The following is a 56973-nucleotide window of genomic DNA, read 5'->3' on the forward strand; positions in this document are numbered from 1 at the left end:
TGTTGATGTCGCAATCCACACCGAACCCGGAAGGCCCTCACTCGTTCAAGATCACTCCACCGTGAACCCTGTCACCAACCTCCGTGGACAGAACATCTAGCCCACACCCGCCTACGGTCCGCCCCCGGCACCCGCATGCGCTACTCCAACTTCGGCGCCGCCATCCTCGGCCACGCCCTCACCAACGCGGCTGACAGCACCCTCTACCCCACCCTGCTTGAAACCCGCATCCTCGCTCCCCTGAACCTCCACGACACCAGCTGCACCGCTACCTGCCCGCCGCACACCACGCAGGTCACCGGCTACCGGCGCCACCACGCCCAACACCCACTGCGCATGCCCGGTCTGACCCCTGCAGGATCCCTCCGCAGCAGCGTCCGCGACCTGCTCGCCCTCGTGGAAACCCTTCTCTCCCCGCCTTCTGGCGCAATCCCACCCACGCTGCGCACCGCACTGGACGTCGTATTGCGGCCGCGGCTCCGTATGCCGACCGGCAACAGCCTGGCCCTCGTGTGGAACATCCGTCCCCGCCCGGACGGCTCCATCGTCTACCACCACTCAGGCGGCACCTTCGGATGCACCGCCTTTGCCGCCTTCACCCCCCCCACCACCGCACCGCCCTGGTCGCCCTGGCGAACACCACGGGGCAGGTGGTGGTGCGGTCGGTGCCAACTGGAGCGCTCGCCCGTCCCCTCTCGGCGATTGAGGGCGCGGTGTCGGGTAGCTCGGGGCGAGATGCCCCTGTGCCTGTTCAGGGCGGGCGGATGGAGATCGCGGTGACGGAAACCGTGGAAGCTGATGCACAGAAGTGCTGCTTTCGAAGCCATAAAGAACTTACGGATGCTTCCGTGGTTTCATGGGCGCCCACACTGCTGACAGGGAGCGACTGAGATGGCGGCACCGCAGGCCAGGTGGAGCGCGCTGTTGGACTTGCTGACGCGCGACGGGCGTATCGAGGTCGAGGCGGCTGCTGCCGAACTCGCGGTGTCCGCAGCCACGATCCGACGTGATCTCGACGAACTGGCTCGCCAGCAGATGGTCACCCGAACCCACGGTGGCGCGGTGATCAACGCGATCGCGTACGACCTCCCGCTGCGTTACAAGGCGGCACGCCACGCCCCGGAGAAAGAGCGGATAGCGCACGCGGCGGCCGGCCTCGTCAAGGCCGGTGCGGTGGTGGGTCTCAACGGCGGCACGACCACCACCGAGGTCGCGCGGGCGCTGGCGACCAGGGGCGACCTGGGCTCAGAGGGCGGCGCCCAACCGTCGCTGACGGTCGTCACCAACGCGCTGAACATCGCCAACGAACTGGTCGTGCGCCGCCATGTCAAGCTCGTCGTCACTGGCGGAGTGGCGCGCCCGGCCTCGTACGAACTGATCGGGCCGCTGGCCACCGAAGTCCTCGCCGAGATCACGCTGGATCAAGTCTTCATCGGAGTCGACGCGATCGATGCCGTGTACGGCGCGACCGCCCATCACGAGGGTGAGGCCAGCATCAACCGGGCGCTGGCGCGGCGCGCCCAGCAGGTTGTCGTGGTCGCCGACTCCTCCAAGCTGGGCAAGCGGGCGTTCGCGCGGATCTGCCCGTTGGAGGACATCCATGTGCTGGTGACCGACAAGGATGCTCCCCCCGAGCTGATCGAGCCGTTCGCCGCCGGAGCAGAGATCGTCCGCGCTTGAATGTCCCCACGGCGCAAGGGTGTTCCCAGGGTGTGTCACCACGCGCGCGGCCCGGGTCCGGACAACCCGCGCCATCTCACTCGTTCGGTGATTCTCGCCTGACGCCGTTCGCAGAAATGGACACAGCCTCTCAACGCCCGGCCCGCCATCAAGCGGCAACATCGTCCTGCGCAGCTCCGCAGAATCAAGGACTGCATCGTTGACAGATGATTTTTTCTGCAAGAGTATGTGCGCGAAATTACAAGAACTTGCATCGCCGTCAGAGACTCCATGCCACTCCCCGCTTGGAGGACACAGTGCGTGCACAGTCCCGCAGACTCGGCGCGACACCTGCCGCTGCCCTGCCCATGACTCTCGCCTCGCCCGGCACGGCAGCCTTCGCCCAGCCGTCGCGGACCGACTCGGCCCCGCGGCCGACGGTGACCGAGCCCGCCGACGCCGGCGCCCTCACACTGCAGCTCGCCGACAAGGCAACCCGCACCGTACGTCTGTCCCCGGGCACTTGGCGTGACGTCAGCCAGGGCACCGTGATCCGCGGCCCGAAGGACCTCAAGGGCTACGGCACCCCCTTGGGCGTCACCCCGACCTTCGTGAACCTCAAGGCCAAGGGCGCCGACAAGGCCGCCTCGGGTGTCAACGTCAACTACCCCGGCGAACGCATCCAGGCCTTCTTCGGCGGCTTCTCGGTCACCGCACCCTGACGCTTCCGGCCACCGCAGACCGGAAGCAACCCGCAGCTTCGGCATCATCCGACAACCCTTTTTTCCGAAAGGGCCCACTCATGTCACAGCCTGCGCGCACGCCTGCCCTCATCGCCTCCTTCCTCGCTGGCGCACTCGTCGCGACCACCACCACCGTCATCGCGGCCACCGACGACGACCAGCAGAAACCCACCACCACCTGGCTGACCGTGAAGGTCGCCGACGCCATGGGTACCAGAGACACCATCACCTGGGTGCCCACGGGATCCTTCGCCAGCTCCGCCGAGGTCCGCGTCCCGCGCTATCCGATGACCACCATCGAGGGCAAGGACACCAAGGACCTCGCCCTGGACGCCGTACGAGGCGAGCAGGTCTCCGCGCAGATCGCCATCGCCTCCGGCAAGAGCCTCAAGGACGTGCACGCCAAGGTCGGCGACCTGACGGGGCCGGGCGGCGCGAAGCTCGACGGAGACAGCACTCAGGTGCGGTTCGTGAAGTACATCCCCGTGCAGCGCTCCAAGACCGAGGCCGACTGGTCGGCCAAAATCGACCAGGTCAGCTCCGCGAAGGAGGTCTCTGGCGACCGCAACCCGGACGTCGTCGGAGATCCCCTGGAGGAGCGCGACTCGGTCGACGTACCCGCGTACGCGGCCCAGCCGCTCTGGTTCACCTTCCACATCCCGAAGAACGCCAAGCCCGGCAGGTACAAGGGCACGGTCCGCGTCGACGTCGACGACGCCACCCAGGCCACGTACCCGCTGACCATCGATGTCGCCGACGCCACCGTGCCGACCCCCGCCGACCACAAGTTCTTCCTCGACGTCTGGGCTCAGCCGGAGACCATCGCACAGGCCCACAAGGTCACGCTGTGGTCAAAGGAGCACTGGAAGCTCATCGAGGCGTACGACCGTGATCTGGCGTCGCGTGGGCAGAAGGTCATCAACACGACGATGGTCGACAACCCCTGGCATCACCAGTGGTCGCTCGGCACCCGTCAGTCGCAGACCGCGACGCCGTACTCCAGCATGGTCGGCTGGAAGTGGAACGGGACCAAGTTCGCCTTCGACTTCGACCGCTGGGACCAGTACGTCGAGACCGCCAGGAAAGCCGGGCTCGGCCCCGACATCGGCGCCTTTTCGATGCTGGCGTTCCAGGATCAGGAACACCTCACCTACACCGACACCCGTACCGGGAAGACCGTCTACGAGAACGTCGATCTGGGCGGGGACCGCTGGCGGGAGGCCTGGGGCGCGTATCTGCCCGCCTTCGAGGCCCATCTGAAGAAGAAGGGCTGGCTGGGGCACGCCTGGCTGTCCTTCGACGAGCGGCCGATCAACACCATGACGGTGGTCAAGGACTTCGTGCACGAGGTGGCGCCGGTCTTCGACAACCGCATCTCCGTCGCCGGGTCGATCACCACGGAGGGCGTCGCGTCGAACCTGTCCGTGAACTGGGGTGGCATCGACGCGATGACGCGGGAGAAGGTAGCCGAGCGGCGCGCGGCCGGCAAGATCACCACGTTCTACGTGTACGGCGTGCCGGCCCACCCCAACACGCTGTCGTACTCGCCCGCCGTCGAGTCACGGATGCTGCCGTGGATCTCCGCGCAGCGCAATCTCGACGGGTTCCTGCGCTGGTCGTACAACAGCTGGACCAGCGACCCCTTCAAGCAGCCCGTGTACGTCTTCACCCAGGGCGACGAGTACCTGGTCTACCCGGGGAAGAACGGGCCGATGTCCAGCATCCGCTGGGAGCAGTTGCAGGAGGGCATCGAGGACTACGAGCTCATCGCGCAGCTCCGCGAGAAGGACGGCAAAGACAGCGCCGCTCTCACCGAGGCCCTCGCCAAGGCCACCAGGAATCTGGACGGCCGTACGAAGGACGTGACCGACATCCAGGCCGCGCGGGCGGCCGTGGTGAAGGAGCTGACGTCTTGAGGGAGCGCGGGAGACCCTGCTGCTGCCATACCCCTGACCGCTCCCGCCGCCACTGCTTCCGGCTGCCCAGCCCGGACGCTTGGCCTGACGTGCTGCAGAAGGTGGTCCCGCCCCGCACATTTTCGCGATGACCGTCGCCTGATCCCAGATGGCCCGAATTCGGAAGAACCGGAAAGTCGTGAAAGGCAGGACGCTCATGACAGGCAATCGACCTCTCAGCCGCAGACGTCTGCTGACGGGAGCGGCCGCGTTCGGCGGTGTGGTGCTGCTGTCCCCGCCACAGGGCGCCCACGCGGCACCGGAAACCGCGCGCCAAGCCACGAAGCCGTTCGACACGACCCCCGCATCGCTCGCGCTGCGACGGCTGCTGCCCGATCACCACCGGCAGGTCACGCTGCGCGCGCTGACCACCGGCAGCGCCGACCGGTTCCTGGTCACCGGCCGAGCCGGGGCGATCACTGTGGAGGGCACCAGTCCGGCGGTGCTGCTCACCGGCCTCAACACCTATCTCGCACGGGCGGCGAAGGCCGACATCTCCTGGAACGGCGAACAGCTGAACCTTCCCAGACTGCTCCCAGCCCCCGCCGGTGAGATCGCCGGATCGACGAACGTGCCGCACCGATTCGCCCTCAACGACACCAACGACGGCTACACCGGCCCCTACCGTGACTGGGACGCGTGGGAACGGGAACTGGACGTCCTCGCACTGCACGGCATCAACGACGTCCTCGTCTACACCGGCGGCGACGCCGTCTACTACGACACCTTCCGCCAGTTCGGCTACTCCGACGCGGAGCTGCGGGCATGGATCCCGGCCCCGGCCCATCAGCCGTGGTGGCTGCTGCAGAACATGTCCGGGTTCGGCGGCCCGGTGTCCCAGCGGCTCATCGAGAAGCGCGCCGACCTCGCCACGAAGATCATCGACCGTGTGCGGGAACTGGGCATGACCCCGGTGCTGCCCGGCTACTTCGGCACCGTGCCCGACGCGTTCGTGGCGAAGAACGGCGGTGACGCGGCGGTCGTACCCCAGGGCGACTGGGGCGCCTTCAAACGGCCCGACTGGCTCGATCCGCGGACGACGGCGTTCGAAGAGGTCGCCGCCGCCTTCTACCGTGCTCAGTCGGAACGCTTCGGCGACAGCACGATGTACAAGATGGACCTGCTGCACGAGGGCGGAAACCCGGGTGACGTACCCGTGGGACAGGCCGCGAAGGCCGTGGAGAAGGCGCTGCGCAAGGCCCACCCAGGCGCCGTCTGGGCGATCCTCGGCTGGCAGAACAACCCGAGCAAGAAGATCATCGACGCCGTCGACAAGTCCAGGCTGTTCGTCGTGGACGGACTGTCGGACCGCTACACCACGGTCACCGACCGGGAGCGCGACTGGGGCGGCACCCCGTACGCGTTCGGCAGCATCTGGAACTTCGGCGGCCACACCCCGATGGGAGCCAACGCCCCCGACTGGGTGGAGCAGTACCCGAAGTGGCGGGACAAGGACAACAGCGCCCTGGCCGGCATCGCCGCCATGCCGGAGGCCGCCGACAACAACCACGCCGCGCTGGCCCTGCTCACCGACCTGGCCTGGACGCCCGGCACCATCGACCTCGACGACTGGTTCGCCTCGTACGCCGTGTCCCGCTACGGCGGCGAGGACCCGCACGCCCTCGCAGCCTGGAAGATCATCGGCACCACGGCATACGGCATGACCCGCGCCGACTCCTGGGCCGAGGCACCCGACGGACTGTTCGGGGCCCGCCCGAGCCTGGGCGCGAAAAATGCCGCGGTCTGGGGACCGGAGGCGGTCCGCTACGACACCACCGCGTTCGATCCGGCGCTGACCGAACTGCTCCAGGTGGCGCCCGCGCTGCGCGACAGCTCGGCGTACCGCTACGACCTGGCCGATGTGGCCCGGCAGGTGCTGTCCAACCGGAGCCGGATGCTGCTGCCGCAGATCAAGGCCGCCTACGAGATGGCCGACCGCGCCCGTTTCGACGAGCTGACCGGCACCTGGCTGGGCTGGATGAAGCTCATGGACAAGGTGCTGGCCACCAGCAAGCAGCACCTGCTCGGCAGGTGGCTGGCCGACGCCCGCTCCTGGGGCGGCACAAGGACCGAGAAGGATCAACTGGAGTACGACGCACGGTCGATCATCACCACCTGGGGCGGCCGGGCCAGCAGCGAGGAAGGGCTGCACGACTACGCCAACCGGGAGTGGTCCGGGCTGGTCGGCGGCCTCTACCTCACTCGCTGGAAGCTGTACTTCGATGAACTGTCCCGTGCCTTGAAGGGGAACCGCCCGCCGAAGTCGGTCGACTGGTTCGCGGTGGATGACAACTGGGCGCACCGGCACGACAGTTACCCGACGAAGGCCACCGGTGACGTCCACAAGCTGGCGCGGCAGATCTACAACAGCCTGGCCGTCGACGTGCACCAGGCCACGCTGACCGCTTCTTCCTCCAAGGGCGTGGTGACGAAGGGCAGTGCGGTCACGGTCACGGTGGCGTTCACCAACCGCAACGGGTTCGCCCCGGCCACCGAGGTGGCGCTGTCCGTCGAGGCGCCCGAGGGGATGACCGCCCGTCCCGTCGGGGTGGTGAAATCCGCCTCGGTCGCACCGGGCGAGACGTTCTCAGCGGACTACGAGATCGCTCTCACCGGGTCCGTCGCCGATCTGGTGAACCGAGTTGTGGCCACTGCCTCGTACCGCAGCGGCGCCCCGGCGGCCTCGCCCAGGGGTTCGGCCAAGGTGTCGGTGCGACTCATGGTCGGCACGGGCGTGCGGGACCCGTACCGGACCGCGAGCTTCAACGACGCCGCCTTCGGCCAGGCAGGTACCGCGCTGGCCATCGAGGGCGCGGGCGCCGATCTGTGGGGCGTCACCAACGAGTTCGGCACCATCCACCGCGCCGGCGCGTTCGGGACCGCCTCCACCGCAACGGTGAGCGTCGCCTCGCAGGACAGCACCGGTCCTTGGGCCCGCGCCGGGCTGATCGTACGCAACGACCTGTCCGCCGACGGCTCGACCGGGTACGTCAACCTGGCCGTGACACCGTCCAACGGGTGCGTGCTGTCCTGGGACTCCGGCCAGGACGGAACGTTCGACTCGATCAAACTGGCCGGCGCCTTCACCGCACCGGTGTTCCTGCGCCTGACCCGCGCCGGCGCCGCCTACACGGGCGAGGCCAGCACCGACGGCACGACGTGGACCACCATCGGCACGGCCACACCGGGCGGCGCAGCCGACACCCAGGACGTAGGGGTCTTCATGACGGCGGCGAACGGCTGGACCACCACCCGTGGGATCGCGGAGTTCCGAGACTTCACGGTTTCCTGAGCTCTCGCCGGGAGTGGGTGAAGCCGCTCGCGGCCTCCTCTGTCAGCGCACCCATGTCCTGGTCGGTGTCGCCCTGCTCGACCACGGCCCCCTCGTCCGTCAGCAGCTCGAGAACCGGCCCACAGCTGCCTGCTGCGATTTCCTCAGTGTCATGCAGCATGCTCCCGCCCTCCTGCACCGTCACACGGCCGTGGACGCGGCGCAGGTAGGCGGCGAGTTTGCGGATGGACCAGCCGGTGAAGGGTTGGCCGAGCTGCGCATGCCGATGGCGGATCAGCGCGATGGGAAGTCAGACGTGGGGAACGGGATTGCGGTGAGTTCTTCGCTGAGGTCCAAGAGGCGTGCGCGTGCAGTGAGGTCGTATGCCTGGGCATGGGCGCGGGCGGGCGCAGTCCGGTTGAAGTAGGTGCCGGTAGTGGCGTCGAGGGCGGGGTCGGTGGCCAGGCGGGCCAGGTTGGTGACGCCTTCGTCGAGACTGCTCTGTACGGAGAACAGGTGGGTGACGATCTTTGTGGGCATGTAGGAGGCGGGGTGCAGGGCGTTGACGGTGACGCCGTGAGCGCGCAGGAGCTCGGCATGCGCGAAGGTCAGCGTGATCTGCGCGAGTTTGGCCTGGCAGTATGCCTGGACACCGTCCCAGGAGCGTTGCAGGAGCGGATCGTTGAAGTCGAGGGCGGCCTGTCCGGCGGAGCTGACGTTGATGACGCGGGCGCCTGGCGTGCGGGTGAGCAACGGGGTGAGCAGGCTGCTGAGGATGTAGGTGGCCAGGTAGTCGACCTGGAAGGTCAGTTCCAGGTCGTCGTGGCTGGCCTGGCGTGCAAGCTCGACGCCGATGCCGGCGTTGTTGACGAGGACATCGAGGCGGTCGCGGGCCGCGATGCGTTCGGCGAAGTCGCGGATTTCCTGCAGGCGGGAGAAGTCGGCGTTTTCGTAGGAGACCTGGGTGTTGCCGGTCTGGGCGCGTAAGTCGTCCAGGAGCTGTCGCCCCTTGGCTGGGTTGCGGCCGTGGAGGATGAGGGTGGCGTCCTGGGCGGCAAGGCGGTGCCAGGGCCCGGCCGAGGCCGTCGGTGGCGCCGGTGATCAGGACGGTCTTGCCGGTGAGCGGCGCGGGGCGGGCGCTGATGGGCATGCTGCCTCGATTCTGGGACGGAACAGGGGTCTGGGGGTGGTGTCAGACGGCGGGGTGGCCGCTGGTGGTGGTGGCGGGGATGTCCTGGTGGACGTCCCAGTGTTCGACGATGATTCCGTTCTCGATGCGGAAGATGTCGACGACGGCCTGGCCGTCCTCGCCGGGGGCGGGGGTGAAGTGGCTGTGGACGAAGACGAGGTCGCCGTCGGCGGCGGTGCGCTTGATGTCGAATCGCATCTGGGGCATCTGGCCGCGCAGCATGTCGATCAGGCCGGTCAGTGCGTCGAGGCCGTCGGGCAGGTTCGGGTTGTGCTGGACGAGATCGGCGGCGATGTACTTGGCGGCGGTGTCGGTGTGGCCCTGGTTCCAGACGGTTTCCATGAAGTCGCGGACGAGGGCGGTGTTCTGGCTGGTCATGTGAGTGTTCCTGTTCTTCGGTCGGGTTTTGCGGTACTGGATCAGCGGCTGGCGGCAGCGGCCGGGGCCGTGGCGGTAGTGGTGGAGGCCGGGTGGGGGTGGCGGCCGGAGGCCCGGTGGGCGGTGGCGGCCACGGCAAGCGGGAGGAGTGCGGCGGCGGGCAGCCAGGCGGCGCCCAGTGCCGGGAGCAAGGTGGAGCCGAGCAGGCTGCCCAGGCTCATGCCCAGATAGAGGGAGGAGGCGTTGAGGGCGAGGCCGAGGGCCCGCTGGTCGGGGACCAGGGCGACGAGGCGGGCCTGCTGGGGCGCCTGGAAGAGCTGGCTGAACGTGGCCCAGACGGTGAAGGCGACGACCGCGACCGTGAAGCGGCCCGGGGCCAGCAGCAGTGCGGCGAAGGCCACACCGAACCCGGTCAGCGCCACCGTGATCGTCAGTGGTCCGCCGAACCGTTCGAAGACCCGCCCTGCCACTGCATTGCCCGCCACGCCCGCGATGCCGAACACCAGCAGGAGGGTGGCGACTTGGCCGGTGGTGGCGTGGAAGCGGTCGGCGAGGTAGGCGCCGGCGACACCGTAGACGGTGAACTGGGCGGCCATGAACGCCAGCGTGGTGGTGATCGCCGAGAACACTCCGGTCGTGCGCAGCACCGGGCGGAACGCGGAGGCGGTGGTCGGAGTGCCGCGCTCCATGGCGGGCACGAGGGCGGTGACGAGGGTGAGGGCGATCAGGGCGAGGGCGGCTACGCCGACGGTGGTCAAGCGCCAGCCGATGCTCTGCCCCAGGCTGGTGCTGAGCGGGACACCGAGCACGGTCGCGGCCGTCATCCCGGCGAACACGGTGGCCAGCGCGCGGGCCCGGCGTTCCTGCGGTACGAGCGCAGAGCCGGCGGCCGAGGCGGCCGGGCCGAAGGCGGCCCCGCCCAGAGCGGTGAGCACTCTGGCCGCACACAGCATTGCGTAGTTGGGGGCGAGGGCCGCAGCGACGCCTCCGGCGGCCATGACCGCGAGGCCGGACAGCAGCACGCTCTTGCGGCCCAGCCGTCCTAACAGCACCGGGGCGAGCGGGGCGGTGAGGGCGAAGGTGAGCGCGAATGCCGTGACCAGGAGGCCGACTTGGGCCTGGGTGACGTGCAGGTCCTCGCTGATGGGGGCGCTGAGCCCGACCACGGCGAGGGAGGAGGTGCCGAAGGAGAAGTAGCCCAGGGCCAGCGCCCACAGGGCCGGTCCGGAACGGCGGGAGGTCATCACGCCCTCACTTTCAATACGGTGCGGTGCGGTTCGTAATGAAATTAGATTACGGAACGGTCCGTATGTCAATCCCGTATGGTGGAGCCCATGAGCGGACGACCCAGAGACCCCGGGGTGGACGGCGCCATCCTGCGCGCGACCATGGACCTGGTGACCGAGAACGGCTACCGGGCGGCGAGCATCGAAGGCATCGCGGCCCGTGCGGGCGTCTCCAAACAGACCGTCTACCGGCGCTACCGCAGCAAGGGCGAGGTGATCCTCGACGCGCTCGCCGCCTACGCAGCGGGCAAGCTACCCGTCCCCGACACCGGCACCCTCCAGGGCGACCTCACCGAGCTGTTGACCGTGACCTTCGCTGCCCAGCAGGGCATCAGCGGCACCCTCAACCGGGCTCTCGCCGCCGAGGCGATCGGGGACGAGACCTTCGCCCGCACCGTGTGGGAGCGCCTGATCCTGCCGCGCCGCGACGTGGTCCGCTCACTGCTGGAGCGCGCCCGACAGCGCGGCGAACTCGCCTACGCCGACGATGATTTCCTCATCGACCTCGTCTATGGGCCGATGTGGTACCGGCTCCTGTTCGAGCCCGCCACACTGGACACCGACTACGCCCGCCGGACCGCCGACACCATCACCGCCCTGACCTCGGCACGCTGAGCGCGGTACACGCGGCTACTTCGCAGCGACCCGCCGCAAAGCCGCCCGTCACCGCGCACAACACCAGCACCCTGACAGCGTGAGGCTAAGGGCCGTCCTGCCGCGGGCGGGTGAATGCCAGAGCACGCGAACGCCACGCGGGTCTGCTGCAAGTCTGGGTGACAGGTTCGGTCACGCGGCCTGGAGGGCCGGTGTGGTCATGACGGTCTCGAATTCGACGGGAGTGAGCCGGCCGAGCGAGGCTTGTCTCCGGCGTCGGTGGGAGGTCCTCTCGATCCAGGTCACGATCGGGATCCGCAGTTCCTGACGGGTGGACCACGAACGGCGGTCGAGGACGTTCTTCTGCAGCAGACTGAAGAAGGACTCCATGGCCGCGTTGTCGCCTGCCGCCCCGACTCTCCCTATCGAACCGGCCATCTGGTGGCCGTCGAGCGCCCGAACGAGCTTCCGCGACCGGAACTGCGACCCGCGATCGGTATGCAGAACGCACCCAGCAACGTTCTCCCGGCGGGCAACAGCGTTGTTCAGGGCAGCCACGGCGAGGCGGGACTTCATCCGCGCATCGATGGAGTAGCCGACGATCCTCTTGCTGAAGACGTCCTTGATCGCGCAGAGATACAACTTCCCTTCAGCTGTGGCGTGTTCGGTGATGCCGGCGAGCCACAGGCGGTTCGGGTCATCCGCGGTGAAGTCACGGCGGACCAGGTCGTCGTGCACCGGCGGACCGGGCCTCTTGAGCTTGCCGCGCTTCTCCCCGAACACGCTCCACCAGCGGTTGTCCCGGCAGATCCGCCACGCAGTCCGGTCGGCCATGACCGATCCCGCACCACGGGCTTCATCGGCCAGGAAGCGGTAACCGAACTCCGGATCCTCACGATGGGCGCTGAACAACGCGTTCGCGCGGTGAGCCTCCTCCAGAACGGCATCGGTCACCGGCCGGTCGAGCCAGTGGTAGTAGGGCTGTCTCGCGAGCTTGAGGACCCGGCACGTGACCGTGACGGGAACCTCGTCCACGGCCAGCTCCTTCACGAGCGGGTAGATCCTTTTCCCGGCAGATTCGCCTGCGACAGGTAAGCCGCGGCCCGGCGCAGGACCTCGTTCTCCTGCTCCAGCAGCTTGATCCGCTGACGCGCGGCCCGTAGTTCAGAGTTCTCCTGCGTGGACGTTCCGGGTTTTACCCCGTCGTCGATGTCCGCGCGACGCATCCACTTCCACAGCGTCATCGCGTGCACTCCGAAGTCGGCGGCCACCTGCTCGACCGTCACACCCGGGCCGCGGTTCCTCGCGACCCGCACGACGTCCTCGCGGAACTCTTCCGGATAAGGCTTCGGCACAGCGACATCCTCCCCACCCGCCCCGCAGGGCAAGCCAGTTCAGATGTCACCCGATCGTGCAGCAGACCCGAGTTCTACGCAGCACAGCCAGCACCAAGTCAGCACGGGAGGGGCTGGGACGGGTGATGACTTGGGCTTTTAGTCAGCACCAAGTCAGCACAGGAATCAGTACCGCGCTTCCAAATCGTCCCCTAATGAGGCAAGTCGGACACAGTCCTTCGCGGCCTCTTTGAGGCCCTCTCAAAGGCTCCGGCACCGCCTCCATGGTGACCACGCGCACCCCGACGCCTCGAACTATGGTGTCCCACCACATACGCCGCTGACCTGCACGTTCCTACGGTGTGGCGACACGCATACGTCCCCCGTCGAACGCCAGGAAGTGGTGCCGATGTCCTCCCCCGCAGCCGCTCCACCAGCCCCTTCGAACCTTCCCCGCATCGTTGCCGCGAGCCTCATCGGCACCACCATCGAGTGGTACGACTTCTTCCTCTACGGATCCGCCGCCGCACTCGTCTTCAACAAGCTGTTCTTCCCTGACTCCGACCCGTTGGTCGGCACGCTGTTGTCGTTCCTGACGTACGCCGTCGGGTTCGCTGCCCGTCCGCTGGGTGCTCTGGTCTTCGGGCACTACGGGGACCGGATCGGGCGCAAGAAGTTGCTGGTGCTGAGTCTGCTGATGATGGGCGGGGCGACCTTCGCCATCGGACTGCTGCCCACGCACGCTTCGGTCGGCACCGCCGCGCCCGTCCTGCTCACCACGCTGCGGCTGGTGCAGGGCTTCGCCCTCGGCGGCGAGTGGGGCGGTGCCGTCCTGCTCGTGTCCGAGCACGGCGATGCGCGGCGGCGCGGCTTCTGGGCCTCCTGGCCGCAGACCGGGGCACCCGCCGGGCAACTCCTCGCGACGGGTGTGCTGTCACTCCTGACCGCCGTGCTCTCGGACAGCGCGTTCGGTTCCTGGGGTTGGCGTATTCCGTTCCTCCTGTCCGGCGTACTGGTGATCGTCGGTTTGTGGATTCGTCTGTCCGTCGATGAATCGCCTGTGTTCCAGCAGGCGTTGGCGCAGGCCGAGGCACGTAAGGCGGCCAAGAGCACCAGTGTGGAGAAGCTGCCGCTGGTGTCCGTCCTGCGCCACCACTGGCGCGACGTGCTGGTCGCCATGGGCGCGCGCATGGCGGAGAACATCAGCTACTACGTGATCACCGCCTTCATTCTGGTCTACGCCACCACATCGGCCGGCGTCTCCAAGCAGACCGCGCTCAACGCCGTCCTCATCGCCTCCGCCGTGCACTTCGCCGTCATCCCGGCGTGGGGCGCGCTCTCGGACCGGATCGGCCGCCGCCCCGTCTACCTGCTGGGCGCGGCTGGAGTCGGCCTGTGGATGTTCCCCTTCTTCTCGCTGATCGACACGGGTAGCTTCGGGAACCTGATCCTCGCCGTGACGGTCGGCCTGGTGCTGCACGGGGCGATGTACGCGCCCCAGGCGGCCTTCTTCTCGGAGATGTTCGCTACCCGTATGCGTTATTCGGGCGCGTCCATCGGGGCACAGTTCGCCTCGGTCGCGGCCGGCGCGCCCGCCCCGCTCATCGCGACCGCGCTGCTGTCCGACTACGGCAGTTCCACACCGATCGCCCTGTACGTCATCGCGGCGGCCGTCGTCACCCTGGTCGCGGTAGGCGTCGCCAAGGAGACACGGAACCGCGATCTGGCCGGGGTCGACCCCTCGGCGGACGCGGAGCCCGCCAAGGCGCGGGCCGCGGACGCACACACGGTCTGAACCGTGGTCACGGAAGGCCCCGTACACGTGGGTGCGCGAGTTCGCCGCACCTGAGCCCTCCGCCGTCGGCATCGCTGTGCTCTGGCGTCTGCGCGTACCTGCGGTGCGCGCTCGCGTCAGTGCCCAGGCGTCGACGACAACCGGTGCAGCCGCAGCGCCAGTTGTATCTCCAGGGCGCGGGCCGGGCTCTGCCAGCCGTCGCCGAGCAGGCGGCCCACCCGCTCCAGGCGCTGCGCCACCGTGTTCACGTGGACGTGCAGTTCTTCCTTGGTGCGCGCCGGGCTCATCCCCGAGGCGAAGTACGCGTCGAGAGTACGCACGAGATCGGTGCCGCGGCGTCCGTCGTAGGCGACGACCTGGCCGATGGTGCGCTCGACATAGCCGGCGATGTCCCGGTCTCCGGCGAGCAGTAGCCCGAGGAAGCCGAAGTCCTCGGCGGCGGCCCCGTCCCCTGCGCGGCCCAGCAGCCGCAGGGCGTCGAGGCAGCGCCGTCCCTCCGCGTAGGCCGCGGCCACGGCGTCCGGGCGGCCGGCGAGGTCCGCGACCGGCGCCGAGGCTCCGACAGTCACCTCCTCGCGGACGGTGACGCCGAGTTGCCGTGCGGTGCGGCGGGCCAGGCCCGTCGCGGTGTCACCCGGATTCAGGGGCAGCAGCAGGACCGTACCGCCGTCCCGGGCGGCGGCGAGCCCGTGCCGGGTGGCCGCGAGGTGGGAGGCGGCGGACCACAGGCGGCGGCGCGCGGCCGCCGCCTGGTCGGCATCGGCCGCACCGCCGTCGAGGCGGGCGGCGAGCACCACATGGGTGGCGTCGAGGTCGGCACGCAGCAGGGCGGCGCGCTCGCGCAGGACGCGCGGGTCACGGTCGCGGGCGTCGAGGAGGTCGTCCAACAGCTCGCCGCGTACACGCTGTTCGGCCTCGGCGGCCGAGCGGCGGGCGAGCAGCAGCAGAGAGGTCACCATCGCGGCGCGCTCAAGGGTGCGCTGGTCGACGGGGTCGAGCCCCGGATGGCCGCGCAGCACGAGCGCACCGAGCAGCTCGCCGCCGGCCGTCACGGCGGCGATCCAGTCGGCCCCGTGCCGCACGGCGTGTCCCCCGGCGCGAGAAGCCTCCAGTGGGGCGGCGGGGGCGGCTGCCGCCTCGGTGAACTCGACCGTGCCGTCCAGGACCTGGGAGACCGCCGCAGCCACGTCGTGAACGCCGCCACCGCGCAGGACGAGTTCGGCGAGCCGGTCGTGGACGTCCGAGGCGCGCTCGATCGCCGCACTGCGGTCGCGGATGATCTCGTTGGCCCGGGCGAGCCGGTCCAGCGTGGAACGCGTCTCTGTGAGGAGGTTCGCGGTGTCGATGGCCGCTGCGGCCAGCGCGGCGAACGAACCGAGGAGCGCGATCTCCTCCCGCTCGAAGACCCGGGCACGCCGGTCGGCGGCGAACAGCACCCCGATGACCTGCGGACCGATCATCAGGGGCACACCGAGGATCGCCACGAGCCCCTCGTCGCGCACGCCGGTGTCGATCGTCCAGGTGTGCTGGAAGCGGCCGTCCTCGAAGTAGTCGGGCGTCACATACGGGCGGGCGGTCTGGGCAACGAGGCCGCCGAGCCCCTCACCCATGCCGAGCCGCAGTTGCTGGAAGCACGCTGCGACCGAGCCCTCGGTGACCCTCATATACGTGTCGCCCGCGGCTTCGTCGTGCAGCGTCAGATACGCGACGTCGGTACTCAGCAGTGACCGGGCGCGCTGGACGATCGCCTGCAGAACGGCGTCGAGGTCGCGCAGCCCGGCCAGGTCGTGGGCGGTCTCGAAGAGCGCGGACAGCTCCGCCTCGCGGCGGCGTCTGCCTTCCATCTCCGCGCGCACGCGCAGCGCGAGCTGCTTGGCCTGCTCGAGTGCGTGGACGCGCTCGGGCGGCAGGCCCTCGGCACGGGCGAGCAGGACCGGCTGCTCGTAGGCATCGGCCGAGGCGCCGCGGGCCAGGAGCTGCAGGAACGGCTCTTCGGCCCCGGCACCGACGCCGGGGCGCTCCGCGGACTGTACGTGATCGCGAGACATACCCCCAGGATGGCCCACGGGCGGCCCGGACCGTCCGGCCCTGTGGACAATTCTTGGCATGTCCGCAGTCAGTGTGCCGTCCAGCCGCCGTCGAGGACCAGTGACGTACCGGTGACGAACGAGGTCGCCGGGCTGCACAGGTAGGCCACCGCCTCGGCGACCTCCTCAGGTTCGATCAGCCGTTTGACGGCACTGTCCTGCAGCAGCACCTCGGACAGCACGCGCTCCTCGGAGATCCCGTGGGCTCGTGCCTGGTCCGCGAGTTGTTTCTCCACGAGTGGCGTGCGCACATAGCCCGGGTTCACACAGTTCGAGGTGACGCCGTGGGGGGCGCCCTCGAGAGCGGTGGTCTTCGAGAGCCCTTCGAGCCCGTGTTTGGCGGCGACGTACGCGGACTTGAACGCGGAGGCCCGCAGCCCGTGGACCGACGACACATTGACGATGCGGCCCCAGCCCTGTCCGTACATATGGGGCAGTGCCCCGCGGATGAGCCGGAAGGGGGCCTCAAGCATCACCGTCAGAATGGTGTGGAAGACATCGGGTGGAAAGTCCTCCAAAGGGCGCACCAGTTGCAGCCCCGCGTTGTTGACGAGGATGTCGGCGCCGACGGCGGCCTGTCCGGCCGCGTCCAGGTCGGTGAGGTCGAGAACATGCGGCTCGACAGTGCCCGCAAGGCCACCCGCCGCGCCGACGACGGCGTCGAGGCCGGAGGAGTCCCGGTCGACCGCTCTCACCTTCGCCCCGGCGGCGGCCAGCCGCAGTGCACAGGCGCGGCCGATACCGCCGGCGGCACCGGTGACGAGGGCGGTGCGTCCGCCGAGGTCGAGCAAGGTGGCCTGGGGACCCGTACGGGAATGGGGCGCGTTCATATGCCGACCCTAGGCAGCACGCGCGCCCCGCCCCCATATGGTCAGCGCCCACACTTCACCCCGGATTGGTGGGGTCAAACCATGTGGGTGCATCCATCAACGCTTGCTTGATCCTGAACATGCCGAACTCGTTCAGCTCCGGCAGCGCGTCCACCGCGAACCAGCCGACCTCCAGCGACTCGTCGTCGTTGACGCGCGCCTCGCCGCCGACGGCCCGACAGCGGAACGTGATGTCCATGTACTGGCATACGTCGCCGTTCGCGTACCTCACCGGGCTCAGGGCCTGGACGAGGACGACCCGTTCGACGACGCACTGCACGGCCGTCTCCTCGTACACCTCGCGCACGGCGCACGCCGCGGGCTGCTCCCCGGGATCCGGGATACCGCCGATCACCGACCACCTACGGGTGTCGGCGCGGCGTCCCAGCAGCACCCTGTCGTCCTCGTCGAAGACGATGGCGGTGACGCCGGGGAGCCAGAGCAACTGTTGACCCGCGGAAGCCCGAAGGGCCTGGATGAATTCAGGAGTAGCCATGGGCCGACCCTAACGGGCCGGTTTCGCGGCTTCCTGCTCGACAAGCGGGACGGGCTGATCGCCTCGCTCACGGCGAGCGCGGACTGCCGACGCCACCGCCCAGCCGAACCCGACGGCCGCGATGAGCACCAGTGCCGTCTCGGGCAGGGTGCCGAGCCGTGTTGCGGGCGTCTCGGAGGAGCGCAGCGGCACCTTCTGGACGAGCGAGTCGGCCACGAACATTCCGGTCCGCTGCGTGATCTTCCCGTCCGGCATGATGACCGCGCTGACGCCGCTGGTCACCGGCACCGTGACGGTGCGGCTGTGCTCCACGGCGCGCACCCGTGACATGGCGAGTTGTTGGTAGGTCATCTCGCTGCGGTCGAAGGTCGCGTTGTTGCTGGGCACCGAGATCAGCTGCGCGCCGTTGGTGACCGTGGAACGCACCGTCCAGTCGAAGGCGGCTTCGTAGCAGGTGACGAGCCCGACCCTGGCATCCGCCATGGTGAACACGCCGGGCTTGTTGCCCCGGCTGAAGTCCTGGCGCACCATCGACGTCCAGTTGTTGTTGATGGCGCCGAGCAGCGAGCGCAGCGGCAGGTACTCGCCGAACGGCTGCACCTGCCGCTTGTCGTAGGTGTCGACGGGACCCTTGTCCGGATCCCACAGGATCTGCTCGTTGTACAGCTCGCCGTCACGCTCGACGACACCGCCGACCGAGATCGGCACGCCGATCGCCTTCGCGGCACCCTCGATCACGGCGGCGGCATCGGCGTTGGCGAACGGGTCGATGTCGGAGGAGTTCTCGGGCCACAGGACGAGGTCGGGCCGCGGGGCCTTGCCCGCCTTGACCTTCTCGGCCAGGCGCTCGGTCTCGCGCGCGTGGTAATCGAGAACGGCACGGCGCTGGGCGTTGAACTCCAACCCGGAGCGCGGCACGTTGCCCTGGATGACCGCGACGGTCGCGGTGCCGTCCTCGGCCTCGTCGCTGACCAGGGATCGCGCGGCGACAGCACCCACCACGGGAACGGCCACGCTCAGCACAGCCATGAGAGCCGCGCCGCGCCGCAGCGCGCCCCCGGCGCGCCGCCCGTCCACCACCAGGCGCACGATCTCGCACAGCCCGAAGCCGCACAACACGACCGCGAAGCCGAGTACCGGTGTGCCGCCCACCGCGGCGAGCGGCAGGAACACACCGTCCGCCTGGCCAAAGGCGATCTTGCCCCAGGGGAACCCGCCGAAGGGCACACGCGCGCGTGCCGCCTCCCCCGCGATCCACAGCGCGGCCGCCCACACCGGCCAGGCGGGCAGCCTGGAGACCAGCACGACGCCCGCGCCGACCAACGCGACGAAGAGCGCCTCCACTGCTACGAGCGCGAGCCATGGGCCGGGACCGACCTCGACGCCGGTCCACACGAGCAGCGGCAGCAGGAAGCCGAGGCCGAACAGGTAGCCGAGGCCGAGGCCCGCCTTCCAGGTGCGGTCGCGCAGGGTCCAGCCGAAGACGGCGAAGGCCGGGAGGGCCAGCCACCACAGGGTCCGGGGCGGGAAACTCACGTAAAGCAGCACTCCGGCGAGTGCCGCGGCGGCCGCCGGAACGAGGCGGCGTACCCAGCGGGCACCACGGGGTGCGGGTATGGCCTGGGGTTCGAGCTGTTCCGGCTCGCCCACGGAAGGTGCGGTGACGGTCACCCGGGGAGTGTACGGTGCGTGACCACGCCCCCGACAGCGCGGTGAGCCCCGCAGGCCGGGCGTTGTGCCCGCTGTTCCATCGGGCCGCCCGCCTCGGTCACCCGCGTAGGGCGCCGTTCACCGACCGGTCCTTCCCATGGTGCTGTCGGGTGTCGGGGTGCGGTACGGACGCCCCGCCCGTACCGCACCGCGATGCCCACTCGGCGTGTGGCGGGCCACACCACCGGTGCCGGCCGAGGCAGCCTGGCAGACACGCCGGAGCCGGACGAACGGTCAGCGGGCGTTGCTGATCGCCGCGACGCCGGCCTGCGCGAACTGCTCGTCCAGGTCACCGGAGGGTGCGCCCGCGACACCGACGCCCGCGATAGGCGCGTTGTGATGGTCGACCGGGGCGCCGCCCGCGAGGAACAGCGTGCCCGGGATGTCCTTGAGTGTCGGGGCGGTCTCCAGGCGCTTGGCCAGCTCCGAGGTGGGCGCGTTCCAGGAGACCGAGGTGTAGGCCTTAGCGATCGCGGACTCGTAGGACTGCGGGCCGGCCCCGTCGCCGCGCAGGGTCACGATGGTGTTCCCGTTGCGGTCCACCACTGCGACGCTCACCTGCCGGCCGGCCTTGTGCGCGGCGTCCAGCGCGGCCTGGGCGGCACGGGTTGCTGCGCCGATGGTGAGGTGGTCGGTCTTGGTCGTGGCGTTGTCCTTCAACGCGGACGGCACGGCCTGCGTCGGGGCGGCGGCCCGGGGCTGGGCGGAGGCGGACATCGCGCCGGTCACACCGACCCCGACGGCCGCGCAGGCCGCGACGACGGTGACGGCCTTGACGCGGGTGGAGAACTTCGTGGCCTTGTGCTGCATGACGGGCTACTCCCTGTCGTGTGCGGATGCCGGATGGACGAGCACTGTTGTGTGCTGCGCTCCCCAAGCCTCCGCCTGTCCGCCCTGCCGGACCGTCGGCGTCCCGGCTGGGACCGGCACGCGGGACGGTGGACGGTCCCGTCATCCGATCGGTTGACCCCCACTCGCTCCCCCCAGGTCACAATGGGAGATGTTTGCCCAGCTCGGGAGATCGACGGGATGCGGAACGCCCTGGCGGCCGAGCGGACGGAAACACCCCTGACGACCCTGGCCGGAGAGGATCACTGATGCTGCCCTCAGCTGCCGAGCGTGACGCTCGCCGGCTCGCGCTGGTCATCCACGTGGTGTTCTTCCTGTTGTTGGGCGCCGCCGCGATCCGCTACCTGCAGCGGCACGGCACGGAGCCGCAGGCACCCGCGGTTCTTGCTCTGGCCTCGGCTCTCGCGCTGCTGTATGCCCTCGGCCCCGCTTTTGGCCGGCGCACCTCGTCAGGCCCGGCCGAGGACCCGCTTCCACAGCAGACGCTCCTGTCCCCGGGCCCCCCGCGCCCACTGTGGCTGTGCACGCTGGTCGCGGTCTGGGTCGTGCTGGTCACCCTGGCCCCCAGCTTTTCCTGGTGCTCCGTCCCGCTGTTCTACACCGCCCTGCGCACCCTGACACCGCCCGCCGCCAAATTCCTGATAGCGCTGCTCACCGCGCTGGTGATCTTCGCGCAGCTGCGACTGGCCCACCGCTTCGACCTCGACCTGGTGGTCGGCCCACCCGCAGTCGCCGCTCTGGCCACCGCGGTCTTCGCCCACATGGATCGCCAGCGGACCCGCCAAGCCGTCCTGATACGTGATCTGATCCGCACCCGCCGCGAACTGGCCGCCACCGAGCGCCGCGAGGGCGTACTCACCGAACGTCAGCGGCTGTCGATGGAGATCCACGACACCCTCGCCCAGAGCCTGTCCAGCCAGCACATGCTGCTCCAGGCCGCCGACCGGCTGTGGGACACCGACCCGCAGCGTGCCCGGGATCACGTGGGCACCGCCGCCACGATCGCCGAACGCAGCCTCGCCGAAGCCCGTCGCTTCGTCCACGACCTCGCCCCCGCCGACCTCGCCGAGGGTGGCGGCCTGGAAGCCGCTCTGCATGATCTGGCCTTCCGTGAGACGACCGACGAACGCACCGTGGGCTGCCACATCGAAGGCAGCCCAGGGTCGCAACCCTTGCCCGACGGCGTCCAGTCCGCGTTGCTGCGTGTCACGCAGGGTGCCCTCGCCAACGTGAGGGAGCACGCCGACGCCACCCACTGCGCCCTCACCCTCACCTACCTCGACGACCAGGTCCGCCTGGACATCGCCGACAACGGCCGAGGCTTCGACACGGCCGCCGTGCCCGAGCGCGCCACCGGGGTGCGCGGCCACGGCCTGCCCGCGATCCGCGCCCGAGTCCGCCAGCTCGGCGGAACCCTCACCATCGAGTCCGCACCCGGTGACGGCACCGTCGTCTCCGCTTCCGTCGCGCTCCACCCCACTGAGGAAGAGGTCCTGGCACCATGACCCGCACCGAACCCGCGCGGCCCGAGCCTGGCACCACCGGTACCGCCCCGCACACGGACCACCCTTCGGCCTCCGTCCGGGTCCTCCTCTGCGACGACCACGCCATGGTCCGCGCCGGGCTGCTCGCCCTGCTCGGCAGCGCCCCCGGCATCGAGGTGGTCGGCGAGGCCGGCAGCGGCGAGGAGGCCGTCGCGCTCGCCGCCAAGCTCGCCCCCGACGTCGTCCTCATGGACCTGCAACTCGGCGACGGCATGGACGGCGTGCAGGCCACCCGCCGGATCACCGCGGACTCCGGCGGCGCGGTGCACGTGCTCGTCCTGACCACCTACGACACCGATGCCGACATCACCCGCGCGGTGGATGCCGGTGCCACCGGGTACCTGCTCAAAGCCGAGCGTCCCGAGGAGCTCTTCGCCGCCGTCCACAGTGCTGCCGCCGGCCGCGTCGCCCTGTCCCCGCCCGTCGCTCACCGCGTCATAGCCCACATGCGCAGCCCCCGCCCTGCGCTCACCCCCCGCGAGCAGGACATCCTCGGCCAGTTGACGCGCGGCATGGCGAACCGCGACATCGCCAAGGCCCTGTTCCTCAGCGAGGCCACGGTCAAGACCCATCTGGGCCGCATCTACGCCAAGCTCGGCGTCGACACGCGCGCCGGCGCCGTCGCCGTCGCCAAGGAGCAACGCCTCCTGTCGTAACGGCGGGCAGGTTGCGCCGGGCGGCACTGGGCATCAGGTAGCGCAAGTGACGCAGTTCCAGGGCCGTGAGCAGGGGTATAGACGCCATCAATGAAACCCATTGCTAGTAGGTCTTGGACTCTATAAGCACAAGGCGTGCAGGGTGAATTTCGCTGGGCCCGTAAGGCCAGGAGCACTGAAGGAGCGACCCATGTCAGACCTCGTCGAGGGCGCCGCGCGCTGCGCTACGAGCCCCGCGAGGCGGCCGTGGACGTCTGCCGGTCCTGGCAGGAACGCAACGGCGGCCGGCGAAACGTGGCGGACGCCCCCACCGCCCACTGACCTGCGGGCCCGGCATGGCGGGACAGCGGCTCACCTCCCCGTCCGAGGAAGCAGCCGACGGACCGCTATGGCACGGGACCGGCGAACATCACCATCTCTGAACACACCTGGAGCGCCATGACACCTTCCCTGAATGCCACCGTCTTTCGTGACGTCCGCCCGTTCGGCGCCGCCCGAAACGTCGATCTGATCGCCGTGGACGGGCGGCTGGTCGAGCGCCTGCCGGACGGGGTCGAACCCTTGGTGGTGGAAGGAGCGGGCCGGGTCGCACTGCCGACACTGGTGGACGCGCACATCCACCCGGACAAAACCGCCTGGGGTGAGCCCTGGTACAGCCGTCGGCCGGCCAGTTCGCTGCCGCAGTACGTGCGTGGCGATGTCGAGTTGTACGAGCGTCAGCGCACCCCCCTCGCCGAGCGGGCCCACCGACTGCTGATCCATGCCGTGGCGTGCGGCACCCGCGCGGTGCGGGCGCACGTGGATGTGGCACCCGCCTACGGGCTGGCCGGAGTGGAGGGGCTGGCCCAGGTCCGGGAACGGCTGGCCGGAGCGCTGGATGTACAGGTGGTCGCATTCCCGCAGCACGGGGTGCGCCGGACGCCGGGCGCGAGTGCGCTGCTGGCGGAGGCCGCCGCGAGCGGGCTGATCGATGCGGTCGGCGGAATCGACCCGGCTGGCTTCGACGCCGGATCGGACGGCGAGGGCCCGGCTCAGCTGGAAATGGTGTTCGGCCTGGCCGAGCGCTACGGCCTGCACGTGGACATTCACCTGCATGACACGGGTGAACGCGGCCTCGGGACCTTGCGGGAGATCGCCGAGCGGACCAAGGCTGCCGGGTTGGGCGGACGGGTGGTGGTGAGCCATGCGTTCTGCGTGCCGGAGCTGGCGGGCGGACCGCTGGCGGAGCTGGCCGACCTTCTGGCTCAGGCGGGTGTGGGCCTGACCACGGTCGCGCCTTCGGCCCACCAGGTTCTGCCGTTCGGCGAGCTTCGGGCACGCGGGGTGCGGACGGGACTCGGCTCGGACGGCGTACGCGACGCATGGAGCCCGTTCGGCAACGCCGACATGCTGCACCGGGCCCATCTGCTTGGCTGGACCACGGGCGCCCGCACGGATGAGGAACTGGCCGCGTGCTTCGCGCTGGCGGCCGACGGAGGCGCCGAGCTGCTTGACCTTCCGGCCGTGACGCTGCGACCGGGCTCACCCGCCGACTTCATGCTGGTGGCCGGCGAGTGCCTGCCCCAGGTACTGGTGGACCTGCCCCGGCGCGACCTGGTGGTGCGGGCCGGGAAGGTGGTGGCCCGGGACGGCCGGTTCACCGGTTGACGCCGTCGGCATCCGCCATCGGGCGGAGATCGGCACACCAGGGCCGATGCGACCGCCAAACGTTCCTGCGCAACTCGTCCACAAACCCGCGCATCACCGTTACCGTGTGCCCGAGCCTCTGAGTGCGGTCGGACGCGGCCGGGACGGTCGGGGCCCGTCACAGGGGAGCGACGGGGTGGGATCCACGGGGACAAAGTCCGCGGCCGGGGCCGCGGACGCGAAAGACGAGAGAAGAAACGTTTCGGATGCGACGGGCCTCCTGCTGCTCGGCGCGTGCGCGACCTGGTCGCTGATCACGGCCGCCGCGCACGGCGGCAGACCCGAGGGCGTCCTGCTGGCGGTGCTCGCCGTCGCGGCCGGATACGCGTCAGGGCGGATCTTCGGCGCGCTGCTGCCGCTCGCCGCGCCCGCTGCGGGGGCGTTCGCCGGCCTGGGACTGGCCATCACCGCACCGCGCGTCACGGCCGACCCACACTTCGTCGCACCGCTCGGGCACAGCGGCGCGACAGCCGCGCTGCTGACGCTGTCCACGGGGGCGGCGTGCTGCGCCGCGTGGGCGGCCCGTGCCCCGGGGCCGCGTCTCGGCCTGAGGATGTCGGCCGCGGGGATCGCGGTGGCCGCGGCCGCGCTCGGCTCAGCGACAGGGCTCGTCGCCTCCACCGGGGTGCTGCTGTGCTCGCTCGCCGCCGCCCGGCTGCGGCACCGCGGCCCCGCACTCGCCGGGCTCGCGCTCGTCGCGGCGGTGGTGACCGGGGCCACCTGGGCGATCTCTGAGGACGTCCTGCCGGACGGTCTGACCGCCTTCCTCGACGATCAGCTGACCCAGCATCGAGTCCTGCTGTGGCACGACGCCCTCGCCCTGGCCCACCGCGATCCCGCACTCGGCGCGGGCCCCGGACGCTTCGGCGAGCTGAGCCCCGCGACCACCCAGTCGCTCCTGTCCGACGGTAAGCCGCACTCCGCGCCGCTGCAGCAGGTCGCGGAACAGGGGCTGGTCGGCGCGGCGCTGCTCGCGGCGGTGTTCTGCTGGGCCCTGCACGCTCTGTGGCGGACGTCACGTCCCACGCCGGTCGCCCTGACGGCGGGTGCCGCGCTGACGGCATTGGCCGTGATCGCGTCGGTCGGCAACGCGCTGAGCTTCACGACGGTGACGGCAGGGGCCGGACTGCTGGCAGGTATCGCGACGGCTCATCCACTGCGGGACGAGGAAGAAGGCAGGGAATCGGAGGAGGCTGGGGCGCAGGAGGAATGACTCCTGTCGTCCGCGGAACGACGGGCGCGCCGAACAACCGTCGATGACGCGTCATCAGGAACGCGTGGCGTGTCCGGACGACGGACGTCAGTGTGTGGCGCCGGGCAGGCTCGGCCGTAGCCGGGCACGGATGACTCGTACCGCTGACTCGGCGTTGTCCACGGTGATGGTGAACGTGTGGCCGTCCCAGAGGCGCAGTACGAGCCCCTCACCACGCCGTACGACGACGGCCGTGCCCTTCTCGGGTCGCCAGCGGTAACCCCACCCACCCCACTGACGTGGGGTGACCCGGGGGGCGAACTCGGCACCGGCCACCTGCGCGAGCGGGATGCGTCGGCGTGGCAGACCGATGTGGCCGCACCGCACCTCCAGGCAGTCCTTGTCGACCTTGACGGCGACGTGCACGAACGCCAGCGTGCCGAAGAGGACCAGCAGTCCGGCGGCGATGCAGCCCACGACGGACATGACGAGCGGGGCGATGCCGGACGTCCATGCGGAATCGACGGCCAGTTCGATGCCGAGCGCCATGCACGCGGCACCACCGATGGCGAGCAGCCACTGGGCACGATTGGTCGCGCGCCCCGTCCAGACCTCGGGATGCGGGGCCGTGTTGCCACTGAGGTGGTCGCTCATGCCTTGAGGGTACCCAGGTTCTACAGCACGGGCACGAAGTCGCACACGGTCCCCGGTCAGGGACTGGGTACACAAGCGGGGCGATGGCGATCGCCCCCGCCGTCATCGCGCCGGGCTGACCGCCTGCAGAATCCTGCCCTCGTCGTACGCCAGCGCGGCGGGCGGCAGCGTCCCCTCGCGTCCGCTGAGCAGGACCGCCATGCCGCAGTCGACCGAAGCCTTCGGTGTCGGATCGGCGCCGATCCGGCGCAGCGCCTGCGCGGCCACCGCACCGGCGGAACCGTGCAGGACGAGCGGTGGCCGGTCCGGCTGCTGGACGGCGGCGCGGATGCGGTCGGCGACCAGTTCGTAGTGGGTGCAGCCCAGGACGAGCGTCGTCACCTCGGCCGGAGTGCGCGCCGCGGCCGCGGCGACGGCCGCGGCGATCGCCACCTCGTCCGCCTTCTCCACGGCGTCGGCGAGCCCGGGACACGGCACCTCGGTGACCTGCACCCCGTCGGCGAACTCCCGGATGAGACCGCGCTGGTAGGGGCTGCCGGTGGTCGCCGGCGTCGCCCAGATCGCGACTGGCCCTCCGCCCGCCGCGGCCGGCTTGATCGCCGGGACCGTGCCGATGACCGGGATACCGGGTTCGAGGAGGGCGCGCAGGGCGGGCAGGGCATGCACGGAGGCGGTGTTGCACCCGACGATCAGGACGTCGGGCCGATGTGCGGCGGCGGCCTCGGCGACGGCCAGGGCACGCTGGGTGAGATCCTCCGTGGTGCGCGGCCCCCAGGGCATGCCGTCGGGGTCGAGGGAGAGTACGAGATCTGCGTCGGGCCTCAGGCGCCGAACTGCGGCAGCAGCAGGTAGCAGGCCGATTCCGGAGTCCATGAGCGCGATTTTCACCCGGTAACCATAGACGATGGCCTCGAAACGGCCTCAGGGGTGGGGCAGACTGCGGGGGGTGAGTGCCCTTGTGTGGATCACCGTCGTGTCTCTGGCCGCCTGGTTGTGGCTGCTGCTCGGTCAGGGCTTCTTCTGGCGTACGGATCTGCGGTTGCCGCCCCGCCGGGAGCCCGACTCCTGGCCGTCCGTTTGTGTGGTGGTGCCGGCACGCGACGAGGCCGCCGTACTTCCTGACAGTCTCCCGTCGTTGCTCGCGCAGGACTATCCGGGGCGCGCGGAGGTCTTCCTGGTCGACGACGGCAGTTCGGACGGCACCGGGGAACTGGCCCGCGAGCTGGCGAAGCGGCATGGCGGGCTGCCGCTCACCGTCGACTCCCCCGGCGAGCCCCCCGCGGGCTGGACGGGCAAGCTGTGGGCCGTGCGCCACGGAATCGCTCTCGCACACGCGCGTTCACCCGAATACCTGCTCCTGACGGACGCTGACATCGCCCACGCGCCCGACAGCCTGCGGGAGCTGGTGGCGGCTGCGCACAGCGGCGGCTTCGATCTCGTCTCGCAGATGGCCCGACTGCGGGTGGAGAGCGCGTGGGAGCGGCTGGTCGTACCCGCCTTCGTGTACTTCTTCTCCCAGCTGTACCCCTTCCGTTGGATCGCGGTGAAGGGATCGCGCACCGCGGCCGCGGCGGGCGGCTGTGTGCTGCTGCGTGCCGACGCCGCCGAACGGGCGCGGATTCCCGACGCCATCCGCCAGGCCGTCATCGACGACGTGGCGCTCGCACGGGCGGTCAAGGACGGCGGCGGCCACATCTGGCTGGGGCTCGCCGATCGAGTCGACAGCGTGCGTCCCTATCCACGGCTGCACGACCTGTGGCGCATGGTCTCGCGCAGTGCGTACGCCCAGTTGCGGCACAATCCGCTGCTGCTCGCCGGTACGGTGCTCGGGCTCGCCCTCGTCTACCTTGCGCCGAGTGTGGCGCTCGTCGCCGGGCTCGTCACCGAAGACACGATGGCGATGGTGGTCGGTGGGCTCGCCAAGCTGGTGATGACGGTGACGTACCTGCCGATGCTGCGCTACTACCGTCAGCCGCCGTGGCTCGGGCTGTTGTTGCCGGTCACCGCGTTCCTGTACCTCCTCATGACGCTCGATTCGGCCGTGCAGCACTACAGGGGCCGCGGCGCGGCCTGGAAGGGCCGCACCTACGCGCGCCCGGACGCCGTGCTCGACGAGCAGTGAGCGAGCGGGCCGGTCACTTCCGGCCGGGAGTCCAGTTCATGCCCCACCCGTAGGCGCGGTCGATGGTGCGTTGCGGGCTGACGCCACGCTCCGCCACCAGGTAGCGGGCCTCGCGCTGAACGACGAGGTCGCCGCCGGTGTTCGTGATCAGGGCGAGCGCGCACACGGTCGAGGGCACCGTGCACTCGTCGAGGAAGAACTCGACGGGCGCCCCGTGTTGCGGCTGGAGCGTGACCGTGGCGTGCAGGTCGGCGAAGGAGCGGGCGCCTTCGTAGATGGTCACGAAGATCAGGACGCGCCGGAAGCTCTGCTGTTGATCGAGGTTGATGGTGAGGTTCTCGCCGGTCTCCACGGCGCCGGTGCGGTCGTCGCCGTCGAGGTGGATGTACGGCGGCTGGTGCAGTGATCCGAAGGCGTTGCCGAGGGCCTGCACGACTCCCTTGCTGCCGTCGGACAGCTCGTACAGGGCGCACAGGTCGAGGTCGAGGTCCGCGTGCATGGCCACCGCCCGGCTGCGCTTGCTGCCCCACCCGGAGAACTGCTTGCGCGTCTGCCAGTTGAGGTTCACACGCATGGCGCCGGAGGTGCCCCCCTGCTTGGTCAGTGAGACCGAGGGGGCCTGCTTGGTGAGAGTGACCTTGGTGAGGCGGACCGGCGTCGAGGGTGTTACCGGTGGGGCGGGCGGCGGGATCGGCGGCGTGCCGTAGTGGCTCGACCCTGGCGAGGTGGCCACCGGCGGCAGCGTGGTGAGCGGCGGTGCGGTCGGGGCGTTCGGCCAGTTCGGGGGCGTGATGGGCGCGGGCGGCAGCGCCGCGTGCTGCGGCTCGTCCACCGTGATCCCGTACTCCGTCGCGAGGCCCTCCAGTCCACTGTCGTAACCCTGTCCGACGGCGCGGAACTTCCAGGCACCTTGGCGGCGATAGAACTCCCCCAGCACGAAGGCCGTTTCGACGGTCGCGGAGGGATCGAAGCGCGCCAACTCGGTGCCCTGCCGCGCATCGAGCACCCGGATGTACAGGCCGGGAACCTGCCCGAACTTTCCGCCGTCGGCGGAGGCGACGAGCACGACGGTCTCGATGGCGGCCTCCACGCGCGCGAGGTCGACGAGGAGCGTGTCCGTCACCTGGCCGCCCACATCGCGTTTGCCCTCGTGGCGCACGGCGCCGGAGGAGTGCGCGGGCTGGTTGTAGAAGATGAAGTCGCCGTCGGTGCGGACCCTCCCGGCGGCCAGCAGCAGCGCCGAGGCGTCCGCGTCGGGCACGCCGGGTCCGGAGCGCCAGCCCAATTCGACCCGCAGAGCTGTCGTCGGCACCTGAAGGTTGGATCCCTTAGGCATTGACATGTCCGCCCCCTCATTGTCACCGCGTCGGGACCGCCGAGTCCCGGGCAGTCGGCCGCATCCATTCCGGCCAACCTATTCTGCTGGGGCCTGAACTCCCATGCCCCGCACCGGAAGGCCGGTGGTCGACCACTGACACCCGTCCGGAACTCGGCTTTTACGCGATCCAAACATCGTCCGCTGCCCTTTTTTGCCAAGTTCGCTCGGATTAGGGATCTCGCGTCACCACGGACACGGAAAACAACCCTCTAATCGGTCTCCCCAACCACCACATCGTGGGCTTACCTTATGTGCCATGACCTCCCCCCGCTCCACCTATGGCGGCGGTTACTACTCCGCTTCGCCCTTCCGGGACACTCCGATCTACGACTCGCTCGTCGCCGAGCGAGGAACCCCGCAGATCGCCCCGATCCCGGTCCCCTCCACCTACGAGGTGCCCGGCAACAATCTGCCGGCACTGCCGTCGGCGCTGCCCGCGCTGCCGCCGGCGCTGCCGACCGGACCGTCCCAGCAGGCCCCCTCCTACGGCTATCCGCAGGCGCCGCAGGCCGCTCCGCCGCAGCAGGGCCAGACGGCGTACATCCCGCAGCAGACGGGTCCCCGCGGCTATCCAGGACCCCAGCCGATGCAACACCCGCACCCGTCGGCCGCCGGCACGGGCTACGAGGCGATGCGCCCCGCGGCGCCGCGCCCGGCCCCGGCTCCGTACCAGGACCCGTACAACAACGGGCAGCAGTACCGCGGGTACTGATCCGCCCCGCGGCGTGGGGTCGTCGGTGCCCGATGGCACCATGGCTTCATGTCGACACCAGCGCTGCACTCCCTTCACATTCACCCGGTCAAGGCACTGCGGGGCCAGACGCCCCACGAGGCCGTGGTGGAGCCATGGGGGATGGCCGGGGACCGGCGCTGGGCGATGACCGACGCTGCGGGCAAGATCGTCACCCAACGCGAGCACCCGCGCCTCGCACTTGCCGCCGCCGAGCTCCTGCCCGGCGGCGGCATCCGTGTGTCCGGGCCCGGCCTGGAGCCACTGAGCGTCGCCGTTCCCGAAGGGACCGGCACGAAGACCGCCAAGTGGTCCGGGGAGAAAATCGAGACGGTCCCCGCGTGCGCCGAGGCGAGCGAGTGGTTCAGCACATACCTCGGTGAGGACGTGACCCTCGTCCACCTCGACGACCCCGCCACCCGCCGTCCCCTCGACGACCCGCCGCACGGGCGCCCGGGTGAGACCGTCAGCCTGGCCGATGCCTATCCACTGCTGCTCACCACACTCGCCTCCCTCGACGCCCTCAACTGCCTGCTCGGGCAGGGGGACCGCCCCCATGAGGGCCCACTGCCCATGAACCGGTTCCGGCCGAACGTCGTGGTGTCCGGCACCGCGCCCTGGGCCGAGGACGACTGGCGGCGGATCTCCGTCGGCGACGTTGTCTTCCGGGTTGCCAAGAAGTGCGGCCGCTGCGTCGTGACCACCACCGACCAGACCACCACTCAGCGGGGGAAGGAGCCGCTGCGCACCCTCGCCCGCCATCGCCGCTTCGGCGACCAACTGGCCTTCGGGCAGTACCTGGTGCCACAGGCGGCCGGCACGATACGGGTTGGCGACCCGGTCACGATCCTGGAGTAGCGGGGACGGATTCACGATCGGGGCCCGGTGGGGAACCAGGGCCATGCGCACGGTCGTTGGGTGCATGAGAAGTTCATGAGAGACCCGCGGGTCGGGAAGAGGGTGATGTCCCTTCCTCTTCCCCCGCGTTGGGCGTGAAGGGCGGTCTGGAGGGGTTGTCACGGACGGAAAAGGGGGCCGGACGGTGCGGGCAATCGGGGGTCTTTGGCGTTGGCGCCGCAATCCGCTGCGCCGTACGACCGATCTGGTCGAGGCATGGGTGGCGCTCGCCGCCCTGGTGCTGATTCTGGTCAGCGCACCCATCATCGGCGCCCTGGTCGGATCGCTCGCCCAGGACTCCCTGCAGCAGTCGGTACGGGAGCAGCACCGCACCCGTCACCTGGTGCCGGCCACCGTCGTCAAGAAGCTCGACCGTAGCCTGTTGGACTCGGATCCGGAGATCTCCTCTACGCGCAGCGCGCGCTACCGCGTGCTCGCCGACTGGACCGCGCCGGACGGCACCGCACAGCACGGCGCTATCCTCATCAACCTCAAGTCCCCGCACAAGGGGGACCACTTCACCGTCTGGACCGACGACCACGGCCGAATAGTGGACCGACCGCTGGACGGCGCCACCGCGACAACACACGCCGTGCTGGCCGGTGTCGGTACGGCCGCGGTGATCGTGGGACTCGTCGAGGGCGTGCGTCGGCTGATCGTCTGGCGCATGGTCCGTCGCCGTTACGCACGCTGGGACCAGGCCTGGGCCAAGGCGGGCCCCGACTGGGGCAGGACGGGCACGGGCAGTTGACGGCCTTCGGGCTCCGGTCAACCACCCGCCTCCACGCACGCTACGGTGGACCGGCCGAACTGTCGGGCTGTTCGGCATCTTCGCGAGAACCCGCGTGAGTACGAGGTGGGGGCACAGCAGCGCCATGGCACAGGGCACGGTCCAGGTGACGCACACCGGAACATCGCGGTGGCGACGCCGCACGGGCGAGTACGCATCGCTCACCGCCGCTCTGGAGGCCGCGGGCGACGGGGACGTGCTCACCATCGCTCCGGGGATCTACCGGGAGAACCTCGTCGTCCAGCGGGCGGTGACGCTGCGCGGGGCCGAGGGCTCCCCCGGTTCGGTGCGCCTCGCGCCGGTGGACGGTGTACCGCTGACCGTGCGGGCCTCCGCGGTGGTCCAGGACGTGCACATCGAGGGCCAGGACGCGGCCGCACCCGCGCTGCTGGTCGAGGAGGGCGTTCCGGAACTGGTGGACGTGCGGATCGTGACGCGGTCCGCGGCCGGCATCGAAGTCCGCGACAGCGCGCGCCCCACGGTCCGACGCTGCACGGTCGACAACCCGGCCGGAATCGGCATCGCCGTCGTGGACGGCGCCGGCGGGGTCTTCGAGGAGTGCGAGGTCATGGCGGCGGCCCAGTCGGGCGTCGCAGTCCGCGGCGGCGCGCACCCCCGGCTGGAGCGCTGCCGGGTGCACCACACGTCGGGCACGGGTCTGTCCGTCACCGGTGAGAACTCCTCACTGGAAGCGGTCGGTTGCGAGGTGTACGAGGTCCGGGGCTCCGGTGTCCAGGTCACCGGGCGTGCCGCTGCGCACCTGACGGACTGCGATGTGCGCCGCACGACCGCGGACGGCATCACGCTGGACACGGACGCGGTGCTGACGCTCGCCGACTGCCACATCCACGACATCCCGGAGAACGCGGTCGACCTGCGTTCTCGCTCGGTGCTCACGCTGACCCGCACGACGGTGCGGCAGTTCGGGCGCAACGGCCTGTCGGTGTGGGACCCGGGCACCCGGGTGGACGCCAACCAGTGCGAGATCTCCGACAGCACGGGCGACTACCCGGCGGTGTGGGTCAGCGACGGCGCGACCGCGGTGCTCGATTCCTGCCGGGTACACGACGTGCCGGACGCCCTGTTCGTCCTCGACCGCGGCTCGCGCGCGGACGTCGTGGACAGTGACCTCACCCAGGTGCGCAACACGGCGGTGTCGGTGAGCGACGGTGCCACCGCGCAACTGGACGACTGCCGGATCAAGGACGCGGCCACGGGCGCCTGGTTCCGGGACCACGGCAGCGGCGGCACGCTGTCCGGCTGCACCATCGACGGCACCCAGACGGGCGTGATCGTCACCAAGGGCGCGGACCCCACCGTCGAACGCTGCACGGTGACCTCACCGGCGGAGGCGGGCTGCTACGTCTCCGCGGGCGGCCGGGGCAGCTTCCTGAACTGTCGGGTCACCGGCAGCGGCGGCTACGGCTTCCACGTGATCGACGGCTGCCGTGCCACGCTGAAGAAGTGCCGTACGGAGCGGTGCGCGCGCGGAGGCTACGAGTTCGCGGACGGCGGCCCGAACGCGCCCGGTGGTGGCGGTGCGGTCGTCGAGGACTGCACCAGCGACGAGAGCGCCGGGCTGCGGCCCCCGGCGGCTCAGGAGACCTCCGTACAGACGGCGGGAGGGTCCCTGGGCTTGTTGGGTGCCATTCCCGGCCAACGCACCACCGAGCAGGAGCCTGCCGACAGGGTGCCGTGGGAGCCGGAGCAGCCCACCCGCACGTCGGCGGCCGTACTCGGGGAACTCGACGCGCTGGTAGGTCTGGAGAGCGTCAAGCGCGAGGTGCGTGCCCTCACGGACATGATCGAGGTGGGGCGCCGTCGGCAGCAGGCGGGGCTGAAGGCGGCGTCCGTGCGGCGGCACCTGGTGTTCACCGGCTCTCCCGGTACCGGCAAGACGACGGTCGCCCGACTGTACGGCGAGATTCTGGCCTCGCTCGGGGTGCTGGAGAAGGGCCACCTCGTGGAGGTGTCCCGGGTCGACCTGGTCGGTGAGCACATCGGTTCCACCGCGATCCGCACCCAGGAGGCCTTCGACCGGGCGCGCGGCGGGGTGCTGTTCATCGACGAGGCCTACGCGCTTTCGCCGGAGGACTCCGGGCGTGACTTCGGGCGTGAGGCGATCGACACCCTGGTGAAGCTGATGGAGGACCACCGGGAGGCGGTCGTGGTGATCGTCGCGGGCTACACGGCCGAGATGGAACGGTTCCTGTCGGTCAACCCCGGGGTCGCGTCCCGCTTCTCACGGACCATCACCTTCGGTGACTACGATCCCGAGGACTTGCTGCGGATCGTGGAGCAGCAGGCCGAGGAGCATGAATACCGACTGGGCCACGGGACCGCCGAGGACCTGCTGAAGTACTTCACGGCGCTCCCCAAGGGGCCCGGGTTCGGCAACGGCCGCACCGCGCGCCAGACCTTCGAGGCGATGGTGGAGCGGCACGCGGGCCGGGTCGCCCAGTTGGCGGAGCCGAGCACGGACGACCTGACGCTGCTCTACCCGGAGGACCTGCCGGATCTGCCCTGAGCCATGTCTCCGGGCCGTGGCCCCGGCAGCTCCGGCCGCAGCCGCGCCAGTAGTCGCTCGCGTTCCTCGGCGAACGCCGGATCGGCTTGGTAGTCGCCGTGCCCGAGGATCGGCGTGGGCAGGGGGTGCTCCTGGGTGCGGCCGTATGCCAGCGGGTCCTTGAGCGGCTCCCTGTCCACCTGCGGGCCGCACTCGCCGGGCAGTCGTATCGGGCCGCCGATCGGGTCGGTAAAGCGGTAGAGGTTGCGCCAGCAGTCGACCTCGCGGTGCAGGGAGCTGAGCGCGGCCCGGCCGAAGTACGCGGGGAACCAGCGCCCGTACAGCCGCTCCAGCGGCGAACCGTATGTCAGGAGGGCCACCCGCCGGCGCACGGAGGGCTCGAGCTGCCACGCCGCTGCCGCCGCCAGAACGCTGCCCTGGGAGTGGCCGGAGAGGACGAGCCGCCCGCCGGTGGTACCCGTCCAGGTGGCCATGCGCCAGGTCAGATCGGGCACGGCACGCTCGGCGTAGCAGGGCGGGGCGAACGGGTGGGCGGCGCGCGGCCAGAAGGTGCCGACATCCCACAGGATGCCGATGGTGCGGCGCGCCGACGGGTCCTTGTAGGCCCGGCGCCCCCAGGTGACGAAGAGCAGGAAGCCGATGCCGATCAGCCAGGAGCCGAGCGCCTGCGCGGTCCCGGCGAAGCCCTGGACGAAGGGCTGTGTGCCGCGCGCGGCGCCGTCCGGCGTGTCGCTGGTGGTGAAGGCTCCCGCCAGGGCCGCGGCACCCAGCAGCAGGGTCACGGCGGAGGTGATGCTCACGACGCGCGGGGCCCGGTCGGTGAGGGTTGCCATGGCGCGCGTGCGGGCGATGTGCAGTGTGCGGGCCGTGTCCTTGGGCTCGCCCGGGTAGTCGCTTTCGACCGTGCCCGTCTCGGCGCGGCTCAGCAGCCGGGCGCGCCGGACCAGCCGGCCGACCAGGACCAGCAGGACGAGCAGCAGCGGCGGGATCACGGACGCCTGCCAGGTGAGGAGGACGGGCGGGCCCGTCATGGAGTGCCCGGTGCCGTCCAGCCAGTCGGCGACCCGCTGGGCCACACCGCCGGTCATCACGCCGCCCAGCGCGCAGGCCAGCATCGCCACAGCGGGTCCGGCCAGTCCGCGCATCGCGGTGCGCGCGTCCGGGTGGGCGCGGTGGAGGACATGGGCAACGACGGCGAGCGCGATGACGAGGAGACACTGTGCCAGGGTGATCGAACCGAACGTGGCGTCGCCCGAGAGGCGCCCCACCGAACGCCAACCGGCACGCGACCAGCCGGCGTACACCATGGTCAGGGCGAGCACCGCCAGCGCGGCCAGCGGCAGCAGACGCACCAGCACGCGGTCGAGTTCCTGGTCGAGCAGGTTCTCGGTGCGGCCCCGGCGGCACACCACCCACACCACAACCACCGCGCTCACGAGAAAGGTTGCCTCCAGGAGCCGACTCAGCACGTCGAGTTGGATGGGGCCGTTGGCCTGGTCGTAGTGCGCGGCGGGGCGGCTGAGTACTGCCGCGACGGTCAGGAACCCCGCGGCGGTGTGCGCGGCCCGCAGCCTGGCCACCAGCCGCCGTCCGTACCAGAAGCCGGGGCTGCCCAGCGTGGTGCGGTGGGGCTCCTCCTCGGGTTCGGGGCGGGCGGAGAGCGGCTGCTGCGACTCGTACGCGCTCCAGGTGCGGTGCGAGAGGTACCACAGGATGCCGGTGAGCGCGGCGGGAACCAGCGACGCGAGGGCGAGACGCCGCCCCGGCAGGCTCCACCAGCCGTCGCCGGAGACGGCAGGCGAGAGGAAGCCGAGCCACGAGTGGCGCTCGGCACACGCCCGCGTGCCCGCGCACTGCCAGACCGCCAGGTCCAGAGCGACTTCACAGGCGGCGGCGACCAGCAGCACCGTCAGGGTGAGCCCGACCAGGCGGACAATCAATCCGTACAGGCCTACCCAGCGTCGGCGGTCGGTCGTCGTGGGGCGCATCCAGTGCGCCAGGTTGGCCACCATGAAGGGCATCAGCAACAGCCACAGGGCGCGGGCGGCGTTCCCTGAGGTGAGGTTGCACCAGACGTACGCCTCCCGAACCGGCCCGTCGTGGTGGTCCTCGGCATGCCCTTCCGCGTCGGCGTCGGCGGTGCGCCGGTAGACGGCGGCCGTCTTGTCGCCGGCGATCCGGACCGTGCGTGGATCGCCCAGCATCTCCTCGGGAGTGGTGCCGCCGACTCCGTGGACGAGAAGTTCCAGGGCCGCTTCGGCCCTCGCGGGCCGCCGGCCTGCGTCGCCGCGCTCTTCCTCGTGTTCCTGTCCCAGATCCAATGTTCCGCATCCCCCGCGCCCGTACGATGTGTCATGCGCAGGCAGAGCGTCTCCGCTGTGACCGCGGCGCACACCCGTTTTCACCGAAACTCCCCGATACGCGTGACGAAGGGCGGACAGCGGTTCGCGCTCCCCGGGTACGGGCGGTGGCACGGCCCACGGCCGCCCGTGCGAGGATGAGACGTCCTCAGCGATGGTGGCGGGACAGTGGATCGTCGGCGCCGGTGTGCACGGGGTGTCGGACGCGATGGGACGAAAGGGAGCGGAGCGGACGTGAGCGAGAATCAGAACCTCCTCGCGGAGCAGCGCCGTGCCCTGATCCTGGACGAGGTACGACGGCGCGGCGGCGTCCGCGTGAACGAGCTGACGCGCAAGCTCGGTGTCTCCGACATGACGGTCCGCCGCGATCTCGACGCGCTCGCCCGCCAAGGGGTGCTGGAGAAGGTGCACGGCGGTGCGGTGCCGGTGGTGGAGGCCAGCACGCACGAGCCGGGGTTCGAGGCCAAGTCGGGTCTGGAACTGACGGCCAAGGAGGACATCGCGCTGGCCGCTGCGGAACTGGTCGCGCCGGGTACGGCGATCGCGCTGTCCGGTGGCACGACGACGTACGCGCTGGCTCACCACCTGCTCGACGTGCCGGATCTGACCGTCGTCACCAATTCAGTGCGCGTGGCCGATGTCTTCCACTCGGCGCAGCGCACCTCGGGCCAACGGCAGGGCACGGCCACGGTCGTGCTGACCGGCGGAGTGCGGACGCCGTCCGACTCGCTCGTGGGGCCCGTGGCCGACCGGGCGATCGCCTCTCTCCACTTCGACGTGCTGTTCCTCGGTGTGCACGGAATATCGATCGAGGCGGGCCTGTCGACACCGAACCTGGCGGAGGCCGAGACCAACCGGCGGCTCGTGCAGTCCGCGCGACGCGTCGTGGTGGTCGCCGACCACACCAAGTGGGGCACGGTGGGCCTGAGTTCGTTCGCCGCGCTCCAGCAGGTCGACACGCTGGTGACCGACGCGGGGCTGCCGACCGAGGCGCGCGCGGAGGTCTCGGAACACCTCAGACAGCTGGTGATCGCCGGCGAGCACGAGGACGGCACAGACATCTGACTGCCCGCCGGCCGAGCTGACGCCGGCGGCGGGCCTTCCGTCTCACGCGGAAGTCCGCACGGGCGGGCCCGGGACGCGCGATCCGCGCCGCGGTGACGGCACTGGAGCGGAGTCTGGCAGCACCCGGGGCCTGACCCGGGTCAGGCCGGCCATACCCCGGTCGCCAGCAGCGACTCGATCGCCTCCGTGTACGGCGCGATGTCCAGCCCCTGCTCGGCGAGCCACCCGTCCGAGTAGTACTTGTCCAGATATCGGTCGCCGGAGTCGCACAGCAGGGTCACCACGCTGCCCGTGCGGCCCTCGGCCACCATCTCCGCGACGATCTTCAGCGCGCTCCACAGGCCCGTGCCGGTCGAGCCGCCTGCCTTGCGGCCGATGGCCGCTTCCAGTGCTCGTAGCGCGGCGACGGCGGCCGCGTCCGGGACCTTCATCATCCGGTCGATGGCGGCCGGCACGAAGCTGGGTTCCATCCGGGGCCGGCCGATGCCCTCGATACGCGAGCCGCGGTCGCAGGTGACCTCCGGATCGCCGGACGTCCACCCCTCGAAGAAGCACGAGTTCTCCGGATCGGCGACACAGACGCGGGTGTCGTACTGCAAGTAGTGGGCGTACCGGGCGATGGTCGCCGAGGTACCGCCGGTGCCTGCCGTGGCGACGATCCACGCGGGCTCGGGGAAGCGTTCCAACTCCAGCTGGCGGAAGATCGATTCGGCGATGTTGTTGTTGCCGCGCCAGTCCGTGGCCCGTTCCGCGTAGGTGAACTGGTCCAGGTAGTGGCCGCCGGTCTCCGCCGCGAGGGCGGCCGAGGCCTCGTACATCTGCCGCGAGTCGTCCACGAAGTGGCACCGCCCGCCGTGGAATTCGATGAGACGGCACTTCTCCGCGCTCGTCGTGCGCGGCATGACCGCGATGAAGGGTACGCCGATGAGCCTGGCGAAGTACGCCTCGGAGACGGCCGTGGAGCCGCTGGAGGCCTCGATCACCGGGCGGCCCGGCCGGATCCAGCCATTGCACAGGGCGTACAGGAACAGGGAGCGTGCCAGGCGGTGCTTGAGGCTGCCGGTGGGGTGGGTCGACTCGTCCTTGAGGTACAGGTCGATGCCCCAGTGCTCAGGCAGCGGGAAGCGCAGCAAGTGCGTGTCGGCCGAGCGGTTGGCGTCGGCCTGGACCTTACGGACGGCCTCCTTGAGCCAGGTCCGGTACTCGGTGTCGCTGCGGTCGACGTCGAGGGTCCCACCGGGGTGGGACAGCCGGGGAGTGCTCACGCCAGGGCTCCTTACAAGAATGTGCCGACGCCGGATTCACGTGGTCGGACGTCTCGATAATAAACACCTTCCACACGCTTCTCACCTGCATAAACGCGTCTTTGATCAGCTCAAAGGCGCTTCTGTGGAGGGCGAGGGGCAACGGTGGGGGCGCATCCACGCGAGTGCGCCTCCTGCCCGACGCGACCTCGCCGTGCGCACTGGTGCGAGGCGCCGGGTACGGGCAGACTGCACGACAGGGGACGCCGATCGGTGCTGCGTCGGGCACCCGCACGGGACACCGCCCCGTCGGGATGCGGACCGGATCACGACCGAACTCGATCGGGGCCACGCCGGATCGCGGTCCACGCCGGATCCGGACCGGGCCCAGCCGAAGCACAAGGGGGCGGACATCATGGCGGAACCGGAGTTCAGGGCCACGGGTGTGCGGATCGGAAAGAGGCTGCGGTCGCTCACCCGGGCCGGTCAGGTGCGGATCAGTGACGGCAGGCTGCGCCTGCTCACCAGCTACGGCAGCGAGATCGACAGCGCGCCGGTGCAGGCGGTGCGCGCGACAAAACCCTGGTTCGCGCCCGAGGACAGGGCGCTGGCCGATCTGAACGGCACCCGCTATTCGCTGACCCTCGGCGACCACGACCCCTCGCCCGGACAAGCGGGGCCCCCGTCGGCACGGCGGTTCATCGAGGCGGTCCGCAGGGCGGCCGGGCACGGCGACTGAGCGTGGCGCGAGTTGCGAGACGCCATCCCGTGGGTCACTCTGATCTCACATCACTCTGGGTTTACCGGCGATCACGCTGAAGAACCAGCCCGCCGGACACGACAGCGGGCGGCCCCCGTACGAAGCCGTTCCGCGCCAAGCGGCCGGAGTAGTCAGCCGCACAGCAGGCGGCAGGTAAGCCCGGCCATCCTGCTGGATCCGATCTTCGCCTTCTTCCGGACCTCAATTCGGGGAGTCGCAGCCGTGATCAGCCAGCCAAGCAGGCAGTGCACGGTGGAGCTCCAAGCCCTGCCGTCGCGGATCGGCCAGGTCCGCAGAATCGTATCGGCGCATTTGCGCTACTGGCACCTCGATCCACTGATCGACCGGGCCGCGCTCGGTGTGACGGAGCTGTTGACGAACGTCCACCTGCATGCCCAGCCCGACAAGACGTGCACCGTGGAGATGGAACTGCTGCTCGACCGGCTGACCGTCTCCGTGCACGACCACGACCCTCGCCTGCCGGAGCTGCGCGATGCGGATCTTTCCGCCACCAGCGGACGCGGACTCGCGATGGTCGCCGCGGTGGCCGACACCTGGGGGGCGCGCCCTGACGGCGAATCGGGCAAGGTCGTCTGGTTCACGCTTCCGGCGCCCCCCTCGGCGCCGGCCAGGCCGATACGGCACCGCACGCCGTATGACCTGGCCCTCGAGGCACCCGCCCCTGGCCACGCAGTCGACGACCGCAGGCCCCACCATGCTCCCGCCCGGTCCGCCGTTGCCGGCTGACCGGGCGGTGATCTTGTACGGCTCGGCCGCGGATCACTCCGTGATCCGTCTTTCGAAGTCGGCTGCCGAGCCGAACCGGCAGCGTCAACCTACGTCGTGCCGGATCCATACGTTGGGTTCGACGTAGCTCGCGTGGTCATGTGCGGTGTCACAGTGCACCGGGACGAGGGCGCCTGGTACGTCGATGTCACCGGTGCTGTCGAAGGGCAGGCCGGTCCACTGCCGCCACTGGGCCAGGGACCCGCTGACCGCCATCGATGCCGAAGCGACCTTCGCGATGCTGCCACCGGCCTTGACGTGCACGCGCAGCCATGGATCGGCCGGCAAGCCGTCGTCGCGCTGCCGGCGGATGTAGTCGGCCATGGAGACCCGTGGTTCGAGGTGCTTGGCCGTGGGACGGACCGGGGCCAACAGCACGTTGTGGCCCTGTCGGGCGGCAGCGTCCCGCAACGCGCCCAGCATGCGGTAGGACAGGCCGCGGCCGAGATACTCGGTGTCCACCGTGATCTCCAGCGTACTGACCGTCGTCAGCGAACGCCCATGACGCTGGTCGCGGAACGCCCACACGAGCACCTGATCCCAGCCCTTGTCCGGCGTCTCCTCACGGCCGTCGAACTCGGCGTTGAACGGCACGCTCAGGCCGCGCGCAACGACGCGGTCACCGTCCGTTGCCACCACGCAGTACTGGGGGAATTCCTCAACCACCCGGCTCAGCAAGGCGCTTGCGACCGGATCGTGCGGTATGAAGGCCGGCCAGGTCTCAGCGATCTCGTAGATCCGGGAAGCCAACGAGGGGCGCTCGGCAACCGGGGTCCGTGGCGGCCGCTCTCGTGGCGGTCCTTGCGCTCATACGGCTCCGCTCTTGCCCGTGCGGCCGAACTCTTCCTCCAGGACGGAGAGCCGGCGCCAGTACTCGTCCTCGTCGATCTCGCCGGAGGCGAAGCGGCGGCCGAGCACGGCGATCGGCGAGTCACCCGCCGGCCGGCCGTCCATGCCGCGCCACGGCACGCGGCGGCCGCGCCAGACGGTGCGGCGCAGGACGCTCACTGCGCCGAACACGACGGCCGCCCAGATCAGCGGGAAGAACAGGATCCACGGGCCGGGACCGCCGTCCCAGTGGTGGGCCAGGGTCTGCATCTCGGTCATCTCCCTCGGTGAGTTCTCCGGTGGTGACTCGAGACTCGCGCCGAGCGGGGGTTCCCGTCGTCGTACGGCCGGCGACAGTGTGTCTACCTCCGCAGGAGTACGCGTGCGGCGACCGCTTCCTGCCGACGGCCTCGAAGTCGTGCGCCCGCTCAGCGGCGGCGTGCCGACAACGACCGCGAGCGTTCCCACCCGCCCGCTGAGAGAGCCCGACGCCAATGGCGCGAGCCCTCTCAGGTGTCACACGTGCGGACGACGGCCCCTCTCCTGGTGCGGGATTCTCTGGTCCGCTCCCGGGAGCGCCGGCTTCGGCAGTGTCGCCACCCCCTCCCTCACCTTCTCCAGCCGGTCCGCCGTGTCATCGGGAAGCCGGGGCGGGCGAGAGCGGGCGTTGCGGAAACGGAACGCGGTGGTGAAGTCGCCGAAGGTGGCACGCCGCCAGTCGCTGATGTTCGGCTCCCGCACCCCGGTGAACCGCTCCAGGAACCTCAGGGCGGAGGTGTGGTCGAAGGCTTCCGAGGCGACCCAACCGCCCGTGGTCCAAGGCGAGATGATGATGGCCGGGACACGGAAACCGCCGCCGATCGGCAGACCCTTGATGTACTCGTCCTGCGTCCCCGGCGGTGCGGTCGGCGGAGCCACGTGGTCGAACAGGCCATCGTTCTCGTCATAGCTGAGGATGAAGGCGGTCTTGCGCCACACCTTCGGGTTCGACGCGATCGCCTCGATCTTCGAGGCCACGAAGTCGGCGCCGGCCGCGGGGAGATAGTGGGGATGCTCCGACTGGTCGCTCGTCGGGATGATCCAGCTCACCGTCGGGAGACGGTCGCCCCGCGCGTCGTCCTCGAAGGTGCCCTCAGGCTGCGGGCGTACGCCTCGCTCGTACAGGTCGGAGCCTGGCCGCGCGTTCTTGAATGCGGCGAACCGCTTGAGCAGGTTGCAACCGTAGTCGTCTTCCTGCTGATACACCTTCCAACTGATGCCGGCCGACTGAAGTCGTTCGGCGTACGTCGTCCAGCGGTACGGCGTCGGCGCGGCGTTGCTGATGACCGGACCGCCCCGGGTGCCGTCCGGATCGATAGAACCGGTCATCCACATCAGGCGGTTGGGCCAGGTGGGGCCGAGCACCGAGCAGAAGTAGTTGTCGCAGATGGTGAAGGTCTCGGCGAGCGCGAACTGGAACGGGATGTCATCACGTGTGTAATAGCCCATCACGTACGGGCCGTTGACGCCGTCGGCCTTGCGGTGGGCCGGCAGCCACTGGTCCATCTTGCCGCCGTTCCAGGCCCGGTGCTGCACAGACCAGGCGTGGCTGGTGGACGGGATGGCCTGTGCACTCGACTTGTGGGTGTCGAGGTGGAAGGGGAGCAGATAGCCCTTCGGGTTCTCCGCGTCGGGCTGATGGAAGACGGAGCGCCCGTTGTCGAGCCTGAGGGCGTGCGGGTCGTCGAAGCCCCGGACACCCGACAGGGTGCCGAAATAGTGGTCGAACGACCTGTTCTCCTGCATCAGCATGACGACGTGTTCGATGTCGCGCAGCGAGCCGCGCCTAGGGGGCCCGGCGGCGACGGCCTTCTGGACGCTCGGCGGGAGGAGGGAGAGGGCCGCGGCGCCGCCCAGCGCGCCCGCGGCCGAACCCAGGAGTCTGCGGCGTGTCAACTCGGCCATGAATGCCTTCTTCTTGAGCGAGAGAAGCTTCTTCGAAGTGACGGCCCATCAGGTCCAGGGGCCGCCGATCATTCTCTGCCCGTGAGCGGCGGGGCGAATCAGGGGGCGGTGGTGAACATGTGCCCGATGGGCGGAAGAAAGTTGACCACGCCGTGACTGTCGAAACCGCTGCATTGCGAAGCTGTTGCCTTACGTTGAGAAGGCGATGGCTGTTCCATGAATCCGGCGCACGGCTCCGTGGGCGCGCATGGCTCGCCGGTCAACCAGTCCGCACTGTGCTACCTCTGAACACACGTGACGGGAATGAACGGCTCCCGCTGACCGGTGGTCTGACGCCCCGTCCTCGAGCGCCGGGCCGCCTGCCCAAATCCTCAATGCTCAGGCGAGTGCGGCCAGCGGGTCGTCCAGCACGGGCTGCCACGCCACCTCGGCCGCGCCCACCAGACTGCTGTGGTCCAGCGTGCAGGCCAGGATGGGGAGCCCGCCGCTGCGGCCCCACAGGCTGCGGTCGGCGACGACGGCGCGCAGCCGCTCGGGGGCGGCCTCGAGCAGGGTGCGGTGCAGCCCGCCCAGGATGATGCGGTCGGGGTTGAGGATGTTGACCAGTCCGGCGAGGCCGAGGCCCAGCCGGTCGATCAGCGCGTCCACGGCGGTGCGCACGGCCGGGTCTGCCGGGTACCGCGTGCGGATCAGGTCGCCTGCCTGCTGGAGTTGCGAGACCTCGGGGCCGGCGTCGCGGCCGGCCGCCGCGAGGAACGCAGGCGGGTCCGTCTCCACGTCGAGGCAGCCATGGCTGCCACAGTGGCAGGGGCGACCCTCGGGATGGACGGTGAGGTGCCCCACCTCCAGCGCCAGCCCCGAACTGCCGGTGTGCAGACGCCCGTCGAGCACCAGCGCACCGCCGACGCCCCGATGCCCGGTGGCCACGCACAGCAGATCGCGGGAGCCGCGGCCCGCGCCGTGCCGATGCTCGGCGAGAGCGGCCAGGTTGATGTCGTTGGCGGCGAAGGCGGGCCCGGTGATGCCCACAGCGCGCACGCGCTCGGTGAAGATCTCCCGCACCTGCGCGCCCGCCGGCCAGTCGAGGTGCAGGGGGTTGAGCGCGAGGCCCTCGGGTTCGGTGACCGCGGACGGCACGGCGAGCCCGGCGCCCACGCAACGCCGCCCGGTCTCGCGCAGCAGTTCGGCGCCCGCCTCGACCACCGCGCCGAGCACCTTCGCCGGATCGGCGTCGACGGTCTCGCAGCGGGGTGCGGTCGCCACGATCCGGCCGCCGAGCCCGACGAGCGCGGCCCGGAAGCCGTCGGCGTGCACTTGGGCGGCGAGGGTGACGGGCCCGTCCTCGGCGACCTCCAGCCGGTGCGAGGGCCGGCCCTGAGTACCGGCGGCGCTCGGGTGCGCGTCGACTCGGATCAGTCCCAGCGCCTCCAGCTCGGCGGCCACCGCTCCCGCGGTGGCCCGGGTGACGCCCAGCTCGGCGGTGAGCACGGCACGCGTCGGCGCACGTCCGGTGTGCACCAGCTCCAGCGCGGGTCCGAGCGCGCCGCGCCCCCGGTCCAGCCGCGTCCGTGAGTTCGCCGTCCGGGGGCCCGCCTTTCCGTTCATGAGGGTGAGTCTCCCATGATCCGCTTCGGGTCCTGCCCCAGACCGCTGACCCTCAGTGTGATGTTCAGGCGGCCCGACAGCCCCAGTTCGGGCGGCGCCGTTCCCGGATGCACCCGCGGCACACCGTGGTGGGCGAACCGTGCCGGGCCGCCGAAGACGAACAGGTCCCCGCTGCGCAGTTCCACGTCCGTGTACGGACGCGTCCGGGTCTCGTCGTTGCCGAAGCGGAAGACACAGGAGTCGCCGAGACTCAGGGACACGACGGGTGCGTCCGACTTCTCGTCGCTGTCGCGATGCATGCCCATGCGGGCATCCGCGTCATAGAAGTTGATCAGGGCGATGTCGTACGGCTCGGACGCCACCGCCCGCGGGCCGAGAGCGGCCAGGACCGCCTCGTGGCCGAGCTCGGCCAGCCATCTGGGCATCGGCTTGACGGGGGTGCCGTCGCCGTCGACGACCGTGCGGGCGTATCCGTACGGGTACCAGTGCCAGCCGAGGCAGACCTGCCGGGCCGTCATCGTGCCGCCTTGGGGAGTACGCACGGTGCGCAGGCCCGCGGGCGGCCGGGCCCATTCCCGGCAGGCATCGAGGAGCCGGCTCTGACGGTCCGCGTCCAGCCAGTCCGGCACATGGACCGCGCCGGGAGCGATCTGCCTGGGGCTTCGCGGGAACAGCTCGGCGTCCATCAGTGTCCTCACAAGGGGACCACCGGCTTCAGCCGGTGGAGGAATCGCTTCCTTGACCCCTGGTACTTTTCGTCCGTCCCGCAAGGGATCGATTCGGGCTGGACCGCAGCCCTTGGGTTGGAAGCCCCTCTCTCCAGGAGAGGGAGCGGAGTCACGGCACCATCATCACGTATCCCGATCCCGGATTCGACCGGCCTTCGGGTCCGTGCGCTACGACCCGGGGACGTGCCCGGACCTCCCCCGGGTCGCTTAGCCTGGACGCACGATGAACGACCGTATGACCACGCCCTGGGGCGCGTACACGCTGACCCGTTTCCCTGAGGATCCCCGTGACCGGTTGCGCGCCTGGGACGCCTCCGACGCGTACCTGCTGCGGCACCTCGCGGCGAGCGACGCCCCGTTGGACGGCACGGTCGTGGTCGTCGGCGACCGGTGGGGCGCGCTCACCACGGCGCTCGCGTCGCACCGGCCGACACAGATCACCGACTCGTTCCTGGCCCGCGAGGCAACCCGCGCCAATCTCGAGCGCAACGGCGTGGCCGTCGACGCGGTGCGCCTCCTCACCACCCAGGACGCGCCGCCCGACCGTATCGACGTCCTCCTCGTCCGGGTGCCGAAGAGCCTCGCGTTGCTGGAGGACCAGTTGCATCGGCTGGCGCCCTGCGTGCACGAGGGAACGGTGATCGTCGGCACCGGGATGGTCAAGGAGATCCACACCTCGACCCTGAAGCTGTTCGAGCGGATCCTCGGCCCGACCCGCACCTCGCTGGCCGAGCAGAAGGCCCGGCTGATCTTCTGCTCCCCCGATCCGGGGCGGGAACGCGGCGCCAACCCGTGGCCGTACCGCTATCGACTCCCCGACGGCATCGGCCCGTTGTCCGGCCGGACCGTCACCAACCACGCGGGCGTCTTCTGCGCCGACCGCCTCGACATCGGGACCCGGTTCTTCCTGCGGCACCTGCCGCGCGACCGGGGCGCCGAGCGGATCGTGGACCTGGGCTGCGGCAACGGGATCGTCGGTGTGTCCGCCGCGCTGGCCAGTCCCCGGGCAGAGGTGTTGTTCGTCGACGAGTCGTACCAGGCGGTGGCCTCGGCCGAGGCCACGTACCGGGAGAACGCGGACGGAGCGGCGGAGTTCCGGGTGGGCGACGGACTGTCGGGGGTACCGGCCGGAAGCGTCGATCTCGTCCTGAACAACCCGCCGTTCCACTCCCACCAGGCGACCACGGACGCCACGGCCTGGCGCATGTTCACCGGGGCGCGGCGCGCCCTGCGGCCGGGTGGTGAGCTGTGGGTGATCGGCAATCGTCACCTTGGCTACCACCTCAAGCTGCGCCGTCTCTTCGGCAACAGTGAACTGGTCGCGAGCGACGCGAAGTTCGTGATCCTGAAGGCCGTCAAGAAGTAGGGCGCGCCCCTGGCGCGGTCGGGTGCCGCGGGCGGTGGTGACGGTCTACGGGGTCGCCTGGTCCGGTGCCGACGCGCCTCCGCGGCCGAGCACCGTGATGAGGTGGGCCACGGCCCTGGCCATCGCCTCCCGCCCCACGCCGAGGTAGGTGCGTGAGTCGACCGCGGCGGGATGCGCGGCGAGGAACTCCCGGATCGCGCCGGTCATGGCGATGTTCAGGGCTGTCCCGATGTTGATCTTGGCGATGCCGCCCGCGACTGCTGCCCTCAGCTCGTCGTCAGGCAGCCCGGAGGAGCCGTGCAGCACGAGCGGTACGTCGAGCGTGGCGCTCAGCCGCTTGAGCAGCCCGTGGTCGAGCGCGGCGGTGCGCGTGGTCATCGCATGTGTGCTGCCGATGGCGACGGCGAGGGCGTCGACGCCGGAGTCGGTGACGAAGGCGGCGGCCTCCCCCGGGTCGGTCCGGGTGCCGGGTGCGTGCGGGTCGGGCGGCGGGTCGCCGTGCTTGCCGCCGATCTGCCCCAGCTCGGCCTCGACCCAGAGTCCGTGGGCGTGCGCCCAGTCGGCGGCGGCACGGGTGGCGGCGAGGTTCTCCTGGTAGGGCAGCCGGGCCGCGTCGTACATCACCGAGCTGAACCCGGCGAGCGCTGCGTGCCGGAGCAGCTCGTCACTTCGGACGTGGTCGAGGTGGAGGGCGACGGGTACCGCAGCGCCTTTGGCGGCCTCGGCGGCGGCACGGGCGAGCGGAAGCAGGCGGCCGTTGCGGAACTTGACGGCGTTCTCGCTGACTTGGAGGACAACCGGCGCGTCCACGCTCTCCGCGCCCGCGATGACCGCTTCGACGTGTTCGAGGGTGATGACGTTGAACGCGGCGACGGCACCGCGCGCGGCGGCGGCAGCGGCGATCAGCTCACCGGTGGCTGCGAGGGGCACGGCTGCTCCTCACCGAGCGTTCGGGTCGGTCGCGGGGGCGAGGATCACCGAACGGGTCAGATGGCGCGGTCGGTCGGGGTCGAGTCCCCGGGCGGCGGCCACCGCGACGGCGAGCCGCTGCACGCGGACGAGTTCGGCGAGCGGATCGAGGCTGCCGGCCACCCACATACCACCGGTGTCCCGCACCTGCCGGGCGAGGCCCTCGGGTGCCTCACCGAGCATCCAGGTGGCGCGTCCGCGGGTGGTGATGCTGATGGGGCCGTGCCGGTACTCCATCGCCGGATAGGCCTCCGTCCACGCCAGCGAGGCCTCGCGCATCTTCAGCCCGGCCTCCTGCGCTAGCCCGACGGTCCAGCCGCGGCCCAGGAAGGTGAACTGCGTACAGTCGACGAGCCCTTCGGGCAGCGGGGTCCCCAGCGCGGTACGGGCGTCGGCGACCACGCTGTCCGTGTGCAGGCCGAAGTGGGCACGGAGAAGGGTGAGCGCGGTGGTGGCGAACCGGGTCTGCACGACGGACCGTTCGTCGGCGAAGTCGAGGACGACCGCGTCGTCGGCGGACTCCATCACAGGCGTGCGCGGGTCGGCAGTGATCGCCGTCGTCCGGGTCCGCCCGCGCAGCCGGCCGAGGAGTTCCAGGACCTCGGTGGTGGTGCCGGACCGGGTGAGCGCGACGACCCGGTCGTAGGGGCGCCCGTAGGGGAACTCGGACGCGGCGAAGGCGTCCGTCTCGCCCTGCCCGGACCGCTCGCGCAGCACGGCGGCGGACTGTGCCATGAAGAACGAGGTCCCGCACCCCACGATCGCGACCCGCTCGCCCGCCGCCGGCAGCGCGCTCCCGTACGCGTCCGCGTCCTTCGCGGCACGGATCCAGCACTCGGGCTGACTGTTCAGCTCGTCTTCGACATGTGTCATGCCACGACCTCCCCATGATGCTTGTTTCTGCAAGATATAGCCGAGTTTCAATCACAATCAAGCATTCGACGGGAGTGAGGTGCGTTAAGGTCGCCGAGGGACCGAGGAACGGAGAGTGCGGATGTCACGCGACGCCCGCTGGCAGACGCTGCTGGAACTGCTCGTCGAGCGGGGCAGGTTGGACGTCGAGGAGGCGGCGGCCGAGCTGACGGTGTCGGCCGCGACGATCCGCCGCGACTTCGACCAACTCGCCGAGCAGCAGATGCTGGTGCGTACCCGGGGCGGCGCGGTGGCGCACGGTGTCTCGTACGAACTTCCGCTGCGCTACAAGATGGCCCGCCACGCCTCCGAGAAGCAGCGCATCGCGAAGGCGGTGGCCGATCTCGTGGCGCCCGGCGAGTCGGTGGGCCTCACCGGCGGCACCACCACGACCGAAGTGGCGCGGGCCCTGGCGGTGCGCAGCGACCTGGCCTCGGGATCCCCCGCGCTGACCGTCGTCACCAACGCGCTGAACATCGCGAACGAACTGGCGGTACGCCCCCAGTTCAAGATCGTGCTGACGGGCGGGGTGGCACGCGCACAGTCCTACGAACTCGTCGGGCCGCTCGCAGACGGCGTGCTCGGGCAGATCACCATGGACGTGGCCGTGCTCGGTGTGGTCGCCATCGACGTCGCGCACGGCGCGGCGGCACACGACGAGGCGGAGGCGGCGATCAACCGCCTGCTGTGCGAGCGCGCCGCCCGGGTGATCGTGGCTGCGGACTCCAGCAAGCTCGGGCAGCGCGCGTTCGCGCGGATCTGCGCGGTGGAGTCCGTGAACACGCTGGTCACGGACACGGGGGCGGAGGCCGAGGCGGTACGGCGGTTCGAGGAGGCCGGCGTGCGGGTGCTCACGGTCTGAGGCACAGCCGCGGCCGGCGACGGCCTCGGCGTGGAAATTATCGGCGAGTTGAGGCCGAGGTGCTGAGGTCGACTGGTTCCGGAGCGGTGGGCGGGCTGCCCACCTGTCGGCGTCGTACCAAGAAGCACGAGACGGCGCCGACCGCGATCACGACGATGGGCAGCGCCAAGGTCGGTCGCATCGCGTGGACGACCCCGTGTTCGAACGTGGACGCCGCCACCTGATCGATGTGACGGGCCAGGCTCGTCGGCGTCCCCTGCGGCGGGTGGACCACCACGCCGTTCCGCCCGACGCCGACCTCCTGACCGCTCTCGGCGGCGTTGCGGAAGCCGGCCAGGAATTGGCCGCGGACGTCGACCGGGAGGCCGACGGCCCGCTTTGCTGCTTCGTCTTGCAGCGAGGCGGCCAGGCGGTTCTGCAGTACTGCGCCGACTGCGGCACTGCCGATCACGGTGCCGATCTGGCGGATCGTGTTCATCACGCCAGAGGCCGCCCCGGCCATCGTGGGCTCCACGTTGTACATGGCGACCGTGACCATCGGGCCGAACACACAGCCGATGCCCACCCCGGCCGTGATCAGGGCGGGCTGGAACTCCCACCATGCGCGGCCGACATCGGTGACCCAGGTGAGCCATGCCATGCCGGCCGCGAACAGGGTCAGACCGGTCATCAGGACGTACTTACCGCCGATCCTGTCCGCCATCCGGCCCGCGACCGGCGACAGCACCGCTGACACCACCATCGCCGGCGCCATCACGAGTCCGGCTGTGAGGGCGCTGAAGTTCAGCACCGCCTGCAGATAGATCATCACCGGCAGGAACAGGCCGAGCATCCCGACCTGGACGGTCGCGGACACGAAGCTCATGACCGCGTAGTTGCGGTCGCGGAAGAGTACGAAGGGCAGCAGCGGGTCGTCGTACTGCCGGGTGCCCTGATGGATCAGGAACAGCACCAGCAGCAGGGCAGCCGTGCCCAGTAGCGCCCAGATCCCGGCGTTCCAGTCATACCGCTGGCCCTCGGTGAGCGCGAAGGTCAGGCATACCAGCGTTGCCGCGGCGAGTACAACACCCGCAATGTCCAGCTTTCGGTGGTTGCCGTGCCGGATGTCGGGCACGAGCATGACGGCCATCGCCAGGACGATCGCCCCGATCGGGACGTTGACGAAGAAGATCCACCGCCAGCCGGCCGTGCTGACCAGGAACCCGCCGAGGGTGGGCCCGGCGATCGTGGCCACACCCGCGACTCCGCCCCAGACGCCGAGTGCGGCGCCCCGGCGCTCGGGCGGGAACGTGCCAATGATGATCGTCATCGTCTGCGGCATCAGCATCGCCGCACCCAGGCCCTGCACCGCCCGGGTGGCGATGAGCTGGGCCGGATCCTGGGCTAGGGCGCACAGCACCGATGCGACGGTGAACAGGGCGACACCTCCGATGAACATGGTGCGCGGCCCGCGCATGTCGCCCAGTCGGCCGAAAGTGATCAGCAGTGCGGCGAGGACGAGGATGTAGACATTGATCACCCACAACACCTCGTCCAGCGACGCGTGCAGGTCGCCGATCACGCTGGGGAGGGCGACGTTGACGGCCGTCAGGTCCAGCAGCGTCATGAAGAATCCCAGGCTGAGCGTCAGCAGCACCGCCCAGGGATTGCCACGCCATCTGCTCACTCGTATCCCATCCTTCGCTCCTCGCATCCCCACGGTCAGTGGCGGAAGCGCCGCCACCGGGTGGGCCCAACACGTCCTGTTGCTCCAGATGTCCCCGCCTTCCTCGGAGTTCGCCTCGGCGGTTCGATCAGGCCGTGCTCACGAACAGGAGGTTCAGCAGCACGCTGCTGAACCTCCTCCGGGCGCAATGGCCACTGCCAGGCAGGGCGAAAACCGTCACTGCCGCAGGATTCGCCGGGCGGACCGCAGGCACCATCGGCCGCAGTAATTCAGCACCCCCGAAAGAGAGGGAAAATGTCAGCTCTTGGCAGGGGCCTGCAGACTCCACAGCCGCCCGTCGGGGTCCCGGACGGTCATCTCCCGGGTCCCGTAGTGCGTGTCCTGGAACGGGGTGACCACCTCCACGGCCGGATCGGGACGGAACAGGTCCGCATCGGGCACCTTCAGCGCGACCTGCACGCCGGGCTCCCGGTCCCCGGGGATCTCGACAACGACGAGGTAAGGCCCCTCGCCGTTGCGGAACACGCCGGAGCCGTCAGTGGTGGAGGTCTCCAACTCGTACCCCAGTTCCTGGAAGAACTTTGCGCTCTTCCCCCAGTTGTGGGTCTCCACGAACACCGCCTCGAACCCTTCGGTTGCCATGTCATGAATCCTTTCCGGAAGAGGACTGCCGCTGCCCATGGGCGTCGTCGAGGTAGGTGCGCAAGGCGTCTGCGACCAGCGCGGACAACGACATGCCCTTCTCGATCGCGTGATGCTTGACCTGCCTGATCAGCCCCAGCGGCAGATACACGTTGAACTGTTTGACTTCCGTATCACCCATAGGGCCGATACTAGCTCGCTAGATTGCTAGCATCCTAGCCCGAGGGGGTCACTCATGTCTGCTTTTGCAGCCGATCCGCACGACCCGGTTGTCGTCCGCGCAGGCGACGCCGAGCAATTGCCCGAGATCGGCCACTTCCTACTGGCTGACGCCAGTGCCAGCAACGGTGCGCTCAGCGCCCACCGCATCCAACTCGCCCGCGGCGCCGACGGCGCGGTCCCGCACCGGCACGACCACTCGTCCGAACTGTTCTTCGTCGTCGATGGAGCGCTTCAGGTGCTTGTGGGATCGAAGGTCATCACCGCCGGCTCCGGTGACTTCCTGGTCATCCCGCCGCGCTGTGACCACGCCTTCCGCGCCGCTCCGGAGAGCACCGCCGATGCCCTGGTCGTGATCACCCCTGGCATCGAACGATTCGACTACCTTCGGCAGGTCGCCAGGATCCGCCGGGGTGAAGCCAGCCGCGACAGCCTGCTCACCGAGCAACACCGCTACGACACCCACTTCGTCACCAGCCCTGCATGGTGAGGCAAGGCCACCGCCAACGCATCACCAAGAGGATCACGCACGGCACCGTCCTGCCCCGGGCCGACGAAGCCACGCACCGGCCGCCTCACCGCGTGCTCAACCCCGAAGGAATTTTGGAGCCGACCACTAAGCTGGGAGCTGCGATGCGCGTATCGCCTGGTCAAGGAGGCTGTGATGGCCGAGTCGCCGAAGGACTGGTCCACGGACGACGCCTCTCGGTATCTGCCGATCGCCGAGCATGGTCTGATCGGCGACCTGCGGAGCGTGGCCCTGGTGGGGACCAATGGCACCATCGACTGGTACTGCGCCGGTGCCTTCGACGCCCCTAGTGTCTTCGCCTCGATCCTGGACGCGGAACGGGGTGGGTTCTTCGAACTCACCGCGGCCGTGCCGGCGCGGACGAAGCAGTTCTACTTCCCCGACACCAACGTCCTGATCACCAGGTTCTTCACCGAAGAGGGCCTCGGCGAGGTGCAGGACTTCATGCCCGTCGGCGTGCAGTCGGTCGAGACCGAGCGCCACCGGCTGATCCGGCGGGTCCTGTGCGTGCGCGGTTCCATCCCGTTCCGGGTGCGGGTGGCTCCCCGGTTCGACTACGGCTCGCAGCCCCACACGGTGCGTGTGCTCGGCGACATGGCGGTCTTCGACTCCGCCGACCTGTCGCTGGCCCTGACCGCCACCATGCCGCTCGAGAGCGACGACCAGGACGTGTGGGCGGACTTCAAACTCGCCGAGGGCGAGGCGGCGGTGTTCTCGCTGGACCAGGTCAGCAACGAGCTGGCACCCCGCATGTGCGCTCACGCGGAGGCGGAGAAGCAGTTCAACACCACGGTGGAGTACTGGCGGCGCTGGATCTCCGCCTCCCGCTATCGCGGCCGGTGGCGAGAGATGGTGCACCGCTCCGCCCTGACCCTGAAGCTGCTCACCTACGCCCCGACGGGCGCGATCGTCGCCGCGCCGACCACGAGCCTGCCCGAGCGGATCGGCGGCGAACGCAACTGGGACTACCGGTACGTCTGGGTGCGCGACGCCGCCTTCTGTGTCTACGCCTTGCTGCGGCTGGGCTTCACCAGTGAGGCCGAGGCGTTCATGAAGTTCGTGACCCGCCACATCACTCCGGGCGGCGACGGACCCTCCGGCCCGCTGCACGTCATGTATGGAATCGACGGCCGCACCGACCTGCCCGAGCGACAACTCGACCATCTGGAGGGCCACCAGGGGTCCGCGCCGGTCCGGATCGGCAACGCGGCCGTCGACCAGCTCCAACTCGACATCTACGGCGCCCTCATCGACTCGATCTACCTCTACGACAAGTGGGCACAGCCCATCTCCAGCGACGAGTGGGACGATGTCTGCGCCCTGGTGGACTGGGTCTGCGACCACTGGAACCAGCCCGACGAAGGCGTCTGGGAGACCCGCGGCGGCCGCAAGAACTTCCTGTACTCGCGGTTGATGTGCTGGGTCGCGATCGAACGGGGCATCCGGATGGCACGTCGCCGCGGACTGCCCGCCGACCTGCTCCGCTGGCAGCAGTGCCGCGACACGATCTACCGGCGGATCATGCGACGGGGCTGGTCCGACACGCGGGAGGCGTTCATGCAGCACGAGGACGGCGACGTGCTCGACGCGGCGGTGCTCATGATGCCGCTGGCCAAGTTCATCGCGCCCACCGACCCCAAGTGGCTGTCCACACTCGACGCCCTCACCCAGGACCTGGTGTCCGACTCTCTGGTCTACCGCTACGACGCGCAGGCGAGCCCGGACGGCTTGCGGGGCGACGAGGGGACGTTCTCGATCTGCTCGTTCTGGTACGTCGAGGCCCTGGCCCGGGCCGGCCGGGTCGACGAGGCACGCCTGGCCTTCGAGAAGATGCTGACGTACGCCAACCATCTGGGCCTGTACGGCGAGGAGATCGGTCACACCGGGGAGCAACAGGGCAACTTCCCGCAGGCGTTCACCCATCTCGCCTTGATCAGCGCGGCGTTCAACCTGGACCGGGCCCTGGGCTGACGTTCACCGCTCCCCCCGTCCGCACCCGTACCCACGGACCGCGTTGGCAAAGAACCTCCGTAGATGCGTTCGAATTAAATGCGTATGCATTTCATGCGCACGCATGTAGTCTCTCTCGCATGACCTCTCCGCTCACCAATCCCGTGTCCGAGGGACGCTGGACCCCCAGGCTGTGGGGCACCCTGCTGGTGCTCTGCGCCGCGATGTTCCTGGACGCGCTGGACGTGTCCATGGTCGGCGTCGCCCTGCCTTCCATCGGTTCCGACCTCCATCTGACGACGTCGACGCTGCAATGGATCGTCAGCGGCTACATCCTGGGATATGGCGGGCTGCTACTCCTCGGTGGACGCACCGCCGACCTGCTCGGCCGGCGCCAGGTCTTCCTGGTGGCCCTGGGCGTCTTCACACTGGCGTCACTGCTCGGCGGACTCGTCGACTCGGGCCCGCTGCTGATCGCCAGCCGCTTCATCAAGGGCCTGAGCGCGGCGTTCACCGCACCCGCCGGCCTGTCCATCATCACCACGACCTTCGCCGAGGGCCCGCTGCGCAACCGCGCCCTCTCCATCTACACCACCTGCGCGGCCACCGGCTTCTCGATGGGCCTGGTGCTGTCCGGTCTGCTGACCGAGGCCAGTTGGCGGCTCACCATGCTGCTGCCCGCTCCCGTCGCGCTGATCGCCCTGCTCGCGGGCCTGAAGCTGTTGCCGCGCAGCGAACGCGAGAAGGACCACAACGGCTACGACATCCCCGGCGCCGTCACCGGCACCGCGTCCATGCTGCTGCTCGTCTTCACCGTCGTCCAGGCACCGGACGCCGGCTGGGCCTCCGCCCGCACCCTGCTGTCCTTCCTCGCCGTCGCGGTGCTCCTCACCGCGTTCGTCCTCATCGAGCGGCGCTCGCCCGGCCCGCTGATCCGGCTCGGCGTCCTGCGCTCGGGCAGCCAACTGCGCGCCCAACTCGGCGCCATGGCCTTCTTCGGGTCCTATGTCGGCTTCCAGTTCCTGGTCACGCTGTACATGCAGTCACTGCTCGGCTGGTCGGCACTGCACACCGCACTCGCCTTCCTGCCCGCGGGCGCGCTGGTGGCGGTCTCCTCCACGAAGGTGGGTGCGATCGTCGACCGCTTCGGCACTCCGCGGCTGATCGCGGCGGGCTTCGCGCTGATGGTCCTGGGGTACGCACTGTTCCTGCGCGTCAGCCTCGCCCCTGTGTACGCGGCGGTCATCCTTCCCAGCATGCTGCTGATCGGCGCGGCCTGCGCGCTGGTCTTCCCGTCCCTCAACATCCAGGCCACGAACGGGGTCGAGGACCATGAGCAGGGCATGGTCTCCGGTCTGCTGAACACCTCGGTCCAGGTGGGCGGCGCGATCTTCCTGGCCGTGGTGACGGCGGTGGTGACCGCGCACGCACCCACGCACGCCTCGCCGCAGGCGGTCCTCGACAGCTACCGGCCCGGCCTGATCGTGGTGACGGGCGTCGCCCTGGCGGGACTGCTGATCACGCTCACGGGCCTGCGCACGCGCCGACCCCAACGCTCCCTCGTGGTCACCGGCTCCCGACAGGAGGAGACGGACGCGAAGTCCGTGGCTCTCGTCGACTAGGGCCATGCCCACGCGTGTGGCCGACGGGGCCTGTTGCCCCGTCGGCCACACGTCTGTTTGACTCGGCGCGTGGAGAGCAGGAATCGTTCAACCGGGCGTGGAAGGCGTCGTACTCAGGCGGAGCGGGACGCACTCACCGTTGAGATCGGATACGCGCTGTGCAGCGCGGTGTTCGCGGCTGCGCTGGTGTTCGGGGCCGTGGCGGGACCGGCTTTCGCCTTCGATCTGTCCGGCTCAGCGCGGCGCGTGCTGGTCGCCTCGGGCGCCACGGTGGCCGCCGTGCTGTTCGTCGCACGGGTCGTCAGCGTCCTGGTCCGCTTCCGACGCAGCGCCGCGGCTCAGCCCAGCCAGCCCGGCCGCACCAACCCCGACTCGTAGGCCAGTACGACGAGTTGGGCCCGGTCACGGGCTCCCAGCTTGACCATGGTGCGGCTGACATGAGTCTTCGCCGTGAGCGGGCTGACGACGAGGCGGCGGGCGATCTCGTCGTTGGACAGGCCGATGCCGACCAGAGCCATCACCTCC

The 56973-nt window shown here is 70.1% G+C and carries 51 protein-coding genes and 1 pseudogene (1 of these 52 only partly in view); 25 read left to right on the plus strand and 27 right to left on the minus strand.

The features are described from left to right. Window positions 1-135: 135 nt before the first annotated feature. The 5 genes from ACWDEX_RS04305 (at window position 136) to ACWDEX_RS04325 (ending at window position 7649) form a co-directional block, all read left to right on the plus strand. Window positions 136-780, plus strand: a complete 645-nt coding sequence (locus tag ACWDEX_RS04305; protein WP_450461655.1) for a serine hydrolase — start codon at window positions 136-138, stop codon at window positions 778-780. A gap of 111 nt (window positions 781-891) precedes the next feature. Beyond that, entirely contained in the window at window positions 892-1680 is a 789-nt protein-coding gene (locus ACWDEX_RS04310; RefSeq protein WP_450461657.1) for a DeoR/GlpR family DNA-binding transcription regulator, read from the plus strand. A 296-nt stretch (window positions 1681-1976) separates the two neighbouring features. Beyond that, window positions 1977-2381 (plus strand): hypothetical protein, encoded by a 405-nt coding sequence (locus ACWDEX_RS04315; protein ID WP_450461658.1) that lies wholly within the window; start codon window positions 1977-1979, stop codon window positions 2379-2381. Window positions 2382-2461: 80 nt separating this feature from the next. Further along, the gene (locus ACWDEX_RS04320) at window positions 2462-4318 is read left to right on the plus strand and encodes a glycoside hydrolase domain-containing protein (RefSeq protein WP_450461659.1); all 1857 of its coding nucleotides are present in this window, start codon (window positions 2462-2464) and stop codon (window positions 4316-4318) included. Between the two features lie 196 nt (window positions 4319-4514). Then, window positions 4515-7649 carry an alpha-N-acetylglucosaminidase gene (locus ACWDEX_RS04325; protein ID WP_450461660.1) on the plus strand — a complete coding sequence of 1045 codons (3135 nt, stop codon included), beginning with the start codon at window positions 4515-4517 and terminating at the stop codon, window positions 7647-7649. Here ACWDEX_RS04325 and ACWDEX_RS04330 read toward each other — a convergent pair. The 5 genes and pseudogenes from ACWDEX_RS04330 to ACWDEX_RS04350 form a co-directional block, all read right to left on the minus strand. Further along, window positions 7636-7809, minus strand: coding sequence for a hypothetical protein (locus ACWDEX_RS04330; protein ID WP_450461661.1), 174 nt, complete (start codon window positions 7807-7809; stop codon window positions 7636-7638). The genes ACWDEX_RS04325 and ACWDEX_RS04330 overlap by 14 nt on opposite strands. Before the next feature lie 113 nt (window positions 7810-7922). Next, the gene (locus tag ACWDEX_RS04335; RefSeq protein WP_450461662.1) at window positions 7923-8168 is read right to left on the minus strand and encodes a hypothetical protein; all 246 of its coding nucleotides are present in this window, start codon (window positions 8166-8168) and stop codon (window positions 7923-7925) included. Window positions 8169-8201: 33 nt separating this feature from the next. After that, window positions 8202-8663 (minus strand): annotated as a pseudogene (locus tag ACWDEX_RS04340) (SDR family NAD(P)-dependent oxidoreductase); the annotation flags it as partial. 157 nt (window positions 8664-8820) lie between these two features. Further along, window positions 8821-9195, minus strand: coding sequence for a nuclear transport factor 2 family protein (locus ACWDEX_RS04345; RefSeq protein ID WP_450461663.1), 375 nt, complete (start codon window positions 9193-9195; stop codon window positions 8821-8823). Window positions 9196-9236: 41 nt separating this feature from the next. After that, window positions 9237-10439: an MFS transporter gene (locus ACWDEX_RS04350; protein ID WP_450461664.1), complete on the minus strand. Its 1203-nt coding sequence runs from the start codon at window positions 10437-10439 to the stop codon at window positions 9237-9239. A 90-nt stretch (window positions 10440-10529) separates the two neighbouring features. Between ACWDEX_RS04350 and ACWDEX_RS04355 the strand changes: the two genes are divergently transcribed. Further along, complete coding sequence (locus ACWDEX_RS04355; RefSeq protein ID WP_450461665.1) at window positions 10530-11096, plus strand: TetR/AcrR family transcriptional regulator; 567 nt, start codon at window positions 10530-10532, stop codon at window positions 11094-11096. 171 nt (window positions 11097-11267) lie between these two features. Here ACWDEX_RS04355 and ACWDEX_RS04360 read toward each other — a convergent pair. Then, window positions 11268-12430, minus strand: a protein-coding gene (locus ACWDEX_RS04360; protein WP_450461666.1) for an IS3 family transposase whose coding sequence is annotated in 2 segments (ribosomal slippage) — window positions 11268-12143 and window positions 12146-12430 — 1161 coding nt in all. Because the reading frame shifts where the segments join, the coding sequence is not laid out codon by codon here. 388 nt (window positions 12431-12818) lie between these two features. On the opposite strand from ACWDEX_RS04360, the gene ACWDEX_RS04365 reads away from it, so the two are divergent. After that, window positions 12819-14204, plus strand: coding sequence for an MFS transporter (locus tag ACWDEX_RS04365; RefSeq protein WP_450461667.1), 1386 nt, complete (start codon window positions 12819-12821; stop codon window positions 14202-14204). A 116-nt stretch (window positions 14205-14320) separates the two neighbouring features. Here ACWDEX_RS04365 and ACWDEX_RS04370 read toward each other — a convergent pair whose 3' ends face one another. The 5 genes from ACWDEX_RS04370 to ACWDEX_RS04390 all read right to left on the minus strand — a co-directional run bounded on the left by ACWDEX_RS04370 (window position 14321) and on the right by ACWDEX_RS04390 (window position 20176). Further along, on the minus strand, window positions 14321-16252 hold the full coding sequence (locus tag ACWDEX_RS04370) for a helix-turn-helix domain-containing protein (protein ID WP_450461669.1): 1932 nt from the start codon (window positions 16250-16252) through the stop codon (window positions 14321-14323). Between the two features lie 68 nt (window positions 16253-16320). Then, a complete protein-coding gene (locus ACWDEX_RS04375; RefSeq protein WP_450461670.1) occupies window positions 16321-17121 on the minus strand; it encodes a 3-hydroxybutyrate dehydrogenase in 801 nt (266 codons plus the stop codon). 55 nt (window positions 17122-17176) lie between these two features. Beyond that, window positions 17177-17656 carry an NUDIX hydrolase gene (locus ACWDEX_RS04380; protein WP_450461671.1) on the minus strand — a complete coding sequence of 160 codons (480 nt, stop codon included), beginning with the start codon at window positions 17654-17656 and terminating at the stop codon, window positions 17177-17179. Between the two features lie 9 nt (window positions 17657-17665). Continuing rightward, complete coding sequence (lnt, locus tag ACWDEX_RS04385; protein ID WP_450461672.1) at window positions 17666-19327, minus strand: apolipoprotein N-acyltransferase; 1662 nt, start codon at window positions 19325-19327, stop codon at window positions 17666-17668. Between the two features lie 273 nt (window positions 19328-19600). Then, window positions 19601-20176: a GlcG/HbpS family heme-binding protein gene (locus ACWDEX_RS04390; protein ID WP_450461673.1), complete on the minus strand. Its 576-nt coding sequence runs from the start codon at window positions 20174-20176 to the stop codon at window positions 19601-19603. A 287-nt stretch (window positions 20177-20463) separates the two neighbouring features. Here ACWDEX_RS04390 and ACWDEX_RS04395 point away from each other — a divergent pair, with 287 nt between their 5' ends. The 4 genes from ACWDEX_RS04395 (at window position 20464) to ACWDEX_RS04410 (ending at window position 25314) form a co-directional block, all read left to right on the plus strand. Beyond that, a complete protein-coding gene (locus ACWDEX_RS04395; protein WP_450461674.1) occupies window positions 20464-21720 on the plus strand; it encodes a sensor histidine kinase in 1257 nt (418 codons plus the stop codon). Then, window positions 21717-22415, plus strand: a complete 699-nt coding sequence (locus tag ACWDEX_RS04400) for a response regulator (RefSeq protein WP_450461675.1) — start codon at window positions 21717-21719, stop codon at window positions 22413-22415. Before ACWDEX_RS04395 ends, ACWDEX_RS04400 begins: the two co-directional genes overlap by 4 nt. A gap of 438 nt (window positions 22416-22853) precedes the next feature. Beyond that, window positions 22854-24062: an amidohydrolase gene (locus tag ACWDEX_RS04405; RefSeq protein WP_450461676.1), complete on the plus strand. Its 1209-nt coding sequence runs from the start codon at window positions 22854-22856 to the stop codon at window positions 24060-24062. 175 nt (window positions 24063-24237) lie between these two features. After that, window positions 24238-25314, plus strand: a complete 1077-nt coding sequence (locus ACWDEX_RS04410; RefSeq protein ID WP_450461677.1) for an O-antigen ligase family protein — start codon at window positions 24238-24240, stop codon at window positions 25312-25314. A gap of 87 nt (window positions 25315-25401) precedes the next feature. On the opposite strand, the gene ACWDEX_RS04415 is transcribed toward ACWDEX_RS04410, so the two are convergent. Then, a complete protein-coding gene (locus ACWDEX_RS04415) occupies window positions 25402-25947 on the minus strand; it encodes a hypothetical protein (RefSeq protein WP_450461678.1) in 546 nt (181 codons plus the stop codon). 102 nt (window positions 25948-26049) lie between these two features. Further along, complete coding sequence (locus ACWDEX_RS04420; RefSeq protein ID WP_450461679.1) at window positions 26050-26835, minus strand: glutamate racemase; 786 nt, start codon at window positions 26833-26835, stop codon at window positions 26050-26052. Between the two features lie 16 nt (window positions 26836-26851). Here ACWDEX_RS04420 and ACWDEX_RS04425 point away from each other — a divergent pair, with 16 nt between their 5' ends. Continuing rightward, window positions 26852-28069, plus strand: a complete 1218-nt coding sequence (locus ACWDEX_RS04425) for a glycosyltransferase (protein ID WP_450461680.1) — start codon at window positions 26852-26854, stop codon at window positions 28067-28069. Window positions 28070-28082: 13 nt separating this feature from the next. On the opposite strand, the gene ACWDEX_RS04430 is transcribed toward ACWDEX_RS04425, so the two are convergent. After that, window positions 28083-29411: a TerD family protein gene (locus ACWDEX_RS04430; protein WP_450461681.1), complete on the minus strand. Its 1329-nt coding sequence runs from the start codon at window positions 29409-29411 to the stop codon at window positions 28083-28085. 292 nt (window positions 29412-29703) lie between these two features. Between ACWDEX_RS04430 and ACWDEX_RS04435 the strand changes: the two genes are divergently transcribed. The 4 genes from ACWDEX_RS04435 to ACWDEX_RS04450 all read left to right on the plus strand — a co-directional run bounded on the left by ACWDEX_RS04435 (window position 29704) and on the right by ACWDEX_RS04450 (window position 34391). Beyond that, window positions 29704-30159: a DUF6643 family protein gene (locus tag ACWDEX_RS04435; RefSeq protein ID WP_450461682.1), complete on the plus strand. Its 456-nt coding sequence runs from the start codon at window positions 29704-29706 to the stop codon at window positions 30157-30159. A gap of 48 nt (window positions 30160-30207) precedes the next feature. Continuing rightward, on the plus strand, window positions 30208-31035 hold the full coding sequence (locus ACWDEX_RS04440; RefSeq protein ID WP_450461683.1) for an MOSC domain-containing protein: 828 nt from the start codon (window positions 30208-30210) through the stop codon (window positions 31033-31035). Between the two features lie 184 nt (window positions 31036-31219). Continuing rightward, a complete protein-coding gene (locus ACWDEX_RS04445) occupies window positions 31220-31825 on the plus strand; it encodes an Rv1733c family protein (protein ID WP_450461684.1) in 606 nt (201 codons plus the stop codon). Between the two features lie 124 nt (window positions 31826-31949). After that, window positions 31950-34391 carry a right-handed parallel beta-helix repeat-containing protein gene (locus tag ACWDEX_RS04450; RefSeq protein WP_450461685.1) on the plus strand — a complete coding sequence of 814 codons (2442 nt, stop codon included), beginning with the start codon at window positions 31950-31952 and terminating at the stop codon, window positions 34389-34391. Here the strand turns inward: ACWDEX_RS04450 and ACWDEX_RS04455 are convergent. Then, window positions 34361-36712 carry a hypothetical protein gene (locus ACWDEX_RS04455; RefSeq protein WP_450461687.1) on the minus strand — a complete coding sequence of 784 codons (2352 nt, stop codon included), beginning with the start codon at window positions 36710-36712 and terminating at the stop codon, window positions 34361-34363. The genes ACWDEX_RS04450 and ACWDEX_RS04455 overlap by 31 nt on opposite strands. 273 nt (window positions 36713-36985) lie before the next feature. Here ACWDEX_RS04455 and ACWDEX_RS04460 point away from each other — a divergent pair, with 273 nt between their 5' ends. Next, window positions 36986-37816 carry a DeoR/GlpR family DNA-binding transcription regulator gene (locus tag ACWDEX_RS04460; protein ID WP_450461688.1) on the plus strand — a complete coding sequence of 277 codons (831 nt, stop codon included), beginning with the start codon at window positions 36986-36988 and terminating at the stop codon, window positions 37814-37816. 140 nt (window positions 37817-37956) lie between these two features. Here the strand turns inward: ACWDEX_RS04460 and ACWDEX_RS04465 are convergent, their stop codons facing one another. Beyond that, window positions 37957-39081: a PLP-dependent cysteine synthase family protein gene (locus ACWDEX_RS04465; protein WP_450461689.1), complete on the minus strand. Its 1125-nt coding sequence runs from the start codon at window positions 39079-39081 to the stop codon at window positions 37957-37959. A gap of 394 nt (window positions 39082-39475) precedes the next feature. Here ACWDEX_RS04465 and ACWDEX_RS04470 point away from each other — a divergent pair, with 394 nt between their 5' ends. Together ACWDEX_RS04470 and ACWDEX_RS04475 are read left to right on the plus strand one after the other, a co-directional pair. Continuing rightward, window positions 39476-39799 (plus strand): hypothetical protein, encoded by a 324-nt coding sequence (locus ACWDEX_RS04470; RefSeq protein WP_450461690.1) that lies wholly within the window; start codon window positions 39476-39478, stop codon window positions 39797-39799. Between the two features lie 243 nt (window positions 39800-40042). Then, on the plus strand, window positions 40043-40567 hold the full coding sequence (locus tag ACWDEX_RS04475) for an ATP-binding protein (protein ID WP_450461691.1): 525 nt from the start codon (window positions 40043-40045) through the stop codon (window positions 40565-40567). Window positions 40568-40651: 84 nt separating this feature from the next. Here ACWDEX_RS04475 and ACWDEX_RS04480 read toward each other — a convergent pair whose 3' ends face one another. The 5 genes from ACWDEX_RS04480 to ACWDEX_RS04500 all read right to left on the minus strand — a co-directional run bounded on the left by ACWDEX_RS04480 (window position 40652) and on the right by ACWDEX_RS04500 (window position 45669). Continuing rightward, window positions 40652-41356 (minus strand): N-acetyltransferase, encoded by a 705-nt coding sequence (locus ACWDEX_RS04480; protein ID WP_450461692.1) that lies wholly within the window; start codon window positions 41354-41356, stop codon window positions 40652-40654. A gap of 57 nt (window positions 41357-41413) precedes the next feature. Further along, entirely contained in the window at window positions 41414-41704 is a 291-nt protein-coding gene (locus ACWDEX_RS04485; RefSeq protein ID WP_450461900.1) for an SHOCT domain-containing protein, read from the minus strand. 246 nt (window positions 41705-41950) lie between these two features. After that, window positions 41951-43378, minus strand: a complete 1428-nt coding sequence (locus ACWDEX_RS04490) for an alkaline phosphatase family protein (RefSeq protein ID WP_450461693.1) — start codon at window positions 43376-43378, stop codon at window positions 41951-41953. A gap of 378 nt (window positions 43379-43756) precedes the next feature. Then, entirely contained in the window at window positions 43757-44983 is a 1227-nt protein-coding gene (locus ACWDEX_RS04495) for an ROK family protein (RefSeq protein ID WP_450461694.1), read from the minus strand. Continuing rightward, entirely contained in the window at window positions 44980-45669 is a 690-nt protein-coding gene (locus ACWDEX_RS04500) for an alpha-ketoglutarate-dependent dioxygenase AlkB family protein (protein ID WP_450461695.1), read from the minus strand. Before ACWDEX_RS04500 ends, ACWDEX_RS04495 begins: the two co-directional genes overlap by 4 nt. Window positions 45670-45934: 265 nt before the next feature. Between ACWDEX_RS04500 and ACWDEX_RS04505 the strand changes: the two genes are divergently transcribed. Continuing rightward, the gene (locus ACWDEX_RS04505) at window positions 45935-47077 is read left to right on the plus strand and encodes a methyltransferase (RefSeq protein ID WP_450461696.1); all 1143 of its coding nucleotides are present in this window, start codon (window positions 45935-45937) and stop codon (window positions 47075-47077) included. Window positions 47078-47122: 45 nt separating this feature from the next. On the opposite strand, the gene ACWDEX_RS04510 is transcribed toward ACWDEX_RS04505, so the two are convergent. Continuing rightward, on the minus strand, window positions 47123-48007 hold the full coding sequence (locus tag ACWDEX_RS04510) for a class II fructose-bisphosphate aldolase (protein WP_450461697.1): 885 nt from the start codon (window positions 48005-48007) through the stop codon (window positions 47123-47125). Window positions 48008-48016: 9 nt separating this feature from the next. Beyond that, window positions 48017-48919: an SIS domain-containing protein gene (locus tag ACWDEX_RS04515; protein WP_450461698.1), complete on the minus strand. Its 903-nt coding sequence runs from the start codon at window positions 48917-48919 to the stop codon at window positions 48017-48019. Window positions 48920-49040: 121 nt separating this feature from the next. Here ACWDEX_RS04515 and ACWDEX_RS04520 point away from each other — a divergent pair, with 121 nt between their 5' ends. Beyond that, window positions 49041-49820, plus strand: coding sequence for a DeoR/GlpR family DNA-binding transcription regulator (locus ACWDEX_RS04520; RefSeq protein ID WP_450461699.1), 780 nt, complete (start codon window positions 49041-49043; stop codon window positions 49818-49820). A 37-nt stretch (window positions 49821-49857) separates the two neighbouring features. On the opposite strand, the gene ACWDEX_RS04525 is transcribed toward ACWDEX_RS04520, so the two are convergent. From ACWDEX_RS04525 to ACWDEX_RS04535, 3 genes are all read right to left on the minus strand, one after another. Next, the gene (locus ACWDEX_RS04525) at window positions 49858-51486 is read right to left on the minus strand and encodes an MFS transporter (RefSeq protein WP_450461700.1); all 1629 of its coding nucleotides are present in this window, start codon (window positions 51484-51486) and stop codon (window positions 49858-49860) included. A 297-nt stretch (window positions 51487-51783) separates the two neighbouring features. Next, window positions 51784-52128: a VOC family protein gene (locus ACWDEX_RS04530; RefSeq protein WP_450461701.1), complete on the minus strand. Its 345-nt coding sequence runs from the start codon at window positions 52126-52128 to the stop codon at window positions 51784-51786. Window position 52129: 1 nt separating this feature from the next. Then, complete coding sequence (locus ACWDEX_RS04535) at window positions 52130-52309, minus strand: ribbon-helix-helix domain-containing protein (protein ID WP_450461702.1); 180 nt, start codon at window positions 52307-52309, stop codon at window positions 52130-52132. A 54-nt stretch (window positions 52310-52363) separates the two neighbouring features. On the opposite strand from ACWDEX_RS04535, the gene ACWDEX_RS04540 reads away from it, so the two are divergent. From ACWDEX_RS04540 to ACWDEX_RS04555, 4 genes are all read left to right on the plus strand, one after another. Beyond that, on the plus strand, window positions 52364-52837 hold the full coding sequence (locus ACWDEX_RS04540) for a cupin domain-containing protein (RefSeq protein ID WP_450461703.1): 474 nt from the start codon (window positions 52364-52366) through the stop codon (window positions 52835-52837). Window positions 52838-53011: 174 nt separating this feature from the next. Beyond that, window positions 53012-54847 (plus strand): glycoside hydrolase family 15 protein, encoded by a 1836-nt coding sequence (locus ACWDEX_RS04545; protein ID WP_450461704.1) that lies wholly within the window; start codon window positions 53012-53014, stop codon window positions 54845-54847. Window positions 54848-54966: 119 nt separating this feature from the next. Further along, window positions 54967-56448, plus strand: a complete 1482-nt coding sequence (locus ACWDEX_RS04550) for an MFS transporter (protein ID WP_450461705.1) — start codon at window positions 54967-54969, stop codon at window positions 56446-56448. A 69-nt stretch (window positions 56449-56517) separates the two neighbouring features. After that, window positions 56518-56826: a DUF6332 family protein gene (locus tag ACWDEX_RS04555; protein ID WP_450461706.1), complete on the plus strand. Its 309-nt coding sequence runs from the start codon at window positions 56518-56520 to the stop codon at window positions 56824-56826. Here ACWDEX_RS04555 and ACWDEX_RS04560 read toward each other — a convergent pair. Further along, window positions 56787-56973, minus strand: the end of a protein-coding gene (locus ACWDEX_RS04560) for a response regulator (protein ID WP_450461707.1). It continues 476 nt past the right edge of the window; 187 of the gene's 663 nt are visible here — the last part of the coding sequence; its start codon lies beyond the right edge, outside the window; the stop codon is at window positions 56787-56789. The genes ACWDEX_RS04555 and ACWDEX_RS04560 overlap by 40 nt on opposite strands.

The organism is Streptomyces sp. NPDC001020 (genome assembly GCF_053599115.1).

Coding starts and splice junctions, on each gene's coding strand:
- ACWDEX_RS04305 (WP_450461655.1), top strand. CDS start 136: ATGCGCTACTCCAACTTCGGCGCCGCCATCCTCGGCCACGCCCTCACC.
- ACWDEX_RS04310 (WP_450461657.1), top strand. CDS start 892: ATGGCGGCACCGCAGGCCAGGTGGAGCGCGCTGTTGGACTTGCTGACG.
- ACWDEX_RS04320 (WP_450461659.1), top strand. CDS start 2,462: ATGTCACAGCCTGCGCGCACGCCTGCCCTCATCGCCTCCTTCCTCGCT.
- ACWDEX_RS04325 (WP_450461660.1), top strand. CDS start 4,515: ATGACAGGCAATCGACCTCTCAGCCGCAGACGTCTGCTGACGGGAGCG.
- ACWDEX_RS04330 (WP_450461661.1), bottom strand. CDS start 7,809: ATGCTGCATGACACTGAGGAAATCGCAGCAGGCAGCTGTGGGCCGGTT.
- ACWDEX_RS04335 (WP_450461662.1), bottom strand. CDS start 8,168: ATGCCCACAAAGATCGTCACCCACCTGTTCTCCGTACAGAGCAGTCTC.
- ACWDEX_RS04345 (WP_450461663.1), bottom strand. CDS start 9,195: ATGACCAGCCAGAACACCGCCCTCGTCCGCGACTTCATGGAAACCGTC.
- ACWDEX_RS04350 (WP_450461664.1), bottom strand. CDS start 10,439: ATGACCTCCCGCCGTTCCGGACCGGCCCTGTGGGCGCTGGCCCTGGGC.
- ACWDEX_RS04355 (WP_450461665.1), top strand. CDS start 10,530: ATGAGCGGACGACCCAGAGACCCCGGGGTGGACGGCGCCATCCTGCGC.
- ACWDEX_RS04365 (WP_450461667.1), top strand. CDS start 12,819: ATGTCCTCCCCCGCAGCCGCTCCACCAGCCCCTTCGAACCTTCCCCGC.
- ACWDEX_RS04370 (WP_450461669.1), bottom strand. CDS start 16,252: ATGTCTCGCGATCACGTACAGTCCGCGGAGCGCCCCGGCGTCGGTGCC.
- ACWDEX_RS04375 (WP_450461670.1), bottom strand. CDS start 17,121: ATGAACGCGCCCCATTCCCGTACGGGTCCCCAGGCCACCTTGCTCGAC.
- ACWDEX_RS04380 (WP_450461671.1), bottom strand. CDS start 17,656: ATGGCTACTCCTGAATTCATCCAGGCCCTTCGGGCTTCCGCGGGTCAA.
- ACWDEX_RS04390 (WP_450461673.1), bottom strand. CDS start 20,176: ATGCAGCACAAGGCCACGAAGTTCTCCACCCGCGTCAAGGCCGTCACC.
- ACWDEX_RS04395 (WP_450461674.1), top strand. CDS start 20,464: ATGCTGCCCTCAGCTGCCGAGCGTGACGCTCGCCGGCTCGCGCTGGTC.
- ACWDEX_RS04400 (WP_450461675.1), top strand. CDS start 21,717: ATGACCCGCACCGAACCCGCGCGGCCCGAGCCTGGCACCACCGGTACC.
- ACWDEX_RS04405 (WP_450461676.1), top strand. CDS start 22,854: ATGACACCTTCCCTGAATGCCACCGTCTTTCGTGACGTCCGCCCGTTC.
- ACWDEX_RS04415 (WP_450461678.1), bottom strand. CDS start 25,947: ATGAGCGACCACCTCAGTGGCAACACGGCCCCGCATCCCGAGGTCTGG.
- ACWDEX_RS04425 (WP_450461680.1), top strand. CDS start 26,852: ATGGCCTCGAAACGGCCTCAGGGGTGGGGCAGACTGCGGGGGGTGAGT.
- ACWDEX_RS04430 (WP_450461681.1), bottom strand. CDS start 29,411: ATGTCAATGCCTAAGGGATCCAACCTTCAGGTGCCGACGACAGCTCTG.
- ACWDEX_RS04435 (WP_450461682.1), top strand. CDS start 29,704: ATGACCTCCCCCCGCTCCACCTATGGCGGCGGTTACTACTCCGCTTCG.
- ACWDEX_RS04440 (WP_450461683.1), top strand. CDS start 30,208: ATGTCGACACCAGCGCTGCACTCCCTTCACATTCACCCGGTCAAGGCA.
- ACWDEX_RS04450 (WP_450461685.1), top strand. CDS start 31,950: ATGGCACAGGGCACGGTCCAGGTGACGCACACCGGAACATCGCGGTGG.
- ACWDEX_RS04470 (WP_450461690.1), top strand. CDS start 39,476: ATGGCGGAACCGGAGTTCAGGGCCACGGGTGTGCGGATCGGAAAGAGG.
- ACWDEX_RS04485 (WP_450461900.1), bottom strand. CDS start 41,704: ATGCAGACCCTGGCCCACCACTGGGACGGCGGTCCCGGCCCGTGGATC.
- ACWDEX_RS04490 (WP_450461693.1), bottom strand. CDS start 43,378: ATGGCCGAGTTGACACGCCGCAGACTCCTGGGTTCGGCCGCGGGCGCG.
- ACWDEX_RS04495 (WP_450461694.1), bottom strand. CDS start 44,983: ATGAACGGAAAGGCGGGCCCCCGGACGGCGAACTCACGGACGCGGCTG.
- ACWDEX_RS04500 (WP_450461695.1), bottom strand. CDS start 45,669: ATGGACGCCGAGCTGTTCCCGCGAAGCCCCAGGCAGATCGCTCCCGGC.
- ACWDEX_RS04505 (WP_450461696.1), top strand. CDS start 45,935: ATGAACGACCGTATGACCACGCCCTGGGGCGCGTACACGCTGACCCGT.
- ACWDEX_RS04515 (WP_450461698.1), bottom strand. CDS start 48,919: ATGACACATGTCGAAGACGAGCTGAACAGTCAGCCCGAGTGCTGGATC.
- ACWDEX_RS04520 (WP_450461699.1), top strand. CDS start 49,041: ATGTCACGCGACGCCCGCTGGCAGACGCTGCTGGAACTGCTCGTCGAG.
- ACWDEX_RS04530 (WP_450461701.1), bottom strand. CDS start 52,128: ATGGCAACCGAAGGGTTCGAGGCGGTGTTCGTGGAGACCCACAACTGG.
- ACWDEX_RS04535 (WP_450461702.1), bottom strand. CDS start 52,309: ATGGGTGATACGGAAGTCAAACAGTTCAACGTGTATCTGCCGCTGGGG.
- ACWDEX_RS04540 (WP_450461703.1), top strand. CDS start 52,364: ATGTCTGCTTTTGCAGCCGATCCGCACGACCCGGTTGTCGTCCGCGCA.
- ACWDEX_RS04545 (WP_450461704.1), top strand. CDS start 53,012: ATGGCCGAGTCGCCGAAGGACTGGTCCACGGACGACGCCTCTCGGTAT.
- ACWDEX_RS04550 (WP_450461705.1), top strand. CDS start 54,967: ATGACCTCTCCGCTCACCAATCCCGTGTCCGAGGGACGCTGGACCCCC.